Origin of the sequence: Streptomyces sp. WM6378, assembly GCF_001279695.1 — a bacterium.
In the GTDB taxonomy this organism is placed as follows: Bacteria; Actinomycetota; Actinomycetes; order Streptomycetales; family Streptomycetaceae; genus Streptomyces.
Map to the genome: position 1 here is coordinate 1 of NZ_LGDD01000009.1, position 40,566 is coordinate 40,566.

Annotated in this window: 31 protein-coding genes and 1 pseudogene; 21 read left to right on the forward strand and 11 right to left on the reverse strand. The window is 71.5% G+C overall.

Features of this window, described 5'->3' with window-relative positions:
* Positions 1-355 precede the first annotated feature (355 nt).
* A complete protein-coding gene (gene serA / locus ADK54_RS02345; RefSeq protein WP_053723793.1) occupies positions 356-1,948 on the forward strand; it encodes a phosphoglycerate dehydrogenase in 1,593 nt (530 codons plus the stop codon).
* 94 nt (positions 1,949-2,042) lie between these two features.
* Complete coding sequence (locus tag ADK54_RS02350) at positions 2,043-2,654, forward strand: TetR/AcrR family transcriptional regulator (protein ID WP_053723794.1); 612 nt, start codon at positions 2,043-2,045, stop codon at positions 2,652-2,654.
* A 100-nt stretch (positions 2,655-2,754) separates the two neighbouring features.
* On the opposite strand, the gene ADK54_RS02355 is transcribed toward ADK54_RS02350, so the two are convergent.
* Entirely contained in the window at positions 2,755-3,915 is a 1,161-nt protein-coding gene (locus ADK54_RS02355; RefSeq protein ID WP_053723795.1) for a PucR family transcriptional regulator, read from the reverse strand.
* Between the two features lie 203 nt (positions 3,916-4,118).
* Between ADK54_RS02355 and ADK54_RS02360 the strand changes: the two genes are divergently transcribed.
* Positions 4,119-5,045 (forward strand): proline dehydrogenase family protein, encoded by a 927-nt coding sequence (locus tag ADK54_RS02360; protein ID WP_053723796.1) that lies wholly within the window; start codon positions 4,119-4,121, stop codon positions 5,043-5,045.
* Between the two features lie 62 nt (positions 5,046-5,107).
* Positions 5,108-6,739 carry an L-glutamate gamma-semialdehyde dehydrogenase gene (gene pruA, locus ADK54_RS02365; RefSeq protein WP_053723797.1) on the forward strand — a complete coding sequence of 544 codons (1,632 nt, stop codon included), beginning with the start codon at positions 5,108-5,110 and terminating at the stop codon, positions 6,737-6,739.
* Positions 6,740-6,822: 83 nt separating this feature from the next.
* On the opposite strand, the gene ADK54_RS02370 is transcribed toward pruA, so the two are convergent.
* On the reverse strand, positions 6,823-7,527 hold the full coding sequence (locus ADK54_RS02370) for a nitroreductase family protein (protein ID WP_053723798.1): 705 nt from the start codon (positions 7,525-7,527) through the stop codon (positions 6,823-6,825).
* A 199-nt stretch (positions 7,528-7,726) separates the two neighbouring features.
* Here ADK54_RS02370 and ADK54_RS02375 point away from each other — a divergent pair, with 199 nt between their 5' ends.
* A complete protein-coding gene (locus tag ADK54_RS02375) occupies positions 7,727-8,932 on the forward strand; it encodes an FG-GAP-like repeat-containing protein (protein WP_053723799.1) in 1,206 nt (401 codons plus the stop codon).
* Positions 8,933-9,271: 339 nt separating this feature from the next.
* Here the strand turns inward: ADK54_RS02375 and ADK54_RS02380 are convergent, their stop codons facing one another.
* Positions 9,272-11,314, reverse strand: coding sequence for a phosphocholine-specific phospholipase C (locus tag ADK54_RS02380; protein ID WP_053723800.1), 2,043 nt, complete (start codon positions 11,312-11,314; stop codon positions 9,272-9,274).
* Positions 11,315-11,526: 212 nt separating this feature from the next.
* Positions 11,527-12,525, reverse strand: coding sequence for an MDR family NADP-dependent oxidoreductase (locus ADK54_RS02385; RefSeq protein ID WP_053723801.1), 999 nt, complete (start codon positions 12,523-12,525; stop codon positions 11,527-11,529).
* Between the two features lie 102 nt (positions 12,526-12,627).
* Between ADK54_RS02385 and ADK54_RS47140 the strand changes: the two genes are divergently transcribed.
* Complete coding sequence (locus ADK54_RS47140; RefSeq protein ID WP_078966075.1) at positions 12,628-13,632, forward strand: LysR family transcriptional regulator; 1,005 nt, start codon at positions 12,628-12,630, stop codon at positions 13,630-13,632.
* 25 nt (positions 13,633-13,657) lie between these two features.
* Here the strand turns inward: ADK54_RS47140 and ADK54_RS02395 are convergent.
* Positions 13,658-14,524 (reverse strand): annotated as a pseudogene (locus tag ADK54_RS02395) (LysR family transcriptional regulator); the annotation flags it as partial.
* Between the two features lie 93 nt (positions 14,525-14,617).
* Between ADK54_RS02395 and ADK54_RS02400 the strand changes: the two are divergent.
* Positions 14,618-16,021 carry an MFS transporter gene (locus ADK54_RS02400; RefSeq protein ID WP_053723821.1) on the forward strand — a complete coding sequence of 468 codons (1,404 nt, stop codon included), beginning with the start codon at positions 14,618-14,620 and terminating at the stop codon, positions 16,019-16,021.
* A 230-nt stretch (positions 16,022-16,251) separates the two neighbouring features.
* Positions 16,252-16,380, forward strand: a complete 129-nt coding sequence (locus ADK54_RS48185) for a hypothetical protein (protein WP_107090443.1) — start codon at positions 16,252-16,254, stop codon at positions 16,378-16,380.
* Positions 16,381-16,394: 14 nt separating this feature from the next.
* Here ADK54_RS48185 and ADK54_RS02405 read toward each other — a convergent pair whose 3' ends face one another.
* Positions 16,395-17,969 carry a purple acid phosphatase family protein gene (locus tag ADK54_RS02405; RefSeq protein WP_053723804.1) on the reverse strand — a complete coding sequence of 525 codons (1,575 nt, stop codon included), beginning with the start codon at positions 17,967-17,969 and terminating at the stop codon, positions 16,395-16,397.
* A gap of 151 nt (positions 17,970-18,120) precedes the next feature.
* On the opposite strand from ADK54_RS02405, the gene ADK54_RS02410 reads away from it, so the two are divergent.
* The gene (locus ADK54_RS02410) at positions 18,121-19,170 is read left to right on the forward strand and encodes a 3-isopropylmalate dehydrogenase (RefSeq protein WP_053723805.1); all 1,050 of its coding nucleotides are present in this window, start codon (positions 18,121-18,123) and stop codon (positions 19,168-19,170) included.
* A 240-nt stretch (positions 19,171-19,410) separates the two neighbouring features.
* Positions 19,411-20,514 (forward strand): branched-chain amino acid aminotransferase, encoded by a 1,104-nt coding sequence (locus tag ADK54_RS02415; protein WP_053723806.1) that lies wholly within the window; start codon positions 19,411-19,413, stop codon positions 20,512-20,514.
* Between the two features lie 11 nt (positions 20,515-20,525).
* On the opposite strand, the gene ADK54_RS02420 is transcribed toward ADK54_RS02415, so the two are convergent.
* Positions 20,526-21,971 carry a cytosine permease gene (locus ADK54_RS02420; RefSeq protein ID WP_053723807.1) on the reverse strand — a complete coding sequence of 482 codons (1,446 nt, stop codon included), beginning with the start codon at positions 21,969-21,971 and terminating at the stop codon, positions 20,526-20,528.
* A 127-nt stretch (positions 21,972-22,098) separates the two neighbouring features.
* Between ADK54_RS02420 and ureA the strand changes: the two genes are divergently transcribed.
* From ureA to ADK54_RS02460, 8 genes are all read left to right on the forward strand, one after another.
* Complete coding sequence (gene ureA, locus ADK54_RS02425) at positions 22,099-22,794, forward strand: urease subunit gamma (protein WP_053723808.1); 696 nt, start codon at positions 22,099-22,101, stop codon at positions 22,792-22,794.
* Positions 22,794-24,443 carry an urease subunit alpha gene (locus ADK54_RS02430; protein WP_053723809.1) on the forward strand — a complete coding sequence of 550 codons (1,650 nt, stop codon included), beginning with the start codon at positions 22,794-22,796 and terminating at the stop codon, positions 24,441-24,443. The genes ureA and ADK54_RS02430 overlap by 1 nt, the downstream gene beginning before the upstream one ends.
* Before the next feature lie 11 nt (positions 24,444-24,454).
* Positions 24,455-25,492 (forward strand): agmatine deiminase family protein, encoded by a 1,038-nt coding sequence (locus tag ADK54_RS02435; protein WP_199826845.1) that lies wholly within the window; start codon positions 24,455-24,457, stop codon positions 25,490-25,492.
* 45 nt (positions 25,493-25,537) lie between these two features.
* Positions 25,538-26,155, forward strand: coding sequence for a TetR/AcrR family transcriptional regulator (locus tag ADK54_RS02440; protein WP_053723811.1), 618 nt, complete (start codon positions 25,538-25,540; stop codon positions 26,153-26,155).
* 65 nt (positions 26,156-26,220) lie between these two features.
* On the forward strand, positions 26,221-27,534 hold the full coding sequence (locus ADK54_RS02445) for an MFS transporter (RefSeq protein ID WP_053723812.1): 1,314 nt from the start codon (positions 26,221-26,223) through the stop codon (positions 27,532-27,534).
* Positions 27,535-27,839: 305 nt separating this feature from the next.
* Positions 27,840-29,483, forward strand: coding sequence for a citramalate synthase (gene cimA / locus ADK54_RS02450; RefSeq protein WP_053723813.1), 1,644 nt, complete (start codon positions 27,840-27,842; stop codon positions 29,481-29,483).
* 131 nt (positions 29,484-29,614) lie between these two features.
* Positions 29,615-30,943: a hypothetical protein gene (locus ADK54_RS02455; protein ID WP_053723814.1), complete on the forward strand. Its 1,329-nt coding sequence runs from the start codon at positions 29,615-29,617 to the stop codon at positions 30,941-30,943.
* A gap of 110 nt (positions 30,944-31,053) precedes the next feature.
* Positions 31,054-31,851 (forward strand): hypothetical protein, encoded by a 798-nt coding sequence (locus ADK54_RS02460; protein ID WP_053723815.1) that lies wholly within the window; start codon positions 31,054-31,056, stop codon positions 31,849-31,851.
* On the opposite strand, the gene ADK54_RS02465 is transcribed toward ADK54_RS02460, so the two are convergent.
* The 3 genes from ADK54_RS02465 to ADK54_RS02475 form a co-directional block, all read right to left on the reverse strand.
* Positions 31,833-32,108, reverse strand: coding sequence for a DUF2087 domain-containing protein (locus ADK54_RS02465; protein WP_053723816.1), 276 nt, complete (start codon positions 32,106-32,108; stop codon positions 31,833-31,835). The two genes, ADK54_RS02460 and ADK54_RS02465, sit on opposite strands and share 19 nt — an antisense overlap.
* Before the next feature lie 66 nt (positions 32,109-32,174).
* On the reverse strand, positions 32,175-32,789 hold the full coding sequence (locus ADK54_RS02470; RefSeq protein WP_053723817.1) for a YceI family protein: 615 nt from the start codon (positions 32,787-32,789) through the stop codon (positions 32,175-32,177).
* A 132-nt stretch (positions 32,790-32,921) separates the two neighbouring features.
* Positions 32,922-34,253 (reverse strand): helix-turn-helix domain-containing protein, encoded by a 1,332-nt coding sequence (locus ADK54_RS02475; protein WP_053723818.1) that lies wholly within the window; start codon positions 34,251-34,253, stop codon positions 32,922-32,924.
* Between the two features lie 112 nt (positions 34,254-34,365).
* Here ADK54_RS02475 and ADK54_RS02480 point away from each other — a divergent pair, with 112 nt between their 5' ends.
* A complete protein-coding gene (locus ADK54_RS02480) occupies positions 34,366-35,715 on the forward strand; it encodes a M64 family metallopeptidase (RefSeq protein WP_234391889.1) in 1,350 nt (449 codons plus the stop codon).
* A gap of 481 nt (positions 35,716-36,196) precedes the next feature.
* Here the strand turns inward: ADK54_RS02480 and ADK54_RS02485 are convergent, their stop codons facing one another.
* Complete coding sequence (locus ADK54_RS02485) at positions 36,197-37,258, reverse strand: substrate-binding domain-containing protein (protein ID WP_053723819.1); 1,062 nt, start codon at positions 37,256-37,258, stop codon at positions 36,197-36,199.
* A gap of 245 nt (positions 37,259-37,503) precedes the next feature.
* Here ADK54_RS02485 and ADK54_RS02490 point away from each other — a divergent pair, with 245 nt between their 5' ends.
* Both ADK54_RS02490 and ADK54_RS02495 read left to right on the forward strand, forming a co-directional pair.
* Positions 37,504-39,894, forward strand: coding sequence for a polysaccharide lyase 8 family protein (locus tag ADK54_RS02490; RefSeq protein WP_053723820.1), 2,391 nt, complete (start codon positions 37,504-37,506; stop codon positions 39,892-39,894).
* Between the two features lie 219 nt (positions 39,895-40,113).
* Positions 40,114-40,566, forward strand: a 453-nt coding sequence (locus tag ADK54_RS02495; protein ID WP_324610132.1) for a carboxyl transferase domain-containing protein, incomplete at its 3' end; no start/stop codon positions are given.

Here is a 40,566-nt window from a genome sequence, read left to right on the forward strand (position 1 = left end):
GTACAACGAGTACAAGACCCAGGACTCCGAGCACCTCCTGGAGACCACCGGCAAGGAGCTCCGCAAGCTCATGAGCTGGGTCCAGAACGACGAGGCGTAAGCCGGATGTCAGCGGGGTCGGGCACAGTATTCGTGTCCGGCCCCGTCGGCTACCGCACGACCCTGGACAACCAGTCCAACCCCCATCGGGTGATCCTGCCTTCGTGGCGGAAAACCCTCGGGGGAGCAGCACTACACTGCTCAGCAACACAAACGCGTCAGGCCCACAGCGTCGTGCGTCTTCCACGCGGTCTAGCCCCTCCACCGCCTGCGGCCGTCGGGACGGCCGTCCGCAAAGGATTCAGTGAGGACCCACGTGAGCTCGAAACCTGTCGTACTCATCGCTGAAGAGCTGTCGCCCGCCACCGTCGACGCCCTCGGGCCGGACTTCGAGATCCGGCACTGCAACGGAGCCGACCGCGCGGAACTGCTGCCCGCCATCGCTGGTGTCGACGCGATCCTGATCCGCTCGGCCACCAAGGTCGACGCGGAGGCGATCGCCGCCGCCAAGAAGCTGAAGGTCGTCGCCCGCGCGGGAGTCGGCCTCGACAACGTCGACGTCTCGGCCGCCACCAAGGCCGGCGTCATGGTCGTGAACGCACCGACCTCCAACATCGTCACCGCCGCAGAGCTCGCCTGCGGCCTCCTGGTCGCCACCGCGCGCAACATCCCGCAGGCCAACACCGCGCTGAAGAACCGCGAGTGGAAGCGGAGCAAGTACACCGGCGTCGAGCTGAGCGAGAAGACCCTCGGCGTCGTCGGCCTCGGCCGCATCGGCGTCCTGGTCGCCCAGCGCATGTCGGCCTTCGGCATGAAGATCGTCGCGTACGACCCCTATGTGCAGCCGGCCCGCGCCGCCCAGATGGGCGTCAAGCTGCTCTCCCTCGACGAGCTGCTCGAAGTCTCCGACTTCATCACCGTGCACCTGCCCAAGACCCCCGAGACGCTCGGCCTGATCGGCGACGAGGCGCTGCACAAGGTGCAGCCGCACGTGCGGATCGTGAACGCGGCGCGCGGCGGCATCGTGGACGAGGCCGCGCTGTACTCCGCCCTCAAGGAGGGCCGCGTCGCGGGCGCCGGTCTGGACGTGTACGCGAAGGAGCCCTGCACGGACTCCCCGCTGTTCGAGCTCGACCAGGTCGTCTGCACCCCGCACCTGGGCGCGTCCACCGACGAGGCCCAGGAGAAGGCCGGCATCGCCGTCGCCAAGTCCGTACGCCTAGCCCTCGCGGGCGAACTGGTGCCGGACGCGGTCAACGTCCAAGGCGGCGTGATCGCCGAGGACGTCAAGCCCGGCCTGCCGCTGGCCGAGCGCCTCGGCCGCATCTTCACCGCGCTGGCGGGCGAGGTCGCGGTCCGCCTCGACGTCGAGGTGTACGGCGAGCTCACCCAGCACGACGTCAAGGTGCTCGAACTCTCCGCGCTCAAGGGCGTGTTCGAGGACGTCGTGGACGAGACGGTCTCCTACGTGAACGCGCCGCTCTTCGCGCAGGAGCGCGGCGTGGAGGTCCGCCTGACCACGTCGAGCGAGTCCCCGAACCACCGCAACGTGGTGACCGTGCGCGGCACCCTCTCGAACGGCGAGGAGGTCTCGGTCTCCGGCACCCTGGCCGGCCCCAAGCACCTCCAGAAGGTCGTCGCGATCGGCGAGTTCGACGTGGACCTGGCGCTCGCGGACCACATGATCGTGCTGCGCTACGAGGACCGTCCGGGCATCGTCGGCACCGTCGGCCGGGTGCTCGGCGAGGCCGGGCTCAACATCGCCGGCATGCAGGTCTCCCGCGCGGAGGAGGGTGGCGACGCGCTCGCCGTGCTGACCGTGGACGACACCATCCCGCAGAACGTGCTGACCGAGGTCGCCGAGGAGATCGGCGCCAACTCGGCCCGCTCGGTGAACCTGACCGACTGACCCGCTCCGGTCCCGCGGCCCCGTACCCGGCCCGCAGAGTCCGACTTAGACGCTTGTCTTAGACGGATGTCTGTATGCCGGGTACGCTGCTGTCATGGGACACCGTGAGGATCTGCTCGAAGGCGCCAAGCGCTGCCTGCTGGAAAAGGGCTACGCCCGCACCACCGCCCGCGACATCGTCGCCGAGTCCGGCACCAACCTGGCCTCCATCGGCTACCACTACGGCTCCAAGGAGGCCCTGCTCAACCTGGCCTTCCTGAAGCTGACCGAGGAGTGGGGCGACGCGGTCGCCGAGGGCCGGGACAAGGGGGCCGTGGGCGAGGGCCTGCCCCCGCTGGAGCGCTTCGAGCGGGGCTGGGCGGGCGTCATCGACTCGTACGAGCGGAGCCGCCCGGTCTGGAAGCTCCAGATGGAGATCGTCTCCCGGATCGACAGCGACCCCGAGCTCCAAAAGGCCCTCGCCGGGCCGCAGTTGGAGGGGCGCAAGGGCCTCGCGGAGGGCTTCCTCGGCATCGACGAGAACGCCGACCCCGAACGGGCGCGGCTCGCCGGCACCTTCTACCAGGCGCTGCTCGCCGGGGTGATGGTCCAGTGGATGGTCGACCCGGAAACGGCCCCCTCGGCGAAGGACCTGACCGAGGGCCTGAAGATCGTGATGGGGCTCGACGGGGACGAGGGCGCCGAGGGCGCCCAGGATGCGAGCTGAGGGTCGCGCCGGGGACCCAGGGCTGGAGCTGACGGTCAACTCTCGTTCCCGGGACCGGAGTTGATGGCTCAACTCCCGTTCGCCGAGCCGGAGTCGACCGTCACAGCCGCGCCGCCTTCAGCGCCATGTGCAGCAGCAGCCGGTCCTCGCCCTGGTCCAGGTCTAGGCCGGTGAGGTGCTCGACGCGGGACAGCCGGTAGTAGAGCGTCTGGCGGTGGATGCCCAGGGCCGCCGCCGCGCGCCCCGCCTGGCCCGCGTGGTCGAGGAACACCTCGGCGGTGCGGGCGAGTTCACGGTGCGCCGGGGTCAACAGGGCCCGCACCGCCGGGTCCTGGTCCCGTACGGCGGGCAGCGCGGTCAGCATCCGGTACGGGCCGATGTCCGACCATTGGGCGACCGGGCCGAGCCGGGGTTCCGCGAGTGCCGCACGCACGGCGGAGGTCGCCTCCTGGTGGGCGAGGGCGAGCTCGGCGAGACCGCGCCGGGCCACCGCCACCCCGGCCGCCGCACCGTTCCCGGCATCCCCGCGCAGCCGCTCCGCCGCGGTCCGGGCCGGCGCGAGCGCATCCGCCGACCGCAACCGGACCAGGGCGGCGAGACCCGGCCCCGCGCTCGCGCCCAAGGTCGACCACGGCACCGTGCACACCGCCGCGGCCCCGGGCACCGTACGGGCCGAAGGGGCGTCCTCGCCCGGCCACGGGGCCACGCACACCAGCGCGTGCAGGCCCTCCGCGTCCGGGCCGAGGGCCGCCTGCAGCGCGGCCGTCGCGGTGTCGCGCTGCCAGCCGCGCTCGGCGGTCAGCGCCGCCCGGAACTCGCGCGAGAGGTCCGCGCCGGCCTGCGCCTCGTCCGCCAGCAGCACCCCGATCCTGGCCGCCACTTCCATCGCCGCGGCCAGCTTGTCCGCGGCCGGTCCCGGCTCGGCGTCGAGCAGCCAGACGTATCCGAGGGCGACGCCCCGGTGGCGTACCGGAAGACAGATGCGGCTGCGGAAGACCCCCGCGTCGGGGGCGGCCGGAATGTGGACCGGGCCGGTGGCGCGGGTGATGCCGAAGGCCTCGAACCAGGCGCGGACGGCGGGCGTCGACTTCCTGGTCAGGATCGAACGGGTGCGGACCGGGTCCATCGCGAGGTCGTCCTCGGAGTCGTGCGCACCGAAGGCGATCAGCCCGAAATCCCGGTTCTCCAGCGTCGCGGGGGCGCCGAGCAGCGCCGAGATTTCATCGACCAGATCCTGGTAGTCGCCCTTCACAAGAGCCATTCTCGCTCATCCAGGAAGGCGCTTCAGACATGTGTATGAGATCTGGGCCACGGATGCGTGACAGCTGTCGATGGCAGAGGATCGGGGAGATCCTTAGGTTTCACGGTGGTTCTCCGTGCCGTTACCGGTACGTCCGGAAGGCGTCCATCGTCCCTTCGGTCCCGGTCACGGCCCCGTCTAGTTTCTTTCCGTGGAGGTGCCCCGTGCTGGGTCCCGTGATCCTCGCCGCGTCGCGCAGCGACAAGATGCGCAAGCTCGTTTCGGCCGCCCCGGTGACCAAGCCCGTGGTGAACCGGTTCATCCCCGGCGAGACCGTCGACCAGGTCGTCCCGATCGTCGAGGAGACCGTCGGCAAGGGCCTGGAGCTCACCCTCGACGTGGTGGGCGAGGACATCACCACCCCTGAGCAGGCCGGCCACGCCCGCGACGCTTACCTCGAACTCATCGAGCGCCTCAAGGAACTCGGCCACGGCACCAAGGCCGAGATGTCGGTGAAGCTCTCCATGTTCGGCCAGGCGCTGGAGGGCGGCCACGAGCTGGCCCTCGCCAACGTCCGCCCGGTCGTCGAGGCCGCAGCCTCCATCGGCACCACGGTCACCCTGGACGCCGAGGACCACACCACCCTCGACTCGATGTTCGCCATCCACGAGGAGCTGCGGAAGGACTTCCCGGGGACCGGCTGCGTCATCCAGGCCTACCTCTTCCGCACCGAGGCCGACGCCCGCCGCCTGGCCGCGAACGGCAGCCGCGTACGCATCGTGAAGGGCGCCTACAAGGAGCCCGCCGAGGTCGCCTACCAGGACAAGGGCGAGATCGACAAGGCGTACGTCCGCATCCTGAAGATCCTCATGGAGGGCGAGGGCTACCCGATGATCGGGTCCCACGACCCGCGCCTGATAGCCATCGGCCAGGAGCTCGCCCGGCGCGCGGGGCGCAAGCTGGACGAGTACGAGTTCCAGATGCTGTACGGGATCCGCAGCGAGGAGCACCTGCGGCTCGCCGCCGAGGGCCACCGGATGCGCGTCTACACGGCGTACGGCACCGACTGGTACGGCTACTTCATGCGGCGCCTCGCGGAGAAGCCGGCCAACCTGCTGTTCTTCGTCCGCTCGATGATCACAAAGAACTAGATTTCGGACAGGCCCCGAGCCTCCGCTTACCCGAACACCCCTCACAAAGGAGTATAGGAATCATGGACGCTGTGACCCAGGTCCCCGCCCCGGTCAACGAGCCGGTGCACGGCTACGCCCCTGGTTCCCCGGAGCGCGCCCGTCTGGAAGCCAAGCTCAAGGAGCTGGCGGAGAACCCCGTCGACCTGCCGATGACCATCAACGGTGAGAAGCGGATGGGCGGTGGCCAGCGCTTCGACGTCGTGCAGCCGCACAACCACCGCGCCGTCATCGGCACCTACGCCAACGCCACCGAGCAGGACGCCCAGGACGCGGTCGACGCCGCGCTCGCCGCCGCCCCGGCCTGGCGCGCGATGTCGTTCGACGACCGCGCCGCGATCATCCTGCGCGCCGCCGAGCTGCTCGCAGGCCCCTGGCGCGAGACGCTGGCCGCCTCCACGATGCTCGGCCAGTCGAAGACCGCCCAGCAGGCCGAGATCGACACCCCGTGCGAGCTCGTCGACTTCTGGCGCTTCAACGTCCACTACGCCCGCAACCTGCTCGCCGAGCAGCCCCCGGCGAACTCGCCGGGCGTGTGGAACCGCATGGACCACCGCCCGCTCGAAGGCTTCGTCTACGCGATCACGCCGTTCAACTTCACGGCCATCGCGGGCAACCTGCCGACCGCCCCGGCCCTGATGGGCAACGTCGTCGTGTGGAAGCCGTCCCCGACGCAGACCCACGCCGCCGTGCTGCTCATGCAGCTCCTGGAGGAGGCGGGCCTGCCCAAGGGCGTCATCAACCTCGTCACCGGTGACGGCCTGGCCGTCTCCGAGGTCGCCCTGAACCACCGCGACCTGGCGGGCATCCACTTCACGGGTTCGACCAAGACCTTCCAGCACCTGTGGAAGACCGTCGGCACGAACATCGAGAAGTACCGCACCTACCCGCGTCTGGTCGGCGAGACGGGCGGCAAGGACTTCGTGGTCGCGCACCCGAGCGCCGACCGCGCCGTCCTGAAGACCGCGCTGACCCGCGGCTCCTTCGAGTTCCAGGGCCAGAAGTGCTCCGCGTCCTCGCGTGCGTACATCCCGGCCTCGATCTGGAACGACGGCTTCAAGGAGGAGTTCGCGGCCGAGGTCGACGGCATCTCCATGGGTGACGTCACCGACCTGTCGAACTTCATCGGCGCGGTCATCGACGAGCGTTCCTTCGCCAAGAACAAGGCCGCGATCGACCGCGCGAAGGCCGACGCCTCCTGCACGATCGTCGCGGGCGGCACGTACGACGACTCGGTGGGCTACTTCGTCCGCCCGACCGTCATCGAGTGCACCGACCCGGCGAACGAGGTCTTCACGACCGAGTACTTCGGCCCGATCCTGGCGATCCACGTCTACGACGACGCCAAGTACGACGAGATGCTGGAGCAGATGGAGTCGGCCTCCGACTACGCCCTGACCGGCGCCGTCATCTCCAACGACCGCGCCGCGGCCGCCCACACGATGGAGAAGCTCCGCTACGCGGCGGGCAACTTCTACATCAACGACAAGTCGACCGGCGCCGTCGTCGGCCAGCAGCCCTTCGGCGGCGGCCGCGCGTCGGGCACCAACGACAAGGCGGGCGCCCCGCAGAACCTGATGCGCTGGACGCTGACCCGCGCCATCAAGGAGACCCTGGTCCCGCCGACCGACTACACCTACCCGCACATGGGCTGACGTCGTAGTCGCACCGAAACCCCGCCCCCGTCCTTGGTCCCCCAACCGAGGACGGGGGCGGTTTCCATGTCCGGGCCCGGGGCTCAGACCTCGACCAGCACCTGGTCGAGCGACTTGCGGACCAGATCCGGTACTTCGCAGTCGTCGGCGGGGTAGCCGACCGGGATGACGGCGAACGCCTTCTCGTTCGCGGGCCGCTCCAGGACCTCGGACAGGAAGCGCATCGGGCTCGGCGTGTGGACGAGGGCCGCCAGGCCGGACTGGTGGAGGGCGGAGAGCAGCATGCCCACCGCGATGCCGACCGACTCGTCGACGTAGTAGTGCTTGTGCTTGGTGCCGTCCTCGGCCAGCCAGTAGCGCTGCTGGAAGACGACGAGCAGCACCGGGGCGTCGGTGAGGTGGGTCTTCACGGCGTCCGTGCCGATGGGCCGCAGCGCCGCCAGCCACTCCTCGCCGAGCCGCCCGTCGTAGGAGATCCGCTCCTCCTCCTCGGCCGCCTCGCGGATCCTGCGCCGTACGTCCGCGTCCTTGACCAGGACGAACGTCCACGGCTGCTGGTGGGCGCCGGACGGGGCGGTCGCGGCGCAGGCGACCGCGTCACGGACGGCCCGCTCGGGGACGGGGTCGGGCGAGAAGCGGCGTACGGTGCGGCGCTCGTCCATGCGCTCGCGCAACTCGGCGGCCCGCGCCAGGGTCTCGGTGCTCGCCATCCGGGCCGGACGGTAGGGGACGGGCCGGTACGGCTCGCCGTGGATCGGGGTCCAGTGCTGCTCGGTAGGTGTGGGCATGGGGCGAGTCTGGCGGCGGGGTGTGGTCTGGGCCAAGTCATGGGGCGCGCAGGTGACTTGAAAGGTTCGGAGGGTGGCCTCCACCTCGGCCGCGGGGAGCCTGGGCACCATCCGCGTGGTGCGGTTTTTGGGCAGCCATTACCATGCAGCTCTCTCCGCGCACATGTGCGGATGAGTTGTTCCTTGGGGGGAACCTTCCATGCGTACCAAGCTTCGCGCTGCCCTGGTGACGGCTGCTGCCGCCCTGGGGCTTGTCGCGACCTCCGTCGTTCCGGCCCAGGCCGCGACCGGCTTCGACCGCTGTCCTCAGGGCAAGTTCTGCGTCTTCGACGGCGCCGACGGCCAAGGCGCGATGGCGTCGTACTCGACTCCGCAGCGCGACCTCGGCGCCTGGCGTTCCAAGGCGTCGTCGGTCGTCAACCGCACCGGCTACGAACAGCTCTGCCTGTACAGCCGGACCAACTACGAGTACCTCGACTCCGTGCACGACGTCATGGCGGGCGGGCCTGGAAGCTACGGCATCAATCTGTCCGACTTCGCGGACGCCAACAGCCACTTGGACAACAACCTCGGCTCCGCCCGCTGGGCGCACACCGTGCGGGAGTGCCAGGGCGGCACCGAGAGCCTCGACTGGTCGACCCCGTACGGTCCCACCGCGGGCCCGGCCCAGTCGTTCGGCGACCTCAACCGCGACGGCGCGCCGGACCTGCTCCACCGCAGCTACGCCGGCCGGCTGTGGTTCCTGAGCGGCAACTCCGCCGGATCCCTGCTCGGGGCCGGCTGGAACTCCATGACGGCGATGACCCGGCACGGCGACCTCAACGGCGACCTCAACGAGGACCTGCTGGTCAGGGACACCACCGGGAACCTCTACATGTACCCGGGCAACGGCAACGGCTCGTTCGGCAACCGGCTGCCCCTCGGGGGTGGCTGGAACGGCATGAGCCGGATCCAGGCCACGGGCGACCTCAACGGCGACGGCAAGGGCGACCTGCTGGCCCGGGACACCGCCGGGAACCTCTACACGTACCCGGGCAACGGCAAGGGCTCGTTCGGCAACCGGCTGTTGCTCGGCGCCGGCTGGAACGCCATGAAGTCCTTCGCCGGGCCCGGCGACCTGAACGGCGACGGCCGGAACGACCTCGTCGTCAGCGAGAACAACGGCAAGCTGTGGCTCTACCCGGGCAACGGCAGAGGCGGGTTCGGCAACCGCGTCATGATCGGTACGGGTGGCTGGGCCGCGTACGACACCCTGCTCGGCATCGGCGACTACGACCAGGACGGGCACCCCGACCTGCTCGCCGTCGGCGGAGTCGTCCGCGTCTACCGCGGCCTCCAGGGCGGTGGGCTCGGCGAGGCCGAGACCGTCAGCTACAACGTGGAGAACAGCGACACGCTGTTCTGAGCCGACGGGCGGCCGGCTGTCGGCCGTTCGAGCAGGGCCGGGGACCGGCATCGGCGCATCCGCGACCGGGCCGGTCCCCGGCCGCGACCGGCGGGGCGGCGAGCGGGGCGGGCAGCAGGGCGAGCGCTGCGGCCGCCCCGGCGGCGGACACCACGCCCGCCGCGGTCAGCGTGTCCGGCGAAACACCGTGCCGCGCGAGCGCCCCGCGGACGCCGGACAGCCGGTCCGCGTACCAGGGCTTGAGTGCGTAAAGGCCGTTCATGGCCTCCACTCTGCTGCCGCACGACCGGCGCCGCATGAGCTCTCGTACTCAGGCAGAGCTCCGGCACGCGGTCGGCGTCACCCGCTGACCGACACCGCCCCCGTCTCGATGTGCCCCGTGTACCGGCGCGACCACGTCGAGTCGGAGTCGGCCGTGACCGTGAAGTCGTACCAGCCGTTCTGGTACGCCACCGCGTTGAAGAAGTCCTCGGTGGAGCCGCCCGCCGGGACGCTGTACGTCCACGTGCCGGTCCGGTACTGGTTCGAGGTGATCGTGAACTTCACTGTCGTGGAAGAGGAGTTGGTCATCTTGAACCACACCGCCATCTTGCCCGTGCCGGTCTCCACCGCGTAGCGCGCCGCCACCTCGATGGACTTGCCCGCCTTCGTCGCGTCGCCGACGAAACGGCGCAGGAAGCGGTTCGGGCCGGCCATGGTGAAGTCGTACTTGCCCGCGCCCGCGCCCGTACCGATCTGGAAGGAGTCGGTGGCCGTGCCGCCCGGGTCGACCGTGTACTGCCAGGGCGTGGTGTCCCGGTAGGCGTTGGGGTGCAGGGAGAAGTGCGCGGCGCTGGTGGCGGGGGAGCCCTGGTTGGCCATGGAGAACCAGGCCACGATCTGCCCCGCGGCCTTGAACTCGAACCGGTCGAGGTTGCCGTTCGGCTGGTACGGCAGCGCGCGGGCCGGGCGGGTGCCGGACTCCTGGGCGGGCAGCGCGTTGTTCTGCGGCGCGGGGTTGGGCAGCGGGCCGCACGTGCCGATGCCGATCACCTTGGTGGCCGGGAGCCCGGACGGCAGGCCGTACACCGGCGAGGAGAAGTCGAAGAGGCCGGTCAGATCGCCGGTGACCTTGCGGCGCCAGGCGCTGATGTTCGGGCAGGTGGCCGGGGTGCCGAGGGCGGCCGTCCATTTCTCCATGAAGCGCAGTACGGAGGTGTGGTCGAAGACCTCCGAGGAGACCCAGCCACCGCGTGTCCAGGGCGACATGACGAGCATCGGCACCCGGAAGCCGAGGCCGTAGGGGATGCCGTTGAGGAACTCGCCCGCGGTTCCGGCGGGCGGCGAGGGCGGGGGCACGTGGTCGAAGAAGCCGTCGTTCTCATCGTAGTTGAGGAACAGGACGGTCGAGTCGAAGACGTCGGGGGCCGCGGCGAGCGCACGGTGGACGAGGTCGACGAAGTGCGCGCCGTCGCCGGGCGGGGCGTAGGGGTGCTCGGAGAAGGCCTGGTTGGCGACCACCCAGGACACCTGCGGCAGCGTCCCGGCGAGCGCGTCCGCCTTGATCGCGGCGGCGATGTCGTCGGGGGTGGAGCCGGTGGCCGCCGGGACGGAGCCCATGCCGCGGTCGTGCAGCGGGTCACCGGCGGGCGCGGAGGTGAACTTCGAGAAGTAGGCGAGGCCGTTGTCGCCGTAGTTGTCGTTGGCGTTCTGGTACACCTTCCAGCTGACCCCGGCGCGCTGGAGGGCCTCGGCGTACGTCTCCCAGGTCAGGCCGGACTCGTCGCCGCCGTCGTAGCTGGAGCCGTCGACCTTGCCGCTCCACAGGTAGGTGCGGTTGGGCCCGGTGGCGCTGAGCGTCGCGCTGAAGTAGGCGTCGCAGATCGTGTAGTTGTCGGCGAGCGCGTAGTGGAACGGGATGTCGGCCCGGTCGAGGTAGCCGAGCGAGCGCACGTTGCCGACGCCGGAGACCCAGCTGTCCATCCGGCCCTTGTTCCACGCCGCGTGCTGCGAGGTCCAGCTGTGCGGCAGGTCGCCGTTGCACTGGGCGAGGGTCTCGCCGTCGGCGCCGCCCGCGTCCGGGGTCGAGCTGAGCTTCCACGGGTACTGGCGGCCGAGGCCGTTGGGCTGGTTGAAGACGGGCTGCCCGCCCGAGAGCAGGATGCCGCTCTTGTCGCCGAAGCCCCGGACGCCCTTGAGGCGGCCGAAGTAGTGGTCGAAGCTGCGGTTCTCCTGCATCAGGATCACCACGTGCTTGACGTCCTTGATGGTGCCGGTCGCCGAAGCGGCCGCCGTGCGCGTGACCGCCGAACCGACGGCCTCGGCCGCCCCCGGGGGCAGCACGGCTCCGGCCGCCACGCCCGCGCCGAGCGCCACGAATCCTCTACGACTGATCGGTGTCATCCGCCCGCCTCTTCGGTCGCCTGTGCCCCAGCGGCACATCGAGCGCAAGAGTGGCGCCAGCCAATGGTCTGAAGCTAGACCTCTACAGGGAGAGATTTATGAACACTGGGTCAACGGCGGGGTTTCTTAAGGTCCGGTGAGAGGTGATGAGAGGTCACATGGCTGAGGTGACGCCGGGCCGGTCCAGGCTGTCCCGCACACGGAGTGCGTGCTCAGTCGGCCACGTGGATGAGGAGCTTCCCGGTGTTGGCCCCGCGCAGCATTCCGATGAACCCGTCCAGGATTCCCTCGAACCCGGCCACCACGGTCTCGTCCGACGCCACCCGTCCGGACCTCAGGTGCGGGACGAGGAAATCCTCCAACTCGCCTTGAGCGTCGCGGTAGTTGCGGACGAGTACGCCCTCCAGGCGGAGGCTCTTGTGGACCACGTCGTAGAGGTTGCGGGGCGCGGCCGGCGGCTCGGCGGGGCTGTTGTACTGGGCCACCGCGCCCACCCAGGCGATCCGGCCGTGGTCGCGAAGCCCCGCGATCGCGCCCTCCAGGTGGGTGCCGCCCACGTTCTCGACGACCGCGTCGACCCCGTCCGGAGCGGCTTTGGCGAGCAGCTCGCCGACCGGGCCTTCGTGGTAGTCGAAGGCGGCGTCGTAACCAACCGTCCCCGTAAGGTAGTTGACCTTCTCCGGCGACCCCGCGCTGCCGATGATCCGGCCCGCCCCGAGCAGCCGCGCGATGCGTCCGGCTGCCGTGCCGACGCCCCCGGCGGCCGCCGTGACGAACAGGTCCTCGCCGGGCTTGAGGCGCAGGGTCCGGGTGAGCGCCACATACGCCGTGAGCCCGGTGCCGCCGAGGATGCCGAGGTGGGCGGAGAGCGGGACGCCGTCGTACGCCTTGATCTTGCGCACCCCGTCGACGCCCAGGGTGACCAGCGCGTGGGTGCGCCAGCCCTGCCGGTGGAAGACGAGGTCGCCCGCCGCGAGCCCGGGATCGCGCGAGGCGAGCACCCGGCCGAGCGCGCGGCCCTCCAGCGGGGTAGCGAGCGGGCCCTCGTCCATCACCTCGCGGTGGTACGGGTCCACGGAGAGGTAGAGGTTCTCGACGAGCGCGGTGCCGGGGGCGGGGTCCGGGACCTGGGCCCGGACCAGCTCGAAGTCGGCCGGGGTGGGGAGCCCGTCGGGGCGGGCGGTCTGCTGAACGGTGATCGAAGTCGTCATGGCCCAGGACGTTAGAAAGGAATGCGCGGGCCTGGCAGGGGGTTGCGTCGATGGAACCGAGCGATCCATCAACTCTGCTCATACGTACAGGTAGGAGCCTCCATGGCCAGCGATCTCGCCCCGCACGAACTACGCGTCCTGGTGGCCGTGGAGCGCGAGCGCGGCTTCTCCGCCGCCGCCGAGAAGCTCGGCATGACCCAGTCCGCCGTCTCGCACTCGGTGCGCTCCAGCGAGGCCAAGATAGGCGCCGTTCTCTTCGAGCGGGGCAGACGCGGCGCGACCCCGACGCCCGCCGGGAGCCGGGCCGTCGCTCACGCACGGCGGGTGCTCCGGCTCCTCGACACCCTGGCGGCCGAGGCGCGCGGGGCCGCGCCCGATCCGGCGGACGACACGGTGGCGGGGCCGCTGCGGATCGCCGCGTTCCGCAGCGCCGCACTCCAGTTGCTGCCCGCCGCACTGGAACGGCTCACTGCCCGGTACCCCGGGATCGTGCCGGAAGTCAGCCTGGTGCGGGAGGTCGGCGCGGGGACGGCCGGGGAGGTGGCGGCGGGGCGCGCGGACCTCGGCATCGCGACGATCGGCACCACCTCGCCGATCCCGCCCGGGCTCGTCGGCGACGTACTCCTGGAGGAGGGGTACGCGCTCGTGCACCCGGCCGGGCACGCCGCGCCGCGCTCGCTTCCGCTGGTCGACTGGACCGAGAACTGCACGTCGTACACCCGGCGTTGGTGGGCCGAGCAGGAGTGGATCCCGGCCGCGACGGTTCGCGCCGAGGACGACGGAGCAGTGCTCTCGATGGTGAGCAGCGGTTTCGGAATGGCGATCATGCCGGAGCTGTCACTGGTCGGAGCACCGCCCACCATCGAGATCACCGATCTCGGTCCGGAGCGCCCGACACGCTCCGTCGGCTATGTGACCACGCCCGAACTCGCCGGATCGGTCGCCGTACGCGGCCTGATCAGGGAGCTGCGGGCACTGCGCCCTAGGCCAGTCGCTCAGTCGGTCGCGGCTCGGCCAGTCCCTCAGTCAGTCGCGCCGAGGTCGACCCGCCCGCAGCGGCCTCCGGCCCAGCCGGCCCGCCCTCAGCCGGTCGGCCCACCCCGCTGACCTCCCCCACTATTTCGGCCAACGCCCCTCGCAACCACCGGTGCGCCGGATCCGCGTCCACCCTGATGTGCCAGGCCTGCACGAACGGGATGGTCGGCAGGTCGAGGGGAATGTCGAGGATCGCGAGCGGCATCGCCCGCGCCGCCTCGACCGCGAACTGACGCGGCACCAGCGCGAGCGCGTCCGAGCGGAGCGCGAAGAAGCAGGCCGCCGAGTACGTCGGCGCGGTGGCCAGCACGTCGCGGACCAGGCCGAGTTCGGCGAGCTGCTCGTCGACCACGCTGCGCACCCGGCCGCGCCGGGTGACCGTGATGTGGGGGAGCGCGGCGAACCGCTCGGGGGTCAACCGCTCGGCGGCGTAAGGCCCGTCGGCGCGCACCACCGCCGCATAGCTGTACTCGCCCAGCGGGCTGCTGCGGATGTCGTGCGGCAGGTCGTGCATCTGGCCCACTTCCAGGTCGATCCGGCCCCGCAGATCGGCCGGGTCCTCCTCGCCCTCGGGAAGCATCCGAAGCCGCACCCCGGGCGCCTCGCGCATCACCCGCTCGGTCAGCGCCGAGCCGAAGATGACGGCGACGCCGTCGTTGGACCGGATGGTGAACTCCCTTCGCAGGGTGGCCAGTTCGAGCTCCGGCGGTGGGCGAAGCGCCGCCAGCGCGGCCGCCAGCGCGGCCTCCACGCGCGGCTGGAGCTCCCGGGCGCGCGGCGTCAGCGTCAGGCCGCGCCCCGACGGCACGAGCAGTTCGTCGCCCACCACCCTGCGCAGCCGCCCCAGGGTCCGGCTCATCGCGGACGGCGAGATCCGCATCTCGGCGGCGGCCCCCGCCACGCTCCCGGCCCGCAGCAGGGCGTCGAGCGAGGGCAGCAGATTCATGTCCGGGAGCTGTTGCATGCGCCGAGTATGGCCCAATGCTGCACAGTACGCATGTCTCGCTTAACCAACCGGACCTTGTGTGCAGCAATGGGCGCGGTCAGTCTTGACCTCATGCTCGAACCCAGACAGCGCGCCACCGCCCTGCTCGTCGCCGCTTGTTTCTTCATGGAGATGCTCGACGGCACCATCGTGGCCACCGCCGCACCGCAGATGGCGGCCTCCCTCGACACCACGCCCGCCTCCGTCGGCCTGGTGATCACCGCGTATCTGCTGACCCTCGCCGTGCTCATACCGCTCAGCGGCTGGCTCACCGCCCGCTACGGCGCCCGGCGGATCTTCCTCACCGCGATCGTGGTGTTCACCCTCGCCTCGGCAGGCTGCGCGGCCGGCGGGAGCCTCGGCCTCCTCATAGCCATGCGCGTCCTGCAGGGCGCGGGCGGCGCCATGATGGTGCCGGTCGGCCGGCTCCTGGTGCTCAACGGGGCCCCGAAGACCGACATCCCGAAGATCATGGCGTACATCGTGTGGCCGGGCCTGATGGCACCCGTGGTCGCCCCGCTGCTCGGCGGACTGCTCACCACGTATGCCAGTTGGCACTGGATGTTCCTGGTCAACCTGCCGCTCGGTGCGGCCGCGTTCGTCGTGGCCCGGCGCCTGGTGACGGCCGGACCCACCGCGACCCCGCCGCCGCTCGACCTGCCCGGCGTGCTGCTCAGCAGCACCGGGCTCGCCGCCCTCACGTGGGCCGCCCACCTGGTCGCCGACACCGACAGCGGCTGGCCGACGGTGGACGCGGTGGCCACGCTCGCGGTTCTCGCGCTCGGCGCGGCCGGGCGCCATCTGCTGCGCACCGCCCACCCGTTGGTCAATCTGCGCACCCTGGACGTGGCGTCGTTCCGGGCCTCCGTGACCGGCGGGTCGCTCTTCTGGCTCGTGGTCGGCGCCATGCCGTTCCTGCTGCCCCTCCTCTTCCAGGAGGTCTTCGGATGGAGCGCGGTGAAGTCCGGCGCCGTGGTGCTCTTCGTGTTCGTCGGCAACATCGGGATCAAGCCCGCGACCACGTACCTGCTCAACCGCTTCGGCTTCCGTCCGCTGCTGCTCGTCTCCACCGCCGGGCTCGCCGCGACCGTCGCGGGCTGCGCGCTGCTCACCGGCGCGACGCCCGTCGCCGTGACCGCTGCCCTCGTCATGCTCAGCGGGGCCGCCCGCTCGCTCGGCCTGACCTGCTACTCCACGATCGCGTTCAGTGAGATGGCACCCGAGCGGCTGCGCGACGCCAACGCGCTGTCCGCGACCGCCAACCAGCTCGCGGCCGGGCTCGGAGTGGCCGTCGCGACCGTCGCGCTGCGCCTGGGCGGCGCCGTCACCGGCACCCCCTCCGCCGCCTACGCGGTGGCGTTCTGCCTGCTCGGCGTGGTCGGCCTGGCCCCTCTGGTGGGAGCGCTGCGGCTGCACCGGGGCGCGGGCGACGCGGTGCGTACGAAGCTCGCGCGGCCATCTGCCCGCACCTCGTAGAGAGGCGCCCGTCTCAGATAGTAGGAAGTCCGAGTAATTGTGGAGACAGACTCGACCGCAAGGCTTAGCTTTGTAGAAGCCGAACGTCTCGCAGATCCAGCGAATGGCGGCCGCGAGCGCAGTGCCCCTTGGCAGGCAACCCCTGCGGCAGCGCTCCCCGCCCCTTCCGGCACCTCACTGCATCCGCCGGGGCCCGCCCCCGGACCTCCCAGCAGAGGAGTCGAATCCCCATGGTCAAGCAGCCCACCCGCCGAGTCCGTCACTCTTCGCGCAGCAGCGAGTCCGACCGCAAGAACGCCGCCGCCGCCCTCCAGCGTGCGCTGGACCGCAGGGACAACGGCGGCGCCACCGGGCACTGAGCCCGGCTGTCCGGCTAACGTCCGCGCTGGATCTCGAAGTGGTCGATGCGCTCGCCCGTCTCGGCGAGCGCGCTGACCTTCATCCTCGGGTGGCGGCCGGCCTCGACCTCCACCGCGAGGAACGAGTAGTTGGTGTAGCGGACCCGCGACCACTCCACGGTCTCGGTGACCTTCGCGCCGCCCTTGGCCCAGTGGAAGGTGTCCACGCTGTCGCGGTCCGCGACCCGGCCCTCGTACGAGTCCGGCACCGGGAAGCTGTACAGCGAACGGCCCGCCGCACCGGCCGTGACGTACACGATGCCGTCGCGGGTCGGGTCGGTGCGCTCGCCGATCGCGACCTTGCGGCCCACCTTGTTGCCCTTGATGGCGTCGGTGCGCTCGTACACGTGGTTGTGCCCGTTGATCACGAGGTCCACCTGGTGCTTCTCGAACAGCGGCACCCACGCGTCGCGCACGCCCCCCTCCGAGGCGTGCGAGCTGGTCGTCGAGAACGCGCAGTGGTGGAAGAAGACGACGATGAACTCGACCGCGTGATGGGCACGCAGCTCGCCGAGCCGCTTGTCCAGCCACTGCGTCTGCTTGCCGCCGCTGATGCCGAAGTTGGCGGGGATCTCGTACGAGACGTCGTTCGCGTCGAGCGCGATCACGCCCACGTTGCCGTGCACGAAGGAGTACACGCCGGGCTGGTTCACCGGGTCCGGGCCGTTGGCCGGCAGCGACCAGCGGGCGTTCTGGCCGCCGTAGCCCTGCGGCGAGTACCAGGCCTCCATGTCGTGGTTGCCGGTGGTCACCATCCACGGCACCGTCTTGGCGACCGACTCGGTCTGCGCCAGGAACTGGTCCCAGGTACGCGCGTCGTACTGGTCCGAGGACTGGCCCGAGCCCGACGGGTCGGCGTAGCAGATGTCGCCCGCGTGCAGGTGGAAGGCCGGGTTCTGGCCCAGGATCACCTGGTCGTTGCCCAGCGCGTGATAGCTGACGCCCTGGTCGCCGAAGGCCGTGAACGTGAAGTTCTCGGCGTGCGCAGGAGCGGTGGTGAAGGTGCCGAGCGTGCCCAGGTTGCGTCGGTCCGCCGGGTCGAAGCCGTCGTGGCCGACGCCGTAGTAGTACGTTTGGCCCGGACGCAGCCGGTCCAGACCCGCGTGCACGTAGAACTGCTCGGCGGCCGCGATCTTCCCGCCGTTCAGGGCGGGCGTCGTCAGGTGGCGCACCTCGGCGTCGATCTTCCGGCTCAGCGACCAGGGGCTGGTACCGATGCGGATGTACGGCTTCTTCACCGCGAACGGGACCTGCCAGGAGACCCGCATCTGCGTCCTGGGGTCGGCTCCGTACGCGAGGTGGCGGCCGAACGGCGCGGCCAGCGAACCGTCCACTCCCGTACGGGAGTTGGAGGTGAGCGCGGTGGGAGCCGCGAACGCGGGCGAGGCTGCCCCGGCCGTCGCGACGCCGGCCCCGGCGACCGCGGCGGTGGCCACGCTGGTGCGCAGCACCCCACGCCGGGTCAGCCTGCTGCGCAGGTACTCGTGCTGCTCGGCCATGCTCATGCGCTCGGCGAGCCGGTCGGGGATGCCGAATCTCGGGATGTCCATGGCCGGAAACGTCCTCCTTCGAGCCGACGCGATTCTCACCGGGAGATGAACGGCGGGCGTACACCTGCCTACGCGTTTCGCGGGAGATTTCGACCTGTCCACACTGTGGACATCGGGTGTCAATGGCTGGGACGGCGAGTAGGGTTCCCCCATGTCGGCAAGTTCTCGCAGCATCAATCTCGCAGTGATCCCCGGTGACGGCATCGGCCAGGAGGTCGTGGCCCAGGGCCTGAAGGTTCTCAGTGCCGTCCTTCCGCAGGATGTGAAGCTGGAGACCAGGGAGTTCGACTTCGGCGCCCGGCGTTACCACGCCACCGGTGAGACCCTCACCGACGCCGACGTCGCCGCCCTCAAGCAGCACGACGCGATCCTGCTCGGCGCGATCGGCGACCCCACGGTCCCGTCCGGCGTCCTGGAGCGCGGCTTCCTGCTGAAGCTCCGCTTCCTCTTCGACCACTACGTCAACCTCCGCCCCAGCAGGCTGCTCCCCGGCGTCGCCACCCCGCTCGCCGGCCAGCCCGAGATCGACTTCATCGTCGTGCGCGAGGGCACCGAGGGTCCGTACACCGGCAACGGCGGCTCGATCCGTACCGGAACGCCGCACGAGGTCGCCACCGAGGTCTCGGTCAACACCGCCTTCGGTGTCGAGCGCGTGGTCCGTGACGCCTTCGCCCGCGCCCAGGCCCGCCCGCGCAAGAAGCTGACGCTGGTCCACAAGAACAACGTCCTGGCCTACGCCGGTCACCTGTGGACCAACATCTTCAACGCGGTGGCGAAGGAGTTCCCCGACGTCACCACCGACTACCTGCACGTGGACGCGGCGACGATCTTCCTCGTCACCGACCCGGCGCGGTTCGACGTGATCGTCACCGACAACCTCTTCGGCGACATCATCACCGACCTCGCCGCGGCCGTCTCCGGCGGCATCGGCGTCGCGGCCTCCGGCAACATCAACCCGAGCGGCGAGTTCCCGTCGATGTTCGAGCCGGTGCACGGCTCCGCGCCGGACATCGCGGGCCAGGGCAAGGCCGACCCCTCGGCCACGATCCTCTCGGTCGCCCTGCTGCTCCGCCACCTCGGCCACGAGGCCGAAGCCGCCCGCATCGAGGCCGCCGTCTCGGCGGACCTCGCGGCCCGCGGCGACTCGGTCCGTACGACGGACGAGATCGGCGACGCGCTCGCCGTACGGGTAGCCGGCTGACCCCGCGGCTCCCCACACGAAAAAGTCGCCGGGTTCGCTTTTGCACCCGGCGGCTTTTCGCATGCTGCCACCGGGTGACACCATCAACCCCGGACCGCACATCACACCGTTGTGTCCAAGGCCCCGCCAAGAGCGATAATCGGACGTGGGCCGCGGCATGCGGAGCAGCTCGGACGTCCAGGCAGCAGCGGCGGCGTGAGCGCGGTCCGTCACTATCCACCGGTGAAGGACACAGCACTCATGACGACGCCCACGATCGAGCTCAAGCCCACCTCGCATCCGCTGTCCGACGCGGAGCGCGAGGCGATTCTGGCCAGCCCCGGTTTCGGCCGCCACTTCACCGACAACATGGTGACGGTCCGCTGGACCGAGGGCCGCGGCTGGCACGACGCCCAGCTCGTGCCGTACGCCCCGCTGTCCATGGACCCGGCGAACATGACGCTGCACTACGCGCAGACGATCTTCGAGGGCCTCAAGGCGTACCGCCAGGCCGACGGCACGGTCGCCACCTTCCGGCCCGAGGCCAATGCCGAGCGCTTCCGGTCCTCGGCCCGCCGCATCGCGATGCCCGAGGTGCCCGTCGACCTCTTCATCGCGGCCTGCGACGCGCTGGTCCAGCAGGACAAGGCGTGGGTCCCGGCCACCGGTGAGGCCTCCCTCTACCTGCGGCCCTTCATGATCGCGACGGAGGTCGGCCTCGGCGTGCGGCCGGCCAACGAGTACCTGTTCATCGTGATCGCCTCCCCGGCCGGCGCCTACTTCCCCGGCGGCGTCAAGCCCGTCTCGGTGTGGCTGTCCGAGGAGTACGTCCGTGCCGTCAAGGGCGGCACCGGCGCGGCCAAGACCGGCGGCAACTACGCGGCCTCCCTGGTCGCCCAGGCCGAGGCCGCCCAGCACGGCTGCGACCAGGTGGTCTGGCTCGACGCCGTCGAGCACCGCTGGATCGAGGAAATGGGCGGCATGAACCTGTACTTCGTGTACGGGGGCGAGGCCGGCCAGAAGCCCAAGATCGTCACCCCCGAGCTGACGGGCTCGCTGCTTCCCGGCATCACCCGTGACTCCCTCCTGAAGATCGCCCGAGACCTCGGCTACGAGGCCGTCGAGGGGCGGATCTCCACGGAGGACTGGAAGCGGGACAACGAGAACGGCACCCTGACCGAGGTCTTCGCCTGTGGCACGGCCGCGGTCATCACCCCGGTCGGCTCGGTGAAGTCGGCCCGCGCCAACTGGACCCAGGGTGACGGTGAGCCCGGCGAGGTCACGATGAAGCTCCGTGAGGCGCTGCTCGATCTGCAGACCGGGGTGTCCCCGGACCCGCACGGGTGGATGCACCCGCTGGGCTGAGCGCCGCCCCGCTAAACGCTGGAGGGGCTGGACTCCCGGCCGATGTCGGCCGGGGTGTCCAGCCCCTCCAGCGCGTTTGCCTGACGGACCGTCAATATCAGGTATGCCGCCCCGCCCACCATCCCCGACAGCAGGAAGCTGCAGTCCACTCCGCCCGTCCAACTCAGCAGCGGGCCCTGGTAGTTGGGCAGCGAGACGGCCAGCAGGCCGGTGCCCGCGCCGAGCGCCCAGGACGCCACCGCGCGGAGGTTCCAGCCGGCGCGGTACCAGTAGACGCCGCCCCGCGAACGGCGGTTGAAGACCTGGAGGGCGTCCGCGTCGTACACGCCCCGGCAGCGCACGAAGCCGATCAGGGTGATCACCGCCCAGGGTGTGCCGATCGCCGTGAGCAGCAGGACGAACGAGGTCATCGCGGCCTGCGCGTCCCAGGCGAAGTGGCCCGCGAAGACGCACACCGTGGCGACGCCGGCCACCGCGAACGTCGCCTGGGTGCGCGAGGCGCGCGGCAGGATCGCGTCCAGGTCGAGGCCCATCGAGTAGAGCATCAGACCCGCGTTGCCCACCGAGCCCGCCGAGGCCGCGAGCAGCAGCGGCACCAGGTACCAGCCGGGGGCGGCCGAGACGAGCGGGCCCGCGTAGTCGGTGGCCGCGCGGGCCGCGTACGCGGTGAACGTGCCGAAGAGCTGGGGGACCAGGAGGCCGGCCGTCAGGCCGAGCCAGGTCGCGTGCAGGACGCGGCGCGGGCGGTGCCGGGTCGGCGAGATGTAGCGCGTGTAGTCGCCGAGCAGCGTGATGAACGCGATCGGGCCGCTGAGCCCCGCCGCGACGAGCGCGAGCAGCCAGGTCGGCCAGAACGAGCCCAGCAGATAGCCGCCCGCGTCCGGCAGCGCCGAGGTGGTGAAGTGCGGCGCGTAGGCGACGACTCCGAGGATCAGCAGCGCTGTCATGCCCACGGCCAGGATGCGCGACAGGCGAAGCAGGACCCGGTAGCCGTACACCGCGCCGATGACGGTGGCCGCGGCGAGCAGCGCGTACACGACGCCGTACGAGATCCCGCCGGTCGGCAGGCCGAACAGGCGGTGCAGGACGCCCGTCATCGCGTCGCCGCCGATCCACACGGTCAGCGCGGTGTAGCCGAGCGAGAGCAGCAGGCCCACCACCGAGCCCACCAGCCGTCCGCGCACGCCGAATTGGGCGCCGGAGGACGTGGAGAGGTTGGTGGCCGTACGCAGTGAGACGAGTGCGAGCGGGGCGGTCAGCAGGGTGCCGACCGCTGTGCCCGCGACCACCGCGCTGACCGAGGCCCACCAGCCGAGGCCGAAGGAGACCGGCAGCCAGCCGAAGACGATCACCCCGAGGCACAGGTTCGAGCCGAGCAGGATCGACACGAGGTCGCGCGGCCCGCTGGTGCGTTCCGCTTCCGGGACCGTATCGACTCCGCGCTGTTCTATGGGCATGCCGGCGCCTCTCGCTCTCGGGGGGTTTGAGTGGCGCTCAATGTGACTCATGCCAAGCGGTGCCGTCAATGCTTCCGCTCTGTGAAATCTCTGGTTAGAGTGACGTTCAAACAGGAGGTGTGGTGGCGTGCGACTGACCCCGACGGAGCGTGACCGGCTGCTGCTGTTCGGCGCCGCGGAACTGGCCCGGGCCCGCAGGGCCCGCGGGCTCCGCTTGAACGTGCCCGAGGCGACCGCGCTGATCGCGGACACCGTCTGCGAGGCGGCCCGCGACGGCCGGCGGCTCGCCGAGGCCATCGAGGCGGCCCGCGCCGTGCTCGGCCCGGACGACGTGCTGCCCGGCGTGTCCGACGTGGTCACCGAGGTCCATGTCGAGGCCGTCTTCGACGACGGCTCCCGGCTCGCGGTGGTGCCCGACCCCATCGGCGGCACGGCGGGCGAGGCCGCCCCCGGTGCGCTGCTGCCCGGCGACGGCTACCCGGAGGCGGCCCCCGAGGTGCGGCTCACCGTGACCAACACCGCCACCGTGCCCGTTTCGGTCACCTCGCACTTCCACTTCTTCGAGGCCAATCCGCGGCTCGACTTCGACCGCGCGGCGGCCTACGGCATGCGGCTCTGCGTGCCCGCCGGGTCCTCGGTCAGGTTCGGGCCGGGCGAAAGCGAGGAGGTCGGCCTGGTCCCGATCGGCGGCGACCGCGTCGCCATCGGGTTCGCGGGCCTGGTCGACGGGCCCCTTGACGCGCCCGGCGCCAAGCAGGAGGCCCTGCGCAGGGCCTCGGCCTGCGGATACCTGGGAACCGGACCGCGCGAGGGAGAGAAGTGATGGACCCGTACGAGTACGCCTCCGTGCACGGCCCCCGCACCGGCGACCGGATCCGGCTCGGGGACTCGGGCCTGACCGTGCGGGTCGAGTCCGACTCGCAGGCCCCGGGGGACGAGTTCCTGGCCGGCTTCGGCAAGACGGCCCGCGACGGGCTGCACCTGAAGGCCGCCGCCGTCCGCGACACCTGCGACGTCGTCATCAGCAACGTCGTCGTGATCGACGCGGTGCAGGGCATCCGCAAGGTGTCCATCGGCATCCGCGAGGGGCGGATCTGCTCGATCGGGCGGGCCGGGAACCCCGACACCCTCGACGGCGTCGACGTGGTCGTCGGCACCGGCACCTCGATCGTCTCCGGCGAGGGACTCATCGCCACCGCCGGAGCCGTCGACACCCACGTACACCTGCTGTCCCCGCGCATCATGGAGGCCTCGCTCGCCTCCGGCGTCACCACGATCATCGGCCAGGAGTTCGGCCCGGTCTGGGGCGTCGGCGTCAACTCGCCCTGGGCGCTGCGGGGCGCCTTCGCCGCCTTCGACGCCTGGCCCGTCAACATCGGCTTCCTCGGCCGGGGTTCGTCCTCCGACGGAGCCCCCCTGGTGGAGGCGCTCGCCGAGGGCGGGGCCTGCGGGTTCAAGGTCCACGAGGACATGGGCGCGCACACCCGGGCGCTCGACACCGCGCTGCGCGTGGCGGAGGAGCACGACGTCCAAGTCGCCCTGGAGGACACCCTGAAGGTGCTCGAAGGCCGCACCATCCACGCCTTCCACATCGAGGGCTGCGGCGGCGGACACGTACCCAATGTCCTGAAGATGGCGGGCGTGCCCAATGTCATCGGGTCCTCGACCAACCCGACCCTCCCCTTCGGCCGGGACGCGGTCGCCGAGCACTACGGCATGATCGTCTCGGTCCACGACCTCAAGACCGACCTGCCGGGCGACGCGGCGATGGCCCGCGACCGCATCCGCGCCGGGACGATGGGCGGCGAGGACGTGCTCCACGACCTCGGCGCGATCGGCATCACCTCCTCCGACGCCCAGGGCATGGGCCGCGCGGGCGAGACCGTGCGCCGCACCTTCGCCATGGCCGGGAAGATGAAGGCCGAGCTCGGCCCCCTGGAGGGCGACGGGCCCGGTGACGACAACGCGCGCGTCCTGCGCTACATGGCGAAGCTGACCATCAACCCGGCCATCGCGCACGGCCTCTCGCACGAGATCGGGTCCATCGAGACCGGCAAGATGGCCGACATCGTGCTGTGGCGCCCGGCCTACTTCGGCGCCAAGCCGCAGATGGTCCTCAAGTCCGGCTTCCCCGCCTGGGGCGTCACCGGTGACCCCAACGCGGCCACCGACACCTGCGAACCGCTCGTGCTCGGCCCGCTGTTCGGCGCCCACGGCGGCACCGCCGCCGAGCTGTCCGTCGCCTTCGTCGCCAAAGCAGCCCTCGACCAGGGGGGCGACCAGCTGCCCACCCGCCGCCGCCGGGTCGCGGTGCGCGGCACCCGCGGCATCGGCCCCGCCGACCTGCTGCTCAACTCCCGTACCGGAGCCGTCGGCGTGGACGGCCGCACCGGGCTCGTCACCCTCGACGGCGACCCGCTGCGCTCCGAACCGGCCGACTCCGTCTCCCTCAACCGCCTCTACTTCCTGTAAGGACCACCCTGATGTCTGCTGCCGCCGACGGCTTCCGCATGCCCGCCGAGTGGACCCCGCACGAGCGGACCTGGATGGCATGGCCGGGCCCCAACGTGACCTTCCCGAACGACGCCGAGCTCGCCGAGTCCCGCGCCGCCTGGGCCTCGGTCGCCCGCGTGGTACGCCGCTTCGAGCCGGTCACCATGGTCGTCGGCCCGGGCCAGGCCGACAGCGCCCGCGCCCTGCTCGGCCCCGACATCGAGCTCGTCGAGCGCGAACTCGACGACGCCTGGATGCGGGACATCGGCCCCACCTTCCTCACCGACGGCAAGGGCCAACTGGCCGCCGTGGACTGGACGTTCAACGGCTGGGGCGCCCAGGACTGGGCGACCTGGGAGCACGACGCGAAGATCGGCGCCCACGTCTCGGACCTGGCCGGCGCACGTACGTACGCCTCGCGCCTGGTCAACGAGGGCGGCGCCATCCACGTCGACGGCGAGGGCACGGTGCTGCTCACCGAGACCGTGCAGCTCGGCCCCGAGCGCAACCCGCACTGGTCCCGCGAGGAGGTCGAGACCGAGATCCACGCCATGCTCGGCACCCGCAAGGCCATCTGGCTGCGCCGCGGCCTCACCGCCGACTACCCCCCGCACGGCTACGGCACCCTCGGCCACGTCGACATCGTCGCGGCCTTCGCCCGGCCCGGCGTCGTGGTCGCCCACACCCAGCCCGACCCGGCCCACCCCGACCACCAGCTCTGCAAGGAGAACGTGGCGCTGCTGCGCTCCCAGACCGACGCCCGCGGCCGCTCCCTGGAAGTCGTCGAGATCCCCGCGCCGACCGTCCTCAAGGACGACCACGGCTGGGTCGACTACTCGTACATCAACCACTACCTCTGCAACGGCGGCGTGGTCCTGTGCGCCTTCGACGACCCGCGCGACGAGAACGCGGCCGGCATCTTCCGCCGCCTGTTCCCCGAGCGCACGGTGACCCTCGTCGACGCCCGGACGATCTTCGCGGGCGGCGGCGGCATCCATTGCATCACCCAGCAGCAGCCCAAGGTGTGACCGCACGAGGGCCCGGCGCGGTCATCGGGTAGAACTGGTCGGGTGATGAGTCCCACCGCCCGCCGCCGCAACACCGCTCCGCCCCGCGAGGAGGTGCTCGTCGCCGCCATGGCCACGATCGCCGAACGCGGACTCGACGGGCTCACCATGGCCGGGCTCGGCCGCGAGGTCGGCATGTCCAGCGGGCACCTCCTCTACTACTTCCGCTCCAAGGACGAGCTGCTGCTCCAGACCCTGGAGTGGAGCGAGGGCCGGCTCGGCGAGGAGCGCCGCGGCCTGCTCGCCCGCCCCGGCACGGCCCGCGAGCGCCTCGACGCCTACGTCGACCTGTACGTCCCCGACGGGCCGCGTGATCCGCACTGGATCCTGTGGCTGGAGGTCTGGAACCGCTCGCAGAACGCCGACCACGCCGCCCGCGCCCGACAGGCCGCCATCGAGGGCGCCTGGCACCGCGACCTGGTCGCGATAGTCGCCGAGGGCGTCTCGCGCGGCGAGTTCCGCCCGGTGGACGCCGACCGCTTCGCGGCTCGCCTGCGCGCCCTGCTCGACGGGTTCAGCGTGCACGTCGCGGTCGGCCTGCCCGGCACCGGCCGGCCTCAAGTCCTCGACCACGTAAGGGAGTTCGTGGACGAGTCGCTGATGCGGGGAACGCAACGCACGTAAGTAGGCCCGATCGTTGCGCCCGCACGCCTTGTCGGCCGCGCGGGCCTGCGCCAACGTGAGCGTCCATGGGACGAGAGCACTGGAAGAAGATCTGGGTCGGTTCGGCCGGCAACATGGTCGAGTGGTTCGACTGGTTCGTGTACGCCACGTTCGCGGTGTACTTCGCGGACGCGTTCTTCCCGAAGGGCAACGAGACCGCCAACCTCATGAACACCATGGGGATCTTCGCGGTCGGCTTCTTCATGCGGCCGGTCGGCGGCTGGCTGCTCGGCCGGATCGGCGACCGCAAGGGCCGCAAGGCCGCGCTCACCCTGACCGTCACCCTCATGTCGGCCTCCGCGATCCTGATCGCGATCGCTCCGACGTACGCGGTCGCCGGATACGGGGGAGTGGCCGTCCTCCTGGTCGCCCGCCTCCTCCAGGGCCTCTCGGTCGGCGGCGAGTACGCGGCCAGCGCGACCTACCTCACCGAGGCCTCCGACCCGAAGAAGCGCGGCTTCGCCTCCAGCTTCCAGTACGTGTCGATGACCGCCGGCCAGCTCCTCGGTCTCGGCCTCCAGATCGTCATGCAGCGCAACCTCTCGGACGCGGCCCTGCACAGCTGGGGCTGGCGCGTCCCCTTCATCGTGGGCGCGCTCGGCGCTGCCGTCGTCTTCTACCTGCGCCGCTCCATGCTGGAGACCGAGGTGTACGAGGACTCGGGCGCGGCCCACGACGCGGACCGGGGCACCCTGAAGGCGCTGTGGGCGCACAAGCGCGAGGCGCTCCTCGTCATGGCGCTCACCATGGGCGGCACGGTCGCGTACTACACGTACACCACGTATCTGACGAAGTTCCTGTCCAAGAGCGCGGGCATGGACAAGTCGACCGCCTCGCTCGTCAGCTTCTGCGCGCTGTTCGTCTTCATGTGCATTCAGCCGCTGGCGGGCGCGCTCTCCGACCGGATCGGGCGCCGCCCACTCCTGATCACCTTCGCGGTCGGCTCGGCCTTCCTGACCGTGCCGATCATGACGATGCTCAAGCACGCGGGCACCTTCTGGCCGGCCTTCGGCCTCGCCCTGCTCGCCCTGGTCGTGGTCACCGGCTACACCTCGATCAACGCCTGCGTGAAGGCCGAGCTGTTCCCGACCGGCATCCGTGCGCTCGGCGTCGCCCTCCCGTACGCCATCGCGAACGCGCTGTTCGGCGGGACCGCCGAGTACGTGGCGCTCTGGTTCAAGCAGGCGGGCATCGAGTCCGGCTTCTACTGGTACGTGGCGGGATGCGCGGCGGTGTCGCTGGTCGTCTACCTCAGCATGCGGGAGACGCGTGACATCGATCTCAACCGGATCAAGGTCGAACCCCGGCGAACCCAACCGGAACCAGTTCCTTCGAATTAGTGCAGGTCGGGGGGCGCCCGGATGGTGAGACCCCGTCTCCGGGCCCCGGACCCGTATGGCAGACTGCGAGCGTGCTCGCTTCCCGCATGATTATGGACAGCAGCGCGCCGGTCCGCAGTGATCGCTGAACCGTGGCAGAACCCGCGGCAGCGGCCATCGTGCCCCAGACCCGCGCGCAGACCTCTCGCACCCGCGAGGGGTCTTTTCGTTTACCGGCCCCACCACGGCCGGGGCGAGGAGCGCGGCGACGGGGGCAAGTGGAGCCATGAGTTCGGAGCCACTCACCCGACAGGAGTCAGATCAGCATGACGACCAACGAGGCGAACGAAGCCGCCGAGGAGAGTCTGCTCGCCGGCCTTCGGGTCGACGACAGCTTCCATGTCTTCGACACGACGCTGCGCGACGGCGCCCAGCGCGAGGGCATCAACCTCACCGTCGCGGACAAGCTGACGATCGCCCGGCACCTGGACGAGTTCGGCGTGGGCTTCATCGAGGGCGGCTGGCCCGGCGCCAACCCCCGCGACACGGAGTTCTTCGCCCGTGCGCAGCAGGAGATCAGCTTCCAGAACGCCCAGCTCGTGGCCTTCGGCGCGACCCGCCGCGCGGGCGGCAGGGCCGCCGAGGACCCGCAGGTGCGGGCCCTCCTCGAATCCGGCGCCCCGGTGATCACGCTGGTGGCCAAGTCGCACGACCGGCACGTCGAGCTGGCCCTTCGCACCACCCTGGACGAGAACCTGGAGATGGTCCGCGACACGGTCGCCCACCTGCGCGAGCAGGGCCGCCGGGTCTTCGTGGACTGCGAGCACTTCTTCGACGGCTACAAGGCGAACCCCGAGTACGCCAAGGCCGTCGTACGGGCCGCCAGTGAGTCCGGCGCCGACGTCGTCATCCTGTGCGACACCAACGGTGGCATGCTCCCCGCCCAGATCCACGCCGTCGTCGCCACCGTGCTCGCCGACACCGGCGCCCGGCTCGGCATCCACGCCCAGGACGACACCGGCTGCGCGGTCGCGAACACCCTGGCCGCCGTGGACGCGGGCGCCACCCACGTGCAGTGCACCGCCAACGGTTACGGCGAGCGCGTCGGCAACGCCAACCTGTTCCCCGTCGTCGCCGCCCTGGAGCTCAAGTACGGCAAGACCGTGCTGCCCAAGGGCGCGCTCGCCGAGATGACCCGCATCTCGCACGCCATCGCCGAGGTCGTCAACCTCGCACCGTCCACGCACCAGCCGTACGTCGGTGTCTCCGCCTTCGCCCACAAGGCGGGCCTGCACGCCTCCGCGATCAAGGTCGACCCCGACCTGTACCAGCACATCGACCCCTCCCTGGTCGGCAACCACATCCGGATGCTGGTCTCCGACATGGCGGGCCGCGCCTCCATCGAGCTCAAGGGCAAGGAGCTCGGCGTCGACCTCGGCGAGGACCGCGCGGTCGTCGCCCGGGTCGTGGAGCGGGTCAAGGCGCGCGAGCTCCAGGGCTACACCTACGAGGCCGCCGACGCCTCCTTCGAGCTGCTCCTTCGCGACGAGGTCGAGGGCGGCCCGCGCGACTACTTCCGCATCGAGTCCTACCGGGCGATCATCGAGACCCTCCAGGGCGGCACCCACGCCAACAGCGCCACCGTGACGTTCTGGGTCGGCGACGAGCGCATCATCGTCACCGCCGAGGGCAACGGCCCGGTCAACGCGATGGACTCCGCGCTGCTCCAGGGCCTTGAGCGGTTCTACCCGCAGGTCGCCAAGTTCGAGCTGGTCGACTACAAGGTCCGCACCCTGGAGGGCAAGCACGGCACCGCCTCCACCACCCGCGTCCTGATCACCACCACGGACGGCACGGGCGAGTGGACGACGGTCGGCGCCGGCCCGAACGTCATCGAGGCGTCCTGGGAGGCCCTCCAGGACGCGTACACCTACGGCCTGCTGCGGGCCGGGACCCGGCCTCAGCAGTAGCCGCGCGAACGGGGGAGCGGGGGGTCCAGGACCCCGCGCTCCCGGGGACGTGGCCACGATGGAGCAACGCCCACGCCGACCGCTCCACCCCGTATGTCCGTTTCCGCGCGGCCTCGGGTAGCGTCGGGGCCATGAGGCCCAGGGTTTTCACCGCACTCTCCGCCGTAGCGCTCGCCGCACTGGCCACGGCGGCCCCCGCCATGGCCGCCACCGGCGCGTCCGACGTGGCCGACCAGCTCAAGAAGAGCCCGGTCTACGTGGATCCCGGAGCCGCGAACCAGCTCAGTCCGGCCCAGGCCGACGCGCTGGCCAAGAAGATCAAGGACGCGAACAAGCCGCTGTTCGTGGCGGTCCTGCCGAACAGCGCCGCGTTCCCCAAGGCCACGATCCTGCCGAACCTCCGTACGGACACTGGTGTCACCGGCCTGTACGCGATCCGGCTCGGCGACGCCTTCACCTCCGGCGCCGACAGCAAGGTCATGCCGAAGCAGGCCGTCCAGAACCTGAACAGTGCCGTGCGCGCCCCCGGCACCAACACCGACGCCGCCACCCAGCTCAACGCCTTCGTCGACAAGGCGCTCCCGCAGCTGAAGGGCCACGCCCCCGCCTCGTGGGGCGGCGGCTCGGGCTCCGGCGGCGGGGTCGACACCGGCGCTCTCGTCGGCGTGGGCGCGGTGATCGTCGCGGGCGGCGCGGGCGCGTACGCGCTGGTCCGCCGCAACCGCAGGAAGAAGGCCGAGGAGGAGCGGGCCGCGCTCCAGCGCCTCCAGGTGGTCGTGGACGAGGACATCACCGCGTTCGGCGAGGAGCTCGACCGGCTCGACTTCCACCCGGCCGAGGCGGGCGCCGACGACGCGATGCGCGCCGACTACGAGCGCGCCCTCGACTCGTACGAGACGTCCAAGACGCTGATGGCGAAGGCCGAGCGGCCCGCCGACGTGACGGGCGTGACGCAGGCCCTGGAGGACGGCCGGTTCTCGCTCGCCACCCTCGCCGCCCGCCGCGAGCACAAGCCGCTGCCCGAGCGCCGCGCCCCCTGCTTCTTCGACCCGCGCCACGGCCCCTCCGTCGAGGACGCCACCTGGACCCCGGCCGGCGGCGCCCCGCGCCAGGTCCCGGTGTGCCAGGCGGACGCGACCCGGCTGCGCGACGGCCAGGACCCGATGGTCCGCGAGGTCGACACCGACCAGGGCCGCCGCCCGTACTACGACGCGGGCCCGGCCTACGGCCCCTGGGCGGGCGGCTACTTCGGCGGCGGCATGCTGCCCGGCCTCCTGATGGGCACGATGCTCGGCTCGATGCTGTCGAGCCCGGCGTACGCCGCCGACTACGGGGCCGGGTCCTACGACGCGGGCTCCGGCTTCGACGGCGGCGACGTGTCGGGCGCCGACTTCAACTCCTCGGACTTCAGCGGCGGCTGGGGCGACGGGAGCGGCGGCGACGGCGGCGGGGACTGGTAACCCCGCCTGACCTGCCGCTGGAATGTTGACCCGCCCCGTTCCAACGGGTGATAGTTGCGAGCCGCACATCCAGGGTTGGGGACACATTGCAAGCCGGGCACGAAGACGTCATGGCGGCCTGCGCCGACGCGGAGGCACTGCTGCTCGCGGGCCGCACCAGCGAGGCCCGCAAGGCCGCGCGGGCCGCGCTGTACGCGGACGGGCCCGACCCCTGCCTGTACGCCGTGCTCGGCCGCGCGCACGCCGCCGAGGGCGGTGCCGAGCACGTCGGCCGAGCCGAGGCAGTCTTCCGCGAGGGCCTCGACACCTTCCCCGGCGCCCCCGTCCTGCTCGCGGCCCAGGCGGCCGTGTTCGGCCCTCAACTCGCCGCGAATCCAAGCGGGTTGGCGCCGTCCGCGAGGGTGCAGCGGCACGACGCGCGTCTCGTGCTCGCCGTCGTGGGGCACCCGGCCGGCGCCGCTCAGCAGGCGCGGGCCCAGGCCCAGGCGCACCCCGCCGACGACCGGGCCGCCGTCCTCGCCGAGACCCTCGCCGCGCTCGCCCGGCCCGGCCGCGCCCCGCTGCGGCTCCTGGTGCGGGCGCCGCTGACGGCCGGGTCCGCGTGCTGGTTGTGGTTCGCGGGCTGTCTGCTCGCCGTGGCCGCCCTTCACCTGCCCGTCGGGGCGGCGGCGGCCGCACTGCTCGGCCCAGTGCTGTTCCCGCTGCTGTACGGGGCGTTGCGGGCGGCCCGCCGCCGGGCCCTTGGCCGCGCTCCGGCCGCGCTCGCGGTGCCGTCCCCCTACGACGGGTTTCCCGCGCTGCCGCAGGTCCCTCCGTACACGACACGCGAGAAGGCGACCTCGGCCGTGGTCCTCGGCCTGGTCGCCATCGCGCTCGTGTCCTTCGCGGCCTACTTCCCGCGCCGGTAGCTGCTGCCGTCCCGGGTGCGGCTCAGGTGGCCGCCGATCACCAGGTGGCGCCGCAGTGCCGAGAAGTCGTCGTGCACGGTGAGCAGCGCCTCGTTCACCTCGCGCTCGCTGTAGTCCCGGTCGCGCTCGAAGAGCGTCTCCGAGAGGTGGACGAGCACCTGCTCACGGCGTGCGGTCTTACGGGGGATGGCGGTCAGGCGGCCCCTCGGGAAGAGGGCGGTGACTGCTCGGGGGCCGGTGGCCGCGTTCTCGGACATGCCGGGCAGCTTCGCTCACCAGGGCTTTCGCGGCAACGCATTTAGCGGCGAAGGCCCTGGCGCGGGTCAGGCCGCCTTGATCGCGGAGATGTCGAAGGTCAGCTTCACCTTGTCGCTGACCATGACGCCGCCGGTCTCCAGGGCCGCGTTCCAGGTCAGGCCCCAGTCGGAGCGCAGGATCTCGGCGCCGCCCTCGAAGCCGATGCGCTGGTTGCCGTAGGGGTCGGTGGCCGAGCCGTTGAACTCCAGGTCGATGGCGAGCGGCCGGGTGACGTCCTTGATCGTCAGGTCGCCGGTGATCCGGTACTTGTCGCCGCCGAGCTCCTTGGCCTCGGTCGAGCGGAAGCTCATCACCGGGAACTGCTCGGCGTCGAAGAAGTCGCCGCTGCGCAGGTGGCCGTCGCGGTCGGCGATGCCGGTGTCAATGCTGGCGATCTTGACGTCGATGGAGGCGGCGGAGGCGCCCGGGTTCTCGCCGTCGAGGGTGAGGGTGCCCTCGTGCTCGGTGAAGGAGCCGCGGACGTTGGTGACCATGGCGTGCCGCACGGTGAAGCCGATGCTGCTGTGCGCCGGGTCGATCGTGTACGTGCCGCTCAGCGCGGCCAGCGCCGGGTCGACCTCGACGGGCGCGGCGGTGTCGAGGGTGGCGGTGCTGCTGTTCTTGCGGCCGAAGAGACCCATGACCTGCTCCTTGGGGACGCGCCGCGGCCTTGCGCCGAAGCGGTTTAAGTTTCAACGAGATTCACTGTAAGGCTATTCCGTTCGGTTTTCAACTACTTCACTCTTTGGTGGGCGCGCCCGGGGTGGGTGGGCTCAGGCGCGGGGCGGCAGCGGGGCCGGGCCCAGGGTGGTCGTGCCCGGGGCGGCGCGGTGGCCGAGGCCCGTGCGGTAGGCGTCCAGGGCTGCTTCGACCCGTCCCGTGCGGCGCAACAGGTCGCCGAGCAGCCGGCACAGGTCCGCCATGTCGCCGCTCGCCCCGCTCCGCTCAAGCAGTCCGAGCGCGGTGACGTAGTGCTCCTCCGCCGACTCCGTCTCGCCCCGCTCCTCGCAGATCAGACCGAGCAGCCGGTGTGCCCCGCCCGCGTGCACCGCGCCGTGCTGGTCGCCGAGCTCGGTGAGCGGGGTGAGCAGCGCCATCGCCTCCGCGTGCTGCCCGAGGCGGCGCAGCACGTCCGCCAGCTCCACCTCGACCTGGGCGGTGAACAGCGCGGCCCGCTTGGCCGCGAGCATGTCCCGCGCGGTACGCAACTCCCGCTCTGCGGCAGCGAGTTCACCTTCCTGTGCGTACACATAGCCGCGCATCCAGTGGCAGTGCGCCAGATCCGTACGCAGCCGCAGCTGGCGGTAGATCGACTGGGCCTTGGCGAGCGAGGCGTCCGCGTCGGCCAGGCGTCCCTCCGCAAGGAAGGTCCGGGCGACCTGGCGGTGCATGCCGGCGACCAGCGCCGGGTCCGAGACCTGCGGGGCGAGCGCGAGCGCCAGCTCGGCCGCGCGCGCCGCACGGGCCTGGGCGCCCATGTCCAGATACGGGCCGATGACCGCCGCGTACAGGAGCACCAGCGCCTCGGGGTCGGCGAGCCCGCTGGTGCCGAGCTCGTCGATGGCCGACTCCAGGAGGTAGCAGGCGTAGCGCAGCTCGCCCGCCAGGATGTGGGCGACCGCCCGGCCCCGGACCGCCCGGGCCCGGCGCGGCAGCGGCTCGGCGGCCAGGATCTGCTCGCACGCCTCGAAGTGGCGTACGGCGTCTTCGAGTTCACCGGTTTCGAGCGCGCAGTCGCCGAGCCCGAGCAGCGCCTCGGCGCGCTCCTCGTCGAGGCCGTGCAGCTCGGCCTCGGTGAGCAGCCGGCGGTAGCGCACGGCCGCCTCGTCGGCCTCGCCGGTCGCGAGCGCCCGCTGGGCGTCGGTGAGGCCGAGCCGCAGCTCGGTGGCGAGGCGGGCCGGGCGTCCCGTGGCGAGCTCCTCGTACGTCGTGCCGAGCCGCCCGGCGAGATGGCGCAGGGCCGCCTCGGAGGGGCGGACCTTGCCGGACTCCAGGGTCGAGACATAGGCGGGCGTGTAAGCGGGCTCGGCCAACTGGCGCTGGGTCAGGCCCAGTTGAGCGCGCAGTCGCTGAACTCGGCGGCCGATCGCGGCAGGTTCATCCATGGCGTCCCCTTGGCCCCAGGGCATTGCGCACGCCCCGTGCGCCCCCTAATTTAAGCAGGCCGTTCAATGCATTTACCCGACTGCTTAACTTCCGTTACAGAGGGAGGACTTCGTGCGCTCAGCCAAGCGCAGAGGCATCGTGACGGCCGCGCTCGCCGCCACCGCCGTCGTGGCCGCGCTCGCCGCCGGACCCGGCACCGCGGCCGCCGCCGACCCACCGCCGCCGCACCCGAAGGTCGAGGTCGAGATACCCGGCCCGGAAGCCGCCTCGGGACAGACCCTCGCGGGATCCGGCCACACCCTCGTACCGGCCGACGGGCAGGGCAGACCCGCGCCGCGCCTCTCGGCGCCCTCGGCCGCCGCCGACGGCGAGGTCAGCAAGATGATCGACAACGGCTCGACCGCGGACCGCCTAGACATCGTCATGGTGGGCGACGGCTACACGGCCGACCAGCTGGACCAGTTCCACGCCGACGCCAAGGAGAAGTGGGGCGAGATCACCGGCGTGGAGCCGTACACGACGTACCAGAACCTCTTCAACGTCTGGACGGTGGACGCGGTCTCCGCCCAGAGCGGCGTCTCCGGCGACCCGGCGCAGGGGGACGTGAAGGACACCGCGCTCGGCTCGTACTTCTGGTGCGACGGCGTCGAGCGGCTGCTCTGCATCGACCAGAACAAGGTCGACTCGTACGTGGCGAAGGCGCCGCAGGCCGACCTGGTCATCGTCCTCGCCAACAGCGCCAAGTACGGCGGGGCCGGTTACAACGAGCCGTCCAAGACGCTCGGCTACGAGGGCATATCCACCGCCTCCGCCGGGAACGCCAAGTCCGGCCAGGTCGCCATCCACGAGACCGGGCACTCGCTCGGCAAACTGGCCGACGAATACTTCTACCCGGACACCCCGGGCTACGAGCACTACTCGGGCCCCGAGGCCGGCCAGTCCAACATCTCGATCCTGACGGCCGATCAGATGGCCAGTGACCGCACCAAGTGGTACCGCTGGCTCGGCGAGACGTCTCCGGACGGGGGCACGGTGGGCGCGTACGAGGGCGGCGGCTACTACGTCACCGGCCTGAACCGGCCCACCGACGGCTCGATCATGCGGATCCTGGGCAAGCCGTTCAACCTGCCGGGGGTGGAGGCGATGATCGCGGGCTTCTACCGGCACGCGTCGATCGCGACGCCCGCGACTTCCACGGCGCGCACGTTGCGGCCGTACGACACGGCTCGGGTGGCCGTGCCGCGCCTCGCGGGCGCCAGGCAGTTGACGGTGCGGTGGTATCTGGACGGGCGGGAGCTCCGGCGGTACGAGGGCCGCACGGCGGTGCCGGTACGGGACTTCGACCTCGGCCGGGGCACCCACGCCCTGACGGTACGGGTGACCGACCGGACCCCCTCGGTCCGGGACCCCGGGATCGCGGCGGGGTTGCGGGGCGCGGTGACGTGGGCGGTGCGCCGCTGACCCCGGGGGGTCTGCCCACCCGCCCGCCCGCAACCCGGGGTTGGCGGGCCCGGGCCCCCTGGGGCTCCGCCCCAGACCCCGCTGGACGCCCCACCCCGCCCCTTCCCGAAACCCGCCGGGGGTGAGTGGGGTCGACTGCGGTCCGGTGGTCGATCCTGGGGCTCCGCCCCAGACCCCGTTCGCGCCTGAAGGGCGCTCGTCCTCAATCGCCGGACAGGCTGAAGTGGGCTGATGCCCGTATTCACCTGACGGTCTGGGGATGCCCCTGCGAGGGCCGGTGCCGCTTCGTGCGGCTCAGCCAGCGCTACAGGGCGCGGGGAACTGCGCGAGCGACCACGTACGGTCCGCGGTCGACAGGGGGTTTGGGGGCGCGGGGAACTGCGCGAGCGACCACCGACGGGACGCAGCCGATCGGCAACCCCTCCAGCCCCTCCGGCGTTTGAGGAGCCGGGGTGCGGGGGCGGCGCACCCGGGGTTCTGGTCAGGCGCTCGACGCGCGTACCTTCAGCTCCGGCAGGATCGACAGGTGGTGCCTGGGCCGCCCGGGGTCACCCACGCGGTGGGCCAGCATGTCGACCGCCGCCACCCCCACCGCCCGCTTCGGCGGCGCCACAGCCGTGAGCGGGATGTCGGCCAGCGCGGCGACCTCGTCGTCGTACGCTACGATCGCCAGCTCGCCCGGCACGGACAGGCCGCGGGCCCGCAGCCGGGGGAGCAGCACGATCGCGTCGTGGTCGTTGTGGACCAGGACCGAGTCGAGCAGCCCGGCCCCAACCGCCGCCACGAACCCGTCCAGTTGGACGTCGCGGCGCACCGGGTCGGTCTCGGGCGCCGTGATCGTGAAGCGCAACGACTCCGGCGCCGGGAGGCCCAGCGAGGCCAGGCCGGCGAGGTAGCCCGCTTCGACCAGCGCGCTGTGCGGGCTGTCCGCGCGCAGGAGCAGCCCGATGCGCTCGCGGCCGGACGCCGCGAGATGGCGTACGGCGAGGCGGGCCCCGTAGGCGTGGTCGGTCACCACGCGCTCCGCGCCGGCCACGTCGTCCCCGGAGCGCCGCTCGATCAGGGCGAACGGCACGCCGAGCGCCGCCAGCCAGTCCTGGTCGCCGACCGGGCCGCACGGGGCGATGAGCAGCCCGTCGATGCCGTGGCCGAGCAACTGCCGGACCTGCGCCCGCTCTTCGTCGGGCCGGTACTGCGAGATGCCGAGCACGAGCCGGATGCCCCGCGCGGCGGCCGCCTCCCGGGCCCCCTTGATGATCTCGGGGTAGTAGTAGTCGGCCGCGGGCACCACGAGGCCGAAGACCAGACCGGGTCCGGGCGCGCCGGGCGGCGCAAACGCGGGGGCCGCCGCCGGCGCCGCCGTCTCGGGAAGCAGCGCCCCGCCGTGCACCCGGGCCACCAGACCGCGCTCGGCGAGCGCCTCCACGTCCCGCCGCACGGTGACCGCGGAGACCTTCAACTCCTCCGCGAAGTCGGTCACTCGGAGCGAACCGCGCTCGCGCAGCCGCCGCAGTATCGCCTGGTGCCTGTCCTCGGCGTGCACGTGCTTCGCCCCTCCCCGCCGGCTCGCGCCGACCGCCGTCAACCGCTGACCAGGAGCGTAACCCCCGTTAGATCGTTCGTGCACGATTCTGTGCGAACGATCAATTTCCTTGATGAATGTGCGAAGTATTGCGTGTTCTTTCGATGTCATGAGAGAAACCGCTCAATCGCGCCTCGCTCGTCCCGGGCCCCCGCGCCCACCCCGTGCCCCTCCTCGTTCGCTCACGCTCCGGAGGTCCCGCCGCCATGCCATCCGCCCAGGGCAGTTCACGCCGCACCTTCCTCGCCGCATCCGGCACCGGCGCCGCCGCCGTCGCGCTCGGCCTGACACTGCCCGCCGCGCCAGCCGCCGCAGCCCAACTGGCCCAGGCCGACGGCGAGTTCAACACCCTGCGCCTGCGGTGGCGCGACCTCACCCTCGGCACCGGCTTCGACGCGACCGCAGAGCCCTACGCCACCAAGCTCGCGGCGCTGGGCACTTCGGCCCGTACCGCACTCGCCACCATGGCTCCCGCGACCGGCTCGCTCTGGCCCGACCAGCCGCTGACCGACCCCGCCACCGGCTCCGCCAACATGAGCACGAGCTACGGCCGGCTCAACACCATGGCGCAGGCCTGGGCGCAGCCCGGCACCGGATCCACCGGAGACGCCACGCTGATCGCCGCCGTCGGCAAGGGCCTCGACCACCTCTACACCCAGATCTACAACGAGAACACCAAGCCGTTCGGCAACTGGTGGGACTGGCAGATCGGCAGCTCCCGGCTGCTGATGGACACCGCCGTCATCGCGTACGACACCCTCACCGCCGACCAGCTCGGCCACTACACCGCCGCCATCGACCACTTCGTGCCGGACAGCGCGGTCGCCGTCTACACCGGCACCTCCACCGGCGCCAACCGCACCGACCTGTGCCGGGTGCTCGCCACCCGCGGGGTGCTCGGCCGGAACGCCGCCAAGGTCGGGCTGGCCCGCGACGCCCTCTCACCCGTCTTCCCGTACGTCACCACCGGAGACGGCCTGTACGCCGACGGATCGTTCATCCAGCACACCTGGATCGCCTACACCGGCTCGTACGGCGAGGTCCAGATCGACGGCCTGTCCCGGCTCTTCGCGCTGCTCGCCGGCTCCACCTGGGCGGTCACCGACCCGAACCGGCAGATCATCCTCGACTCCGTGGAGCGCAGCTACGCACCCCTCATCCACGATGGCCTGATGATGGACTGCGTCAACGGCCGCGCGATCTCCCGCCAGACCACCGACGACCAGCTCATGGGCCGCACGATCATGGCCCACATCGCCATGCTGGCCCTCGGCGCGTCAACCGCCGAACGCGACCGCTGGCGTGCGTTGATCAAGGGCTGGGTCGACCGGGCCCAGACCACTCCCGTCCTCGCCGACCAGCGGCTCTCCGTCGCCAACCTCGCCCTGCTGCGGGCCGCCGTCGACGCCGCGCCCACCGCGGCCCCCGCCCCGACAGGCCCCCACCTGTTCCCCGCCATGGACCGCGCCGTCCACCGCGGGACCCGCTTCGCCGCCTCGCTGAGCATGTCCTCCAACCGGATCGCGTACTACGAGAACGGCAACGGCGAGAACCTGCGCGGCTGGCACACCGGCTCCGGCATGCTCGCCTGGTGGGGCGACGGCTTCGCGGGCGACCAGTACAGCGACGGCTTCTGGCCCACCGCCGACCCGTACCGCATGCCCGGCACGACCGTCTCGCGCAAGCCGCTCGCCGACGGCGAGGGCGGCGCGTGGGGCGCGGCCAGACCCGCGGTGACCTGGGTCGGCGGCGCGAGCGACGGAACGTACGCGGCCGTCGGCCAGCACATCAAGGGGCTCTCCTCCACCCTGAGCGCCCGCAAGTCGTGGTTCTTCCTGGGCGACGAGATCGTGTGTCTCGGCGCCGGGATCACCGCGAGCGACGGCACACCCGTCGAGTCGGTCGTCGACCACCGCAACCTCGGCGCCACCGGTACCAACGCCCTCACCGTCGACGGCCGCCGCCTGCCCAGCACCCTCGGCCGGCACGACACCTTCCCCCGGGCCCGCTGGGCGCACCTCGCCGGCCACGGCGGCTACGTCTTCCCCGCCGGAGCCGCCGTCCAGACGCTGCGCGAGGAGCGCACCGGCACCTGGAAGGCCATCAACACCGGCGGCACCGCCGACCCGGTCACCCGCCGCTACCTCACCCTCTGGTTCGCCCACGGCACCGACCCCGCCGACGCCTCGTACGCCTACGTCCTGCTGCCCGGCGCCCGCCAGCTGGAGACCGCGGTCCGCGCCGCCGACCGCGACAAGGTGCGCATCCTCGCCAACTCGCCCTCCATGCAGGCCATTTCGGCCCACCGTCCCGGCCTGCTCGCCGCGAACTTCTGGACGGCGGGCGCGGCCGGCGGCCTGACCGTGGACGGCCCGGCGAGCGTCCTGGTCCGCACCGCCCGCCGTACGGCGACCCTGTCGCTCGCCGCGCCCGAGCGCACCGGAGCTCCGGTCGAGCTCACCTGGGACCGGCCGGTACGCTCGGTGGCCTCGCGGGACCCGAGGGTGGAGGTCCTCGCCACCGGCCGCTCACTGAGGCTCCGCATCACGCCGGACACGGCCTGCGGCACGGTGCGTACAGACGTCGTCCTCGGCTGACAAAGCCCTGACACCGCTGACACGGAACTGACAGCGCGCTGACGCGACGCCCGCGCCCGTGTCAGCGGTCGTTGTCGAGACCCTACAGAGGACAGGGTCTCTGAGCTGTCGAGTCGGGCGTTTGGTGCAGGTCTACTGTCAGCCTCCACTAGGAAAGCGGTCCGGAGACTGTGTGGAGTCGACGGAGGAAATCCTTGGTCGCTTTCGTAGGGTCGATACATGACCGTTGTGGACGAGACCCCGGGTGAGCCGAGCGACACGCGTGGACGCGTGGCAGAACTTCACGCCCTGCGCGAGGAGGCCCGTCGCGGACCGAGCAAGCGCGCGACCGAAGCGCAGCACGCCAAGGGCAAGCTGACCGCCCGCGAGCGCATCGACCTGCTGCTCGACCCCGACTCGTTTCACGAGGTGGAGCAGTTGCGTCGGCATCGTGCGGTGGGTTTCGGCCTGGAGGCGAAGAAGCCGTACACCGACGGTGTGATCACCGGGTGGGGTGCGGTGGAGGGCCGGACGGTCTTCGTGTACGCCCACGACTTCCGGATCTTCGGCGGCGCCCTGGGCGAGGCCCACGCCACGAAGATCCACAAGATCATGGACATGGCGATCGCGGCGGGTGCTCCGCTGGTGTCGTTGAACGACGGCGCTGGCGCCCGTATCCAGGAGGGTGTCTCG

Bases quoted from the DNA above. Each gene is read 5' to 3' on its own strand.
- ADK54_RS02490 (WP_053723820.1), top strand. From the start codon at position 37,504: ATGCCATCCGCCCAGGGCAGTTCACGCCGCACCTTCCTCGCCGCATCC.
- pruA (WP_053723797.1), top strand. From the start codon at position 5,108: ATGGACGCTGTGACCCAGGTCCCCGCCCCGGTCAACGAGCCGGTGCAC.
- ADK54_RS02475 (WP_053723818.1), bottom strand. From the start codon at position 34,253: ATGGATGAACCTGCCGCGATCGGCCGCCGAGTTCAGCGACTGCGCGCT.
- ADK54_RS47140 (WP_078966075.1), top strand. From the start codon at position 12,628: ATGGCCAGCGATCTCGCCCCGCACGAACTACGCGTCCTGGTGGCCGTG.
- ADK54_RS02430 (WP_053723809.1), top strand. From the start codon at position 22,794: ATGGACCCGTACGAGTACGCCTCCGTGCACGGCCCCCGCACCGGCGAC.
- ADK54_RS02455 (WP_053723814.1), top strand. From the start codon at position 29,615: ATGAGGCCCAGGGTTTTCACCGCACTCTCCGCCGTAGCGCTCGCCGCA.
- ADK54_RS02385 (WP_053723801.1), bottom strand. From the start codon at position 12,525: ATGACGACTTCGATCACCGTTCAGCAGACCGCCCGCCCCGACGGGCTC.
- ADK54_RS02410 (WP_053723805.1), top strand. From the start codon at position 18,121: ATGTCGGCAAGTTCTCGCAGCATCAATCTCGCAGTGATCCCCGGTGAC.
- ADK54_RS02435 (WP_199826845.1), top strand. From the start codon at position 24,455: ATGTCTGCTGCCGCCGACGGCTTCCGCATGCCCGCCGAGTGGACCCCG.
- ADK54_RS02350 (WP_053723794.1), top strand. From the start codon at position 2,043: ATGGGACACCGTGAGGATCTGCTCGAAGGCGCCAAGCGCTGCCTGCTG.
- ADK54_RS02375 (WP_053723799.1), top strand. From the start codon at position 7,727: ATGCGTACCAAGCTTCGCGCTGCCCTGGTGACGGCTGCTGCCGCCCTG.
- ADK54_RS48185 (WP_107090443.1), top strand. From the start codon at position 16,252: ATGGTCAAGCAGCCCACCCGCCGAGTCCGTCACTCTTCGCGCAGCAGC.
- ADK54_RS02465 (WP_053723816.1), bottom strand. From the start codon at position 32,108: ATGTCCGAGAACGCGGCCACCGGCCCCCGAGCAGTCACCGCCCTCTTC.
- ADK54_RS02380 (WP_053723800.1), bottom strand. From the start codon at position 11,314: ATGACACCGATCAGTCGTAGAGGATTCGTGGCGCTCGGCGCGGGCGTG.
- ADK54_RS02445 (WP_053723812.1), top strand. From the start codon at position 26,221: ATGGGACGAGAGCACTGGAAGAAGATCTGGGTCGGTTCGGCCGGCAAC.
- ADK54_RS02440 (WP_053723811.1), top strand. From the start codon at position 25,538: ATGAGTCCCACCGCCCGCCGCCGCAACACCGCTCCGCCCCGCGAGGAG.
- cimA (WP_053723813.1), top strand. From the start codon at position 27,840: ATGACGACCAACGAGGCGAACGAAGCCGCCGAGGAGAGTCTGCTCGCC.
- ADK54_RS02460 (WP_053723815.1), top strand. From the start codon at position 31,054: ATGGCGGCCTGCGCCGACGCGGAGGCACTGCTGCTCGCGGGCCGCACC.
- ADK54_RS02405 (WP_053723804.1), bottom strand. From the start codon at position 17,969: ATGGACATCCCGAGATTCGGCATCCCCGACCGGCTCGCCGAGCGCATG.
- ADK54_RS02400 (WP_053723821.1), top strand. From the start codon at position 14,618: ATGCTCGAACCCAGACAGCGCGCCACCGCCCTGCTCGTCGCCGCTTGT.
- ADK54_RS02470 (WP_053723817.1), bottom strand. From the start codon at position 32,789: ATGGGTCTCTTCGGCCGCAAGAACAGCAGCACCGCCACCCTCGACACC.
- ADK54_RS02370 (WP_053723798.1), bottom strand. From the start codon at position 7,527: ATGCCCACACCTACCGAGCAGCACTGGACCCCGATCCACGGCGAGCCG.
- ADK54_RS02420 (WP_053723807.1), bottom strand. From the start codon at position 21,971: ATGCCCATAGAACAGCGCGGAGTCGATACGGTCCCGGAAGCGGAACGC.
- ADK54_RS02415 (WP_053723806.1), top strand. From the start codon at position 19,411: ATGACGACGCCCACGATCGAGCTCAAGCCCACCTCGCATCCGCTGTCC.
- ADK54_RS02355 (WP_053723795.1), bottom strand. From the start codon at position 3,915: ATGGCTCTTGTGAAGGGCGACTACCAGGATCTGGTCGATGAAATCTCG.